General features: G+C 28.7%; 63 protein-coding genes (2 of these 63 cut by a window edge). 52 read left to right on the top strand and 11 right to left on the bottom strand.

Annotation, left to right across the window (positions count from 1 at the left end; genetic code table 11):
• Window positions 1-796, bottom strand: partial view of a sensor histidine kinase gene (locus JFY71_RS01935; protein WP_243661369.1) — the 5' portion only. 602 nt of this gene lie to the left of the window's left edge; 796 of the gene's 1,398 nt are visible here — the first part of the coding sequence; the start codon lies at window positions 794-796; its stop codon lies beyond the left edge, outside the window.
• Between the two features lie 163 nt (window positions 797-959).
• Here JFY71_RS01935 and JFY71_RS01930 point away from each other — a divergent pair, with 163 nt between their 5' ends.
• Genes JFY71_RS01930 through JFY71_RS01915 form a run of 4 tightly spaced genes read left to right on the top strand, consistent with a single transcriptional unit; the run spans window position 960 to window position 4,809 of the window.
• The gene (locus JFY71_RS01930) at window positions 960-1,847 is read left to right on the top strand and encodes an ABC transporter ATP-binding protein (protein WP_243661368.1); all 888 of its coding nucleotides are present in this window, start codon (window positions 960-962) and stop codon (window positions 1,845-1,847) included.
• Window positions 1,831-2,421, top strand: coding sequence for a hypothetical protein (locus JFY71_RS01925; protein ID WP_243661367.1), 591 nt, complete (start codon window positions 1,831-1,833; stop codon window positions 2,419-2,421). The genes JFY71_RS01930 and JFY71_RS01925 overlap by 17 nt, the downstream gene beginning before the upstream one ends.
• Before the next feature lie 8 nt (window positions 2,422-2,429).
• A complete protein-coding gene (locus JFY71_RS01920) occupies window positions 2,430-3,635 on the top strand; it encodes a hypothetical protein (protein WP_243661366.1) in 1,206 nt (401 codons plus the stop codon).
• 10 nt (window positions 3,636-3,645) lie between these two features.
• Entirely contained in the window at window positions 3,646-4,809 is a 1,164-nt protein-coding gene (locus JFY71_RS01915; RefSeq protein WP_243661365.1) for a hypothetical protein, read from the top strand.
• Window position 4,810: 1 nt separating this feature from the next.
• On the opposite strand, the gene JFY71_RS01910 is transcribed toward JFY71_RS01915, so the two are convergent.
• Both JFY71_RS01910 and JFY71_RS01905 read right to left on the bottom strand, forming a co-directional pair.
• A complete protein-coding gene (locus JFY71_RS01910) occupies window positions 4,811-6,283 on the bottom strand; it encodes an N-acyl-D-amino-acid deacylase family protein (protein WP_420846436.1) in 1,473 nt (490 codons plus the stop codon).
• 186 nt (window positions 6,284-6,469) lie between these two features.
• Window positions 6,470-7,147 (bottom strand): YjjG family noncanonical pyrimidine nucleotidase, encoded by a 678-nt coding sequence (locus tag JFY71_RS01905; RefSeq protein ID WP_243661363.1) that lies wholly within the window; start codon window positions 7,145-7,147, stop codon window positions 6,470-6,472.
• Window positions 7,148-7,244: 97 nt separating this feature from the next.
• On the opposite strand from JFY71_RS01905, the gene JFY71_RS01900 reads away from it, so the two are divergent.
• From JFY71_RS01900 to JFY71_RS01890, 3 genes are all read left to right on the top strand, one after another.
• On the top strand, window positions 7,245-8,159 hold the full coding sequence (locus JFY71_RS01900) for a radical SAM protein (RefSeq protein WP_243661362.1): 915 nt from the start codon (window positions 7,245-7,247) through the stop codon (window positions 8,157-8,159).
• Between the two features lie 197 nt (window positions 8,160-8,356).
• Entirely contained in the window at window positions 8,357-9,442 is a 1,086-nt protein-coding gene (rsgA, locus tag JFY71_RS01895) for a ribosome small subunit-dependent GTPase A (RefSeq protein ID WP_243661361.1), read from the top strand.
• A 488-nt stretch (window positions 9,443-9,930) separates the two neighbouring features.
• Window positions 9,931-10,107, top strand: coding sequence for a hypothetical protein (locus JFY71_RS01890; protein WP_243661360.1), 177 nt, complete (start codon window positions 9,931-9,933; stop codon window positions 10,105-10,107).
• Between the two features lie 82 nt (window positions 10,108-10,189).
• Here JFY71_RS01890 and JFY71_RS01885 read toward each other — a convergent pair whose 3' ends face one another.
• The gene (locus tag JFY71_RS01885) at window positions 10,190-11,200 is read right to left on the bottom strand and encodes an aldo/keto reductase (protein WP_243661359.1); all 1,011 of its coding nucleotides are present in this window, start codon (window positions 11,198-11,200) and stop codon (window positions 10,190-10,192) included.
• Between the two features lie 209 nt (window positions 11,201-11,409).
• On the opposite strand from JFY71_RS01885, the gene dnaX reads away from it, so the two are divergent.
• The 21 genes from dnaX to JFY71_RS01780 all read left to right on the top strand — a co-directional run bounded on the left by dnaX (window position 11,410) and on the right by JFY71_RS01780 (window position 27,670).
• Complete coding sequence (gene dnaX, locus JFY71_RS01880; protein ID WP_243661358.1) at window positions 11,410-13,092, top strand: DNA polymerase III subunit gamma/tau; 1,683 nt, start codon at window positions 11,410-11,412, stop codon at window positions 13,090-13,092.
• Between the two features lie 12 nt (window positions 13,093-13,104).
• Window positions 13,105-13,446 carry a YbaB/EbfC family nucleoid-associated protein gene (locus tag JFY71_RS01875; RefSeq protein WP_243661357.1) on the top strand — a complete coding sequence of 114 codons (342 nt, stop codon included), beginning with the start codon at window positions 13,105-13,107 and terminating at the stop codon, window positions 13,444-13,446.
• Between the two features lie 11 nt (window positions 13,447-13,457).
• Window positions 13,458-14,057 (top strand): recombination mediator RecR, encoded by a 600-nt coding sequence (gene recR / locus JFY71_RS01870; RefSeq protein ID WP_243661356.1) that lies wholly within the window; start codon window positions 13,458-13,460, stop codon window positions 14,055-14,057.
• A 59-nt stretch (window positions 14,058-14,116) separates the two neighbouring features.
• Entirely contained in the window at window positions 14,117-14,824 is a 708-nt protein-coding gene (locus JFY71_RS01865; RefSeq protein WP_243661355.1) for an AzlC family ABC transporter permease, read from the top strand.
• Window positions 14,824-15,138, top strand: a complete 315-nt coding sequence (locus tag JFY71_RS01860; protein ID WP_243661354.1) for an AzlD domain-containing protein — start codon at window positions 14,824-14,826, stop codon at window positions 15,136-15,138. The genes JFY71_RS01865 and JFY71_RS01860 overlap by 1 nt, the downstream gene beginning before the upstream one ends.
• A 104-nt stretch (window positions 15,139-15,242) precedes the next feature.
• Window positions 15,243-16,793, top strand: a complete 1,551-nt coding sequence (locus tag JFY71_RS01855) for a catalase (RefSeq protein WP_275955186.1) — start codon at window positions 15,243-15,245, stop codon at window positions 16,791-16,793.
• A gap of 214 nt (window positions 16,794-17,007) precedes the next feature.
• Complete coding sequence (locus JFY71_RS01850) at window positions 17,008-17,253, top strand: TM1266 family iron-only hydrogenase system putative regulator (RefSeq protein WP_243661353.1); 246 nt, start codon at window positions 17,008-17,010, stop codon at window positions 17,251-17,253.
• A 21-nt stretch (window positions 17,254-17,274) separates the two neighbouring features.
• The gene (gene hydG, locus JFY71_RS01845; RefSeq protein WP_243661352.1) at window positions 17,275-18,699 is read left to right on the top strand and encodes a [FeFe] hydrogenase H-cluster radical SAM maturase HydG; all 1,425 of its coding nucleotides are present in this window, start codon (window positions 17,275-17,277) and stop codon (window positions 18,697-18,699) included.
• Entirely contained in the window at window positions 18,677-19,879 is a 1,203-nt protein-coding gene (gene hydF, locus JFY71_RS01840; RefSeq protein WP_243661351.1) for a [FeFe] hydrogenase H-cluster maturation GTPase HydF, read from the top strand. The genes hydG and hydF overlap by 23 nt, the downstream gene beginning before the upstream one ends.
• Before the next feature lie 31 nt (window positions 19,880-19,910).
• A complete protein-coding gene (gene mscL, locus JFY71_RS01835; protein WP_243661350.1) occupies window positions 19,911-20,333 on the top strand; it encodes a large conductance mechanosensitive channel protein MscL in 423 nt (140 codons plus the stop codon).
• 119 nt (window positions 20,334-20,452) lie between these two features.
• On the top strand, window positions 20,453-21,352 hold the full coding sequence (nadA, locus tag JFY71_RS01830) for a quinolinate synthase NadA (protein WP_243661349.1): 900 nt from the start codon (window positions 20,453-20,455) through the stop codon (window positions 21,350-21,352).
• Window positions 21,353-21,355: 3 nt separating this feature from the next.
• The gene (locus JFY71_RS01825; RefSeq protein ID WP_243661348.1) at window positions 21,356-22,636 is read left to right on the top strand and encodes an L-aspartate oxidase; all 1,281 of its coding nucleotides are present in this window, start codon (window positions 21,356-21,358) and stop codon (window positions 22,634-22,636) included.
• The gene (locus JFY71_RS01820) at window positions 22,602-23,054 is read left to right on the top strand and encodes a nicotinate-nucleotide diphosphorylase (protein WP_243661347.1); all 453 of its coding nucleotides are present in this window, start codon (window positions 22,602-22,604) and stop codon (window positions 23,052-23,054) included. The genes JFY71_RS01825 and JFY71_RS01820 overlap by 35 nt, the downstream gene beginning before the upstream one ends.
• A 43-nt stretch (window positions 23,055-23,097) precedes the next feature.
• On the top strand, window positions 23,098-23,460 hold the full coding sequence (locus JFY71_RS01815; RefSeq protein WP_243662117.1) for a beta/alpha barrel domain-containing protein: 363 nt from the start codon (window positions 23,098-23,100) through the stop codon (window positions 23,458-23,460).
• Window positions 23,457-23,990: a transcription repressor NadR gene (locus JFY71_RS01810; RefSeq protein WP_243661346.1), complete on the top strand. Its 534-nt coding sequence runs from the start codon at window positions 23,457-23,459 to the stop codon at window positions 23,988-23,990. The genes JFY71_RS01815 and JFY71_RS01810 overlap by 4 nt, the downstream gene beginning before the upstream one ends.
• 180 nt (window positions 23,991-24,170) lie before the next feature.
• The gene (locus JFY71_RS01805) at window positions 24,171-24,923 is read left to right on the top strand and encodes an acyl-CoA dehydratase activase (RefSeq protein ID WP_243661345.1); all 753 of its coding nucleotides are present in this window, start codon (window positions 24,171-24,173) and stop codon (window positions 24,921-24,923) included.
• On the top strand, window positions 24,920-25,330 hold the full coding sequence (locus JFY71_RS01800; protein WP_243661344.1) for a hypothetical protein: 411 nt from the start codon (window positions 24,920-24,922) through the stop codon (window positions 25,328-25,330). Before JFY71_RS01805 ends, JFY71_RS01800 begins: the two co-directional genes overlap by 4 nt.
• A 106-nt stretch (window positions 25,331-25,436) precedes the next feature.
• The gene (locus JFY71_RS01795; protein WP_243661343.1) at window positions 25,437-25,712 is read left to right on the top strand and encodes a hypothetical protein; all 276 of its coding nucleotides are present in this window, start codon (window positions 25,437-25,439) and stop codon (window positions 25,710-25,712) included.
• Window positions 25,702-26,979, top strand: a complete 1,278-nt coding sequence (locus JFY71_RS01790; RefSeq protein ID WP_243661342.1) for a double-cubane-cluster-containing anaerobic reductase — start codon at window positions 25,702-25,704, stop codon at window positions 26,977-26,979. Before JFY71_RS01795 ends, JFY71_RS01790 begins: the two co-directional genes overlap by 11 nt.
• Window positions 26,980-26,987: 8 nt before the next feature.
• Complete coding sequence (locus JFY71_RS01785; protein ID WP_243661341.1) at window positions 26,988-27,251, top strand: putative Se/S carrier protein; 264 nt, start codon at window positions 26,988-26,990, stop codon at window positions 27,249-27,251.
• Window positions 27,252-27,358: 107 nt separating this feature from the next.
• A complete protein-coding gene (locus JFY71_RS01780; RefSeq protein ID WP_243661340.1) occupies window positions 27,359-27,670 on the top strand; it encodes a hypothetical protein in 312 nt (103 codons plus the stop codon).
• A gap of 77 nt (window positions 27,671-27,747) precedes the next feature.
• Here the strand turns inward: JFY71_RS01780 and JFY71_RS01775 are convergent, their stop codons facing one another.
• Together JFY71_RS01775 and JFY71_RS01770 are read right to left on the bottom strand one after the other, a co-directional pair.
• Window positions 27,748-28,686, bottom strand: a complete 939-nt coding sequence (locus JFY71_RS01775; RefSeq protein WP_243661339.1) for a YihY/virulence factor BrkB family protein — start codon at window positions 28,684-28,686, stop codon at window positions 27,748-27,750.
• 17 nt (window positions 28,687-28,703) lie between these two features.
• A complete protein-coding gene (locus JFY71_RS01770; RefSeq protein ID WP_243661338.1) occupies window positions 28,704-29,636 on the bottom strand; it encodes an FUSC family protein in 933 nt (310 codons plus the stop codon).
• A gap of 534 nt (window positions 29,637-30,170) precedes the next feature.
• On the opposite strand from JFY71_RS01770, the gene hpf reads away from it, so the two are divergent.
• The 10 genes from hpf (at window position 30,171) to JFY71_RS01720 (ending at window position 41,045) form a co-directional block, all read left to right on the top strand.
• Window positions 30,171-30,701 carry a ribosome hibernation-promoting factor, HPF/YfiA family gene (gene hpf, locus JFY71_RS01765; protein ID WP_243661337.1) on the top strand — a complete coding sequence of 177 codons (531 nt, stop codon included), beginning with the start codon at window positions 30,171-30,173 and terminating at the stop codon, window positions 30,699-30,701.
• Window positions 30,702-30,773: 72 nt separating this feature from the next.
• Window positions 30,774-31,418, top strand: a complete 645-nt coding sequence (gene deoC / locus JFY71_RS01760) for a deoxyribose-phosphate aldolase (RefSeq protein WP_243661336.1) — start codon at window positions 30,774-30,776, stop codon at window positions 31,416-31,418.
• Window positions 31,419-31,595: 177 nt separating this feature from the next.
• The gene (locus tag JFY71_RS01755) at window positions 31,596-31,832 is read left to right on the top strand and encodes an RNA polymerase sigma factor (protein WP_243661335.1); all 237 of its coding nucleotides are present in this window, start codon (window positions 31,596-31,598) and stop codon (window positions 31,830-31,832) included.
• A 70-nt stretch (window positions 31,833-31,902) separates the two neighbouring features.
• Complete coding sequence (locus tag JFY71_RS01750; RefSeq protein ID WP_243661334.1) at window positions 31,903-32,073, top strand: hypothetical protein; 171 nt, start codon at window positions 31,903-31,905, stop codon at window positions 32,071-32,073.
• Window positions 32,074-32,095: 22 nt separating this feature from the next.
• Complete coding sequence (locus JFY71_RS01745) at window positions 32,096-33,001, top strand: NAD(P)-dependent oxidoreductase (protein ID WP_243661333.1); 906 nt, start codon at window positions 32,096-32,098, stop codon at window positions 32,999-33,001.
• 287 nt (window positions 33,002-33,288) lie between these two features.
• Window positions 33,289-34,620 (top strand): aspartate kinase, encoded by a 1,332-nt coding sequence (locus JFY71_RS01740; protein ID WP_243661332.1) that lies wholly within the window; start codon window positions 33,289-33,291, stop codon window positions 34,618-34,620.
• A gap of 4 nt (window positions 34,621-34,624) precedes the next feature.
• Entirely contained in the window at window positions 34,625-34,783 is a 159-nt protein-coding gene (locus JFY71_RS01735; protein WP_243661331.1) for a hypothetical protein, read from the top strand.
• 239 nt (window positions 34,784-35,022) lie between these two features.
• Window positions 35,023-37,743: a preprotein translocase subunit SecA gene (secA, locus tag JFY71_RS01730; protein ID WP_243661330.1), complete on the top strand. Its 2,721-nt coding sequence runs from the start codon at window positions 35,023-35,025 to the stop codon at window positions 37,741-37,743.
• 9 nt (window positions 37,744-37,752) lie between these two features.
• A protein-coding gene (gene prfB, locus JFY71_RS01725; RefSeq protein ID WP_243661329.1) for a peptide chain release factor 2 occupies window positions 37,753-38,869 on the top strand; the annotation gives its coding sequence in 2 pieces (ribosomal slippage) (window positions 37,753-37,824 and window positions 37,826-38,869; 1,116 coding nt in all).
• A 76-nt stretch (window positions 38,870-38,945) separates the two neighbouring features.
• Window positions 38,946-41,045, top strand: coding sequence for a Tex family protein (locus JFY71_RS01720; RefSeq protein ID WP_243661328.1), 2,100 nt, complete (start codon window positions 38,946-38,948; stop codon window positions 41,043-41,045).
• A gap of 151 nt (window positions 41,046-41,196) precedes the next feature.
• On the opposite strand, the gene JFY71_RS01715 is transcribed toward JFY71_RS01720, so the two are convergent.
• Window positions 41,197-41,622, bottom strand: coding sequence for a Dps family protein (locus tag JFY71_RS01715; RefSeq protein ID WP_243661327.1), 426 nt, complete (start codon window positions 41,620-41,622; stop codon window positions 41,197-41,199).
• A gap of 211 nt (window positions 41,623-41,833) precedes the next feature.
• Here JFY71_RS01715 and JFY71_RS01710 point away from each other — a divergent pair, with 211 nt between their 5' ends.
• The 5 genes from JFY71_RS01710 (at window position 41,834) to JFY71_RS01690 (ending at window position 45,801) form a co-directional block, all read left to right on the top strand.
• Complete coding sequence (locus JFY71_RS01710; protein ID WP_243661326.1) at window positions 41,834-42,520, top strand: lysoplasmalogenase; 687 nt, start codon at window positions 41,834-41,836, stop codon at window positions 42,518-42,520.
• Window positions 42,521-42,575: 55 nt separating this feature from the next.
• Window positions 42,576-42,935 (top strand): DUF3796 domain-containing protein, encoded by a 360-nt coding sequence (locus JFY71_RS01705; RefSeq protein WP_243661325.1) that lies wholly within the window; start codon window positions 42,576-42,578, stop codon window positions 42,933-42,935.
• A 1-nt stretch (window position 42,936) separates the two neighbouring features.
• Window positions 42,937-43,131: a helix-turn-helix transcriptional regulator gene (locus JFY71_RS01700; protein WP_243661324.1), complete on the top strand. Its 195-nt coding sequence runs from the start codon at window positions 42,937-42,939 to the stop codon at window positions 43,129-43,131.
• 258 nt (window positions 43,132-43,389) lie between these two features.
• The gene (locus tag JFY71_RS01695; RefSeq protein ID WP_243661323.1) at window positions 43,390-44,346 is read left to right on the top strand and encodes an NAD(P)-dependent oxidoreductase; all 957 of its coding nucleotides are present in this window, start codon (window positions 43,390-43,392) and stop codon (window positions 44,344-44,346) included.
• Window positions 44,347-44,580: 234 nt separating this feature from the next.
• Entirely contained in the window at window positions 44,581-45,801 is a 1,221-nt protein-coding gene (locus JFY71_RS01690) for a glycosyltransferase family 2 protein (RefSeq protein ID WP_243661322.1), read from the top strand.
• Between the two features lie 24 nt (window positions 45,802-45,825).
• Here JFY71_RS01690 and JFY71_RS01685 read toward each other — a convergent pair whose 3' ends face one another.
• Complete coding sequence (locus JFY71_RS01685) at window positions 45,826-47,154, bottom strand: MATE family efflux transporter (protein ID WP_243661321.1); 1,329 nt, start codon at window positions 47,152-47,154, stop codon at window positions 45,826-45,828.
• Window positions 47,155-47,227: 73 nt separating this feature from the next.
• Between JFY71_RS01685 and JFY71_RS01680 the strand changes: the two genes are divergently transcribed.
• The 3 genes from JFY71_RS01680 to JFY71_RS01670 all read left to right on the top strand — a co-directional run bounded on the left by JFY71_RS01680 (window position 47,228) and on the right by JFY71_RS01670 (window position 49,518).
• The gene (locus tag JFY71_RS01680) at window positions 47,228-47,974 is read left to right on the top strand and encodes a MerR family DNA-binding transcriptional regulator (protein WP_243661320.1); all 747 of its coding nucleotides are present in this window, start codon (window positions 47,228-47,230) and stop codon (window positions 47,972-47,974) included.
• 92 nt (window positions 47,975-48,066) lie between these two features.
• Window positions 48,067-48,891, top strand: a complete 825-nt coding sequence (locus JFY71_RS01675; RefSeq protein WP_243661319.1) for a methyltransferase domain-containing protein — start codon at window positions 48,067-48,069, stop codon at window positions 48,889-48,891.
• 60 nt (window positions 48,892-48,951) lie between these two features.
• On the top strand, window positions 48,952-49,518 hold the full coding sequence (locus tag JFY71_RS01670; protein ID WP_243661318.1) for a DJ-1/PfpI family protein: 567 nt from the start codon (window positions 48,952-48,954) through the stop codon (window positions 49,516-49,518).
• A 109-nt stretch (window positions 49,519-49,627) separates the two neighbouring features.
• Here JFY71_RS01670 and JFY71_RS01665 read toward each other — a convergent pair whose 3' ends face one another.
• Both JFY71_RS01665 and JFY71_RS01660 read right to left on the bottom strand, forming a co-directional pair.
• Complete coding sequence (locus JFY71_RS01665) at window positions 49,628-50,779, bottom strand: ATP-grasp domain-containing protein (protein ID WP_243661317.1); 1,152 nt, start codon at window positions 50,777-50,779, stop codon at window positions 49,628-49,630.
• A 333-nt stretch (window positions 50,780-51,112) separates the two neighbouring features.
• Window positions 51,113-52,222, bottom strand: a complete 1,110-nt coding sequence (locus tag JFY71_RS01660) for a D-glucuronyl C5-epimerase family protein (RefSeq protein ID WP_243661316.1) — start codon at window positions 52,220-52,222, stop codon at window positions 51,113-51,115.
• 288 nt (window positions 52,223-52,510) lie between these two features.
• Here JFY71_RS01660 and JFY71_RS01655 point away from each other — a divergent pair, with 288 nt between their 5' ends.
• The 6 genes from JFY71_RS01655 to JFY71_RS01630 all read left to right on the top strand — a co-directional run bounded on the left by JFY71_RS01655 (window position 52,511) and on the right by JFY71_RS01630 (window position 57,042).
• Complete coding sequence (locus JFY71_RS01655) at window positions 52,511-52,930, top strand: helix-turn-helix domain-containing protein (RefSeq protein WP_243661315.1); 420 nt, start codon at window positions 52,511-52,513, stop codon at window positions 52,928-52,930.
• A 9-nt stretch (window positions 52,931-52,939) separates the two neighbouring features.
• Window positions 52,940-53,257, top strand: coding sequence for a hypothetical protein (locus JFY71_RS01650; RefSeq protein WP_243661314.1), 318 nt, complete (start codon window positions 52,940-52,942; stop codon window positions 53,255-53,257).
• 73 nt (window positions 53,258-53,330) lie between these two features.
• Complete coding sequence (locus tag JFY71_RS01645) at window positions 53,331-53,990, top strand: Crp/Fnr family transcriptional regulator (protein ID WP_243661313.1); 660 nt, start codon at window positions 53,331-53,333, stop codon at window positions 53,988-53,990.
• An 85-nt stretch (window positions 53,991-54,075) separates the two neighbouring features.
• Window positions 54,076-55,920, top strand: coding sequence for a hydroxylamine reductase (gene hcp, locus JFY71_RS01640; RefSeq protein ID WP_243661312.1), 1,845 nt, complete (start codon window positions 54,076-54,078; stop codon window positions 55,918-55,920).
• The gene (locus JFY71_RS01635) at window positions 55,913-56,497 is read left to right on the top strand and encodes a hypothetical protein (RefSeq protein ID WP_243661311.1); all 585 of its coding nucleotides are present in this window, start codon (window positions 55,913-55,915) and stop codon (window positions 56,495-56,497) included. The genes hcp and JFY71_RS01635 overlap by 8 nt, the downstream gene beginning before the upstream one ends.
• Before the next feature lie 2 nt (window positions 56,498-56,499).
• A complete protein-coding gene (locus tag JFY71_RS01630; RefSeq protein WP_243661310.1) occupies window positions 56,500-57,042 on the top strand; it encodes a hemerythrin domain-containing protein in 543 nt (180 codons plus the stop codon).
• A 71-nt stretch (window positions 57,043-57,113) separates the two neighbouring features.
• On the opposite strand, the gene JFY71_RS01625 is transcribed toward JFY71_RS01630, so the two are convergent.
• A protein-coding gene (locus tag JFY71_RS01625; protein ID WP_243661309.1) for a creatininase family protein crosses the window boundary here: on the bottom strand, window positions 57,114-57,671 show its 3' portion. It continues 300 nt past the right edge of the window; 558 of the gene's 858 nt are visible here — the last part of the coding sequence; the start codon falls outside the window, past its right edge — the gene reads right to left on this strand; the stop codon is at window positions 57,114-57,116.

Genomic DNA, 57,671 nt, shown 5'->3' with positions numbered 1-57,671 from the left:
TTTTTTCTAAGCTATCGTAATAGGAGTCAAGGAATTTTTCTCTTTCCAATTTTACTATTAAGTGAAGGTATATTCCTATAAAGGCAAACATGACAATTACTGACAATACTTTCTTTAAGCTGTCTTTAATTAAGGACATTTTTTGAAAATGTTCATAAGCCTCTTGGTCAAAATACTCTTCAGGAAAATAGGATTTTATATTTTCAATATCACTTTCACTAAGATTTAATTTGTCAAAATCATAATAATCTAAAATTACAGGTGTTTCAGGAAAGTTAGGAGTTGTTAAAGCCCTATATACCAGCTGGTAATAAACAACAGTAGCTATTATTAAAAATATTGCTAAAAATTTATTATTATAGGGGATCTCTATTTTACTAATAAGAAGTAATAGTAAGGTTCCTCCTATTAAAAACATAAGTACATTTAATAAATTATACAGTGGTGGTGGATAATTTAAAATTGTTAAAACTATATCCAATAAATTTTCCAGTATTACCATAACAAGTATTAAAATACCGGTTAAATTAAAGGACTTAATTAAGTTGTTTTTTATAAATACCATGGAAAAAACAAGGGTTAAAAGAGCTATTGTAGGTATTGTTAAAGTATAAAGTCTATGTCTTATTAAAACAATTAAAAACATAGAAATAAATACATAAATATAGGATTTTATTTTTAAGTTTTTAAATTTAATTTTCGATAAAATTAATATTCCTAAAAAGCAAAACAAGATTTCAGGAATTGTCTGTAGGTCTAAATTGTTAATCCATTTTAAAATTTCAATTAATTTCATTATTATTCCTTGCCTTCTATTTATTACAACTATTATAGCAAAGAAGTATCTTATTTTAATTTTTAAGCAGCTATTATTTAATCTTAAGCAGTTATGATTTAAATATTATTATTTTGTTTTATTACAGTAAGATTGTAGTTACAGATTTGTGGAAGGAGTAAGTATGATTTTAAAAATAGATAATATTTCAAAAAACTTTGGAAGAAAAGTTGCATTAAAAGATATAAGTTTTTCTTTGGAAGATGGAGTTTATGGACTATTAGGAGATAATGGGGCAGGAAAATCTACTTTAATGAGAATTTTAACTACAGTTTTAAAACCATCTTCAGGAAGGGTGGAGGTTGATGGAAATTCTATTAAGGTTTTAGGTGATAAATACAGGTCGTTATTAGGTTATATGCCTCAGGAGTTTTTTGTATATCCTACTTTAACAGCCAGAGGATTTTTAGAATATATGGGTTCTTTAAAAGGAATTAATGAAAAAGACTTAAAAAATAAAATTGATGAAGTTTTAGAATTTGTAAATTTAAAAGAGGTAGCTAATAAAAGAGTTGTTACTTTTTCAGGAGGTATGAAAAGAAGAATAGGAATTGCCCAAGCTATTATAAATGATCCTAAAATAATTATTTTAGATGAGCCAACGGCAGGGTTAGACCCTCAAGAAAGAATAAGATTTTTAAATATTTTAGGAGATATGGGGAAAAATAGAATCATTATAATTTCCACCCATATTGTTTCGGAAATTGAGGCTATTTCAAGGGATGTAATTGTAATGAAAAAGGGAAAACTCGTTGAAAAAGGCGACATAGACACATTGGTTGAAACAATGAATAATAGGGTTTGGGAAGCTGAAGTAAAACCAAATTACCTAAAAGAAATCGAGAAAAACAACCCGATTATTAGAATGAAAAGGAAGAATGAAAAAATTAGAATAAGGTATGTTGGTGAAAAAATTGAAGAAATAGAAAATAAAAAAGTTTTACCTACATTAGAAGATTACTATGTTTATAACAATAATAAAATAGGAGGGAAAAATGAAAAAAATAATTAAATTGGCAGTTTTGTCCTGTATCGTTGTAACATTAACAGCCTGTGGAAATAGAGAGGGAACCGATGATGATTATATGAACAATAAAACGGAGCCAACAAAAAATGTTGAAAGCGTATTGGAAAAAATAGAGGCTGATGATGAACTTTTAGAAAAACAAATAGGGGAATATAGGAAGGAAAGGGATAAGGACAAATATACTAAAGAAGTAAATGGAACAATTATAAATACACAGCCAAATGAAGAGGATTATATTAAGGGCTTTGATGAAGTGAGAAAGGTAGAACCGAAACTTCCGGATGATTTAGAAGAGGCTTATGAAGAAGTTGGAAGATATTTGGAAGAGGATAAGAAGCTAGAACAAAAAACAAAAGATTTGTATTATTTACCAGCAGATCCAAGAGTATATAAGGTTTATATTGATGAAGACAAGGGAAAACTTCAAGGTTATGATAATGAAAATATTATAGTAATGGAGTATTTAGATGGGGACACTTGGAAGTTTGTTTATGTTGCAAAGGAAAATAAAGACGGACAATGGAAATTTGTTCATGATGGTATTAATCATAAAGAATAGGAAATATTATGCAGGTAAAATTTGAACTTGAAAAATTATTCAATAAGGTAACTATTTTGGCTATGATTTGCATGATAATACTAACTGTATTTCATGGACTTATATCCTTTGGAAAGTGGGAAGAAACCTATGTTCATAAATATAAGACAGTTAAGGGGAAATTAGCCTATTGGTCTTACTTAAATGTTTCCAAGGAATACGAGGGAGAATTAAATCAGGAATATTTAAATAGATTTACTAAAGATTTTCAAAATAGTAAGGAAAGAAAAGCTATTGAAAGTGGAAAAATCTACCAGTGGACTAAATATTCTTTAGCAAGGGATTTTATTTTACCAATAGTTATAGATGAAAGTATTAGCCAAAACAGCAAGCTGGATTTTAATAAAGAAAACCTTAAAGATGTTAATAGCTTCTATAAAAAATTTAAAAAGGAAGCTATTACAAATATGAAATTGGAAAATAAATTAATTGGATTTTTTAAATATACAAAAAATCAATTGGAAATAGTAGAGAATAAAATAAATAATATTAAAACTCCAATTACAATAAAATATACAGAGGGTTTAAAAAACTTTTTAATATATTATAAAACGGATTATCTTCTTTTTTGCCTAGTTTTAGTTTTTGGATTAAGTAGCTTGTTTTCAAAGGATTCAAACTCCGGTGTAGATGAGTTGTCCTTGTCTACTAAAACGGGAAAGGGGAAAAACCTAAATTCCAGATGGATTGCAGGTAATGTTTTTATTCTTTTAGGATATGGGATTTATGTTTTAACACTTCTTATTACCCATGGACTAATAGGAAGTTTACATGGACTTGGAGCATCAATTCAAATTTTAGAACAAACTTCTGCCTTTAATATAAATATATTTCAGGGGATATTGTTAGTAATTTTTTGTGGTCTATTAGGTGGTCTGGTTATTGGAAATCTTATTATGGTTATTTCAATTTATAGTAAAAATATGAAATTTACAATTTTAACAACAGGAGTTATTTTGTTTTTTATGAATAATTTTATGAAGACACAAAATTCCTTTAAACAATTATTACCATTAAATTTTAATAATAAAATGGCCTTACTTAAGTCCGGTAATTACTTTTTTATTGGTGATACTGCAATTCCATACTTTATAATTGTTTTTATTTTATCTGTTATATATATTTTAGTTTTTTATACTTTAACCAGAGTAAAATTTAAAAGATATTATCTGTAAGAGGTGAAGAATGAAGAGTTTAATAAGAGCTGAAAGAAAAAGGGTTTTAAACAGAAATATCTTTATTTTAATAATTGCAATAATAACACTATTTTCTGTAATTTCCGGACTTATGGGATTAAATGCTTATAAAGTAGACTATGGAAATAAAATTTTGTACACGGCAAAAGAAAACCTTAGAAGAAGTAAGAAAGAAAGTAAATATACCTTTCTAGATAAGGAGTTTATTTCAAGTCTAAAAGATAAAAATATAGACAATATACAATTTTACAAGAACATAGACAAGATACTAGTAAAAAATTATGACTTAATATCCTATTCTGAGCTTACAGAAAGTAGAGCTAAGGATTTTTACAATAAAAGATTAATTAATATAAAGAAAAACTTAGAGGGAGATACAGAAAAGGATTATTCTAAAAAAGATATAAAATATCTGCTTCAAAAAGCCAATAAAACAAAAAAGCCCATTCAAATGGACTATGCTGAAGGCTGGAAAAATATTAACAGGGATTTAGGTACGTTAATTCTTTTATTAATAATAATTTCATCTATAGTTATTCTTCAAATATTTGGCAAAATAGATAAATTTAACATGGATGAACTATCTAGGGCAACAAGAAAAGGTAATATGGAGCTAAGTATAGCTAAGGTAATTGTGGCTATTAAGATTTCCTTAATCATATATTTTACGGGAATTTTAATACTTCTAATAGTAAATGGAATTATTTATGGCTTTGAAGGCTTCTCAATGCCAATTCAAAGTAATCCGACTTACTTATATTCCGTATTTAAAATAAATTATTTACAGCAGTTTTTAATAAATATCTCTTTAGGATTAGTGGCATTATTATTTTTGGTAGGCTTTGTTTTATTTGTTACAGCTGTAACTAAAAATCTTTTAACAGGTGGGGTAATTACAGTATTTTTTTGGGCGTTATTATTTGTGTTCGAAATGCTTAAAGATTATGAAATAAACCATTACTTTGCAAATTTTCTACCAATTAAAATGACGGATTTTACTATGCACTATAATGCTAACGATATTTATAAAGTTTTTGATAATAGGTATAATTCAATTATATGGACTATTATGGTTACAATTTTAATATCGATTATATTATTTATTTTAAGCTATTTAATCTATGTATTTAGACAGAAAAAAGAAAGAACATAGGCTACTTTAGCCTATGTTCTCCTCTTAAAATTCTTCCGACATTAACTTCTATATACTTATCTTTTTTATTTGCCATTTCTCCTGCAACAAAGACATAATCAAAACCACTTGCATACTCCATTGAGTTTATATAATCTGAATTGTTTTTTATGTTTTCTAAATCGAATATGACCAAATCGGCATCATAACCAACCTTGATTTTTCCCTTATTTCTTATATTAAATACCTCTGCAGGAAAACCGGTAATTTTATAGATGCCTTCTTCTAATGAAAGAATTTTTTTCTTATTAATATAAATTTCCAAAAATCTTGCAAAGGAGCCATATTGTCTAGGGTGAATAAGGCCACCTTTAGGAAAAATTGAATCTGAAATTATAAAAGTAAAGGGTAATTTAATAATTCTTTCAACATCATCTTCACAAAGGCTAAAATTAACCATGGAAACCTTTAAATCCTCTTCTATTAGTAAATCAAAAGCAAAATCATAAGGATCTTTATTTTCTTCTTTAGCAATTTCAGAAACTAATTTTCCAACATATTTTTGGTTTTTTTCCAAGTCGACAGTAGTAATCATTACTGATTCCCAACCGATTAAATAAAGAATATTTTCAAAATCCTCTTGGTCTTTACTTAGTATGTTTTTACAAATTTCTCTTTGCTTTGGATCTTTTAATCTTTTAAGGGTTTCTTCCTCCCCACCTTCTAAAAATTGTGGAGGAAGTAATTTAACCAGTTGTGTAGAGCCGGCAGTCCAAGGATAAACATCGGCAGTAATTTTCATACCGTTATTTTGGGCGTTTTCTATTAATTTTATAGCCTCATTTAAAAGATGTCCCCAATTCTTTTTACCTATGCATTTTAAATGGCTTATGTGCAAAGGTACATTTAATTTTTTGGCTATATAAATAACCTCTTTAATGGAAGAAACTAAAAGATTGCCTTCTCCACGAATATGAGTAACAAGGGGAATATTTGTGTTTTTTATAGGCATTAAAACTTCAATAATTTCTTCAGTAGAGTATAGATTTTCCGGCATATATTCTAAACCAAGGGAAACTGCAAAAGCTCCGGAATTAATTGCTTCAATTAGCAATTTATGAATTCTTTGAATTTCCTCTTCTGATAGTTTACCTTTGTCAAAACCCTTTACTGCCATTCTTAAAGTTCCGTTTCCTATATTCATTCCAAAATTAATAGGATGTTTATTTTTTTCTAAGAGTTTCAAGTATTCAGGAAAACTTTCAAATTCCTTGTCTTTAGGAAGTCTTCCAACAACAGGTCTTAGAGTATTTAAAATCATATTCTTTTTGTTTTTAGGTAAGGGAACTATACTTAAACCACAGTTTCCGTTTAAGGAGCTAGTAACTCCTTCTCTAATTTGTGGTACACCATAGTGTTTGTTGAAAACAAAAGAATCACTGTGCATATGAACATCTATAAATCCGGGAGTAACTATTTTTTCCTTTGCATCTATTATAGTTTTTGCTTTTTCATTAATATTCTTCCCGATTTTTACAATTTTTCCATTATCTACACAAATATCTCCAATATAGCCGGGAGAATTTGTACCATCAACAATATATGCGTTTTTAATAATTAATTGTAAAATAATATCACTCCTATTTTGTTTAAATAAGTATAGTAAAATAGTTTTAGGTAATTATAATAAAATACTCTTAAGTACTATTAAATTTGTAATAATATAATTTACCTCTAAATCTTTAGGTTTTTCATATCCATTAATGTTATACCAACATGTGTCTATATTATTGTTTTTAGCTCCAATTATATCGGCTTGTAAACTGTCACCAATAAATAAAATTTCCCTTGCTTCTAAGTTACTTCTTTTTAAACATTCTTTAAAAAAATTATCACTTGGCTTATCGTAACCGATGTCATCTGAAACGAAGAGATCGGTAAAATAATCCAACAAATTTGCATGTTTTAGTCTGTTTATTTGCATTTCTAATATTCCGTTTGAAGCAGCATAAATTTTATATTTTTTATAAAGAGAACTTATTACCTCATAGACATTAGGCTCTGTAATAAATTGTTTTCCTAAATTTTTTTCAAACACCTTTTGAAATTTATAGTATGATGAATTGAGGTTTAATTTTTCAAATAGTATTTTAAATCTTGTATTTAAAACATCTTGGACGGATATTTCTCCACTTTTTTGTTTTTTCCATAAATCCTTGCTAATTTCCCTATAAAGTTCATATATGGATTTTGAATAATGCAAATCACATATTTTAAAACTTTCTTCAAAAGCTGCAAGGCTACATTTTTCAAAATCAAAAATAGTATCATCAATATCAAAAAATAATGCTTTGTACATTTACTCACCTTGAATTATAATATTTACTTATATTATTTCATATTCTTACCTAATATGCTATTTAATGGGTAAATAATTTAGGAGAGTTGGTGGAAATATGGATAATACAGAATTTATTAAAAAGGCTAAAAAATACATAGAAGAAATATACAAGCCTTATAATAATAAGATTTATGTACCAATGCCGGAAACAAGAAATTTGTTTTTACCGGTTACCATTGGTTGCAGCTATAATAAATGTTTATATTGTGGATTAAATAAAAATATTATCTTTAAAAAATTAACTTTAGAAGAAATTGAAGAAAACTTGAAAAAATTACAGTTTATAACTAAAAATAATAGAAGAAAAGTAGAAAAGTTTAATCTATTAGGAGGTAACCCCTTAGTCTTAAAAACAGACTATTTAGTAGAAATAGCAAGGCTAATAAGAAAATATTTTCCGGAGGTAAAATATATAAGCTCTTTTTCAAGAGTTGATGATATTATAAGAAAGAGTTATGACGAATTACTTTTGTTAAGGGATAATAAATATAATCGTTTATCCCTGGGAATTGAATCCGGATCAGATAAAATATTGGACTTTCAAAGAAAAGGTGTTACTTCTGAGGATAATTTAGCGGCTATGAAGAAATTGGAAAAAGTTAAAATTGACTATTCCGCCTATATAATATTAGGCTTTGGGGGAGTTAAATATTCAAGGGAAAACGCTCTTGAAACAGCCAAACTTTTAAATAAAGTACATCCCTTTGAGCTAGTAGTAGTAAATTTAGTTTATTTTCCAAATGCACCTTTATTGGACAAGGTAAAGATAGGTGAATTTAAAAGATTAAGTCCTTTACAATCTTTGGAAGAAGAATATTTACTCCTTTCTAAATTAGAAATGGAAAATGTAATATTTAATGCAACCCATAAAAATAATATTATAGCAATAAAGGGAAAATTACCGGAACACAAAAATAGTATGCTAAAGAAAATAAGGGAAAATATTAAAAAGTATAGTATAAAATTGTAAAAGCCAAGAAAAAGGATAATATAATAGCATTTGGCAATAATTATGGTAGAATAAAATATATTAATAACACTAAGGAGGTGTTGTATTATGTTGAAAATAGGTGTATTGGATATTGTTACAAACTGGGAGGTTTGTAGTATTTAATAATAAGCCTCCCGGGAAAATCAAAAATAATTGATTTTTTAGGAGGAAAATAATTGAATAAGTATAATTTAAGAGATTTAGGTTTTACAGATGAATTAAAAGAAGAACATAGATTAAGTGAAGGTATGTATATTGGTAGAGTTTTTTCTCAAACTAAAAACCTATACAGAGTAGTTTGTGAAGAAGGGGAAGTAATTTCTGAAATTTCCGGTAAGTTTAGGTATGAAACCAAGTCAACCTTGGATTTTCCAACAGTTGGAGATTTTGTTGTCCTAGATAGAAATAATAATAATCAGGGAAATGCGGTAATTAATTATAGATTTTCCAGAAAAAGTGCCTTTGTTAGAAAATCTGCAGGAACATCAAATACCAAACAAATCATAGCAAGTAATATAGATTATTTGTTTATATGCATGTCTTTAAATAATGATTTCAATTTAAGAAGATTGGAAAGATATATTTCTATAGCTTGGGAAAGTGGTGCTATACCGGTTGTAATATTAACCAAGGCGGATTTATGTAATAATATTGACGCTAAATTAACAGAAGTAGCCAGTGTAGCCATAGGTGTTGATGTAGAGGTAACTTCAAACTTACAAGAGGATAGTATAGAAAAAATTAAAAAATATATTAGTCCGGGAAAAACCATAGCCTTTATCGGCTCTTCCGGAGTAGGAAAATCTACCTTAATAAACTCCTTAATAGGTGAGAAAATTTTAAAGACTAAAGATTTAAGAAATGATGACAAGGGAAAACATACAACAACCCATAGAGAGATGTTTGTTCTTGAAAATGGCGGTTTGATTATAGATACACCGGGAATGCGAGAACTGGGCTTGGATACTGTTGATATATCGAAAAGTTTTTCCGATATTGATGAGCTAGCGACCATGTGTAAATTTAATGACTGTAGTCATACAAAAGAACCTAAATGTGCAGTGTTAAAGGCTGTAGAAAATGGAGAACTTTCAGAAGAAAGGCTAAATAATTATAGAAAATTAAAAAAGGAAAGTAAATATTCTGGTCTTGATTTTAAGGAAATTGAAAAGAAAAAATTAGAAGATATGTTTTCCAATGTAGGTGGTATGAAAAATGCCCGAAAATATTTAAAAGCAAAAGATAAGAGAAGAAATAAGTAAGCTTATTTTTTATATAAAAGTTCAAGAAAATGTTGACAATATATTTAATAGTAGTACAATACTAACTATAAGCAATATAAATATGCCATAAAGACGTTAAAAGTTGTTGAGCAAAGGAAGAAGAAAATGAAAAACAATTATTTAAACAAAGATGACATAAAAATAGTTTTGCAGATGTTGCTACCAACCACGATTACACAAATATTAATTGAATCTCTTTCTAAAGGTATAATTACCGTAAATTTATTAAATATTTTCAATGAGCAAGTTGAAATGTTCTTTATATTTTCAATATAGGTGTATTTTAAAAATATTTAGGCTAAGAAAAAACAAAAGCTTGTAAGAGAAAATATCTAGAATGAAAATTTATGGGTTTTATGTGAAAATAAATTTTAAAATAATTATTTAATAATATAGAGTTGTTAGTTATAAAAAGGAAGTTTTTAACTTATAGATTATGAAAAAAGTTAATGGAGTTTGGAGAAAAAATGAATTCAATGGAGAAAAGGAAGTATACAAAAAAAGAAAAAAGATTTATAATTTGTTTTTTATTAATGATTTTAATTGTTCTAATTGGCTCAACTCTCGATTTTGGTATGTATGTAAAAAATATAGGAGAAGAAGCGGGGACGAAAATTACAGGATTTTTTTCTACAGTATTTTAATTAAAAAATATTTACATGTAATTAAAGAATAAAATATTTTAAAAAGAAAAATAGGCCTAGGATTTTCTAAGCCTATTTTTTCTTAACCTAAAACCTTAGCTACATTTTTAAGCATTTCTATTATAGGTAGGTCATAAGGACATCTTGGTTCACAATCTCCACATTCTATACAGTCTTTAGCATTGACCTCCATACCATTGTAACGACTTAATGCCCAGTCCTTTAAGTCGTATCTGGTATAATAGCCTTCCATTAGGAAATTTGTTGGAATATCTATTCCGACTGAACAAGGTGCACAATAACCACATCTTCTACAAAATTGTGTTCCTAATTCTTCTACATAATTTTGTAATTCTTTTATTTCTTCTTCAGCTAAGGGTCTTGGATTATTTCCAACGCCGGCATTTTCTTTTACCTGCTCTATTGTATCCATTCCCGGTATAGCCAAAGTAATATTTTCATTTTCCATAATATACCTTAAACAAAGCTCTCCTTTAGGAATAGCTCCACCGGCAAGTGGCTTCATAATTAGTATTCCAATGTTTTTTTCTTTAGCTTTTTTAAATGCTTCTTCAGCTTGGTTTTCTACAATATTATAGGGAAATTGGATTGTCGAAAATTCGTTTGTGTCAATTAATTTATTCAATAGGTCAACACTGTGACTAGTTACGCCAATTTCTTTTATTATACCTTTTTCCTTCATTTCTTTAACGGCTTTTAAAGCACCATTTTCAGAAAAAATAGTTTCCATTTCTGATTCTTTACTTACATTATGAAATTGGTAAAGATCTAAGGAATCAACTTTTAGGTTTTTTAAAGAAATTTCTAAATCTTTAAGGACACCATCATAGGTTCTTTGCATTGATTTAGTTGCTATGTAAAATTTCTCTCTTCCAACTACTTCCAATGCTTGTCCCAATAATTTTTCACTGTCATTATAACTTCTTGCTGTATCAATAAAATTTATTCCTTGTTTGTGTGCTTCTTCTACAAGCTTTATAGCTGTATCTTTATCAACATTTTGAATTGGAATTCCTCCAAATCCAATTACAGAAACTTCATAACCGGTTCTACCTAAAATTCTTTTCTCCATAATGCTCCTCTTTTATATGTTATATTAATAATAATTATATATTATACTAATAATAATATCATATTAAAGTGTTTTATAATATAAACAACATAAAATTGTTTAAGTATTTGTAAAGTAGTGGCGATTTAAATATTAGGGAAAAATCAGCAATTAAATATTTTTTCTACCTATGATATAATAATAAAGCAAGTAAATAAGGAGGTTGTTTTTTGCGACAAGCTATATATAGAGAATATAGACCAAAAACTTTTGATGAAGTTTTAGGTCAAAGTCAAGTTACTGAGGTTTTAAAGAACCAAGTAAAAAACAATTTAATAGGTCATGCTTATTTGTTTTCAGGAACTAGAGGAACCGGTAAAACAAGTTGTGCAAAAATATTTGCACGGGCTATAAACTGTTTAAATCTACAAGATGGTTCACCTTGTAATGTTTGTGAAAATTGTAGGTCTATTCTCAATGAGGAAACTTTTGATATAGTTGAAATGGACGCTGCATCTAATAGACGAATTGAAGATATTAGAGATCTAAGAGATAAGGTAATTTACCCTCCTGCTAATTTAAAATACAAGGTTTATATTATAGACGAGGCTCATATGATAACAAATGAGGGATTTAATGCCCTTTTAAAAATCATGGAGGAACCTCCAAAGCATTTAGTATTTATTTTAGCTACTACGGAAATAGAAAAAATTCCTCAAACCATCCTTTCAAGATGTCAAAGATATGAATTTAAAAGACTGGATACGGAGTTTATTAAGGAAAATATTCTAAATATTACAAGGGATTTAGGAGTTGAAATTGAACCGGAAGCGGTAAATCTTATAGCTAATGAAGCAGATGGAGCTATGAGAGATGCTTTAAGCACTTTAGATCAGGTAATTTCTTTGGGAAAAGATAAAATAACCGTTAAGGATTTAGAAGAGGATTTAGGTCTAGTTGACCAGGACAAAATATTTAAGCTAGTTGATGCTATAATTTCTAAAGATTTTTCAAATACAATAAAAGCTTTTGCAGAAACCTCTAAGGGAAAAATTATTTCTAATTTATTTAAGGATTTAACTGACCATTATAGAAATTTACTTTTAGTTAAAAATAAATTGGAAAGCAATGTAGATGCTAGTACTATGTATCTTGAAAAATACAAGGAACAAGCCAATAATATAGAAATGAATCAGATTATTGAGTCATTGGATATATTAATGGAATTTGAAATTAAATTAAAGACTACAGAAAACCCTGTTATATTAGGGGAGCTGTTGGTTACAAGGTTAGTGGATTATGTTAATTACAATAGTTTTAAATCTAAAATCAACTACCTAGAAGATAAGGTTAAAGAATTAGAGGAAAAACTTTCTAATTTAAAAGTTGAAGATTTAAATTCTAATGGTAATATAGATATTGTTACTACTAATAATTCTGTAAAAGATGATTTAGTAAAGGCGGAAATAATTACAGAAGAAAATAAGTCAAATATTACAGAAACAGAAGATAGTAAGGTAGAGAAGGAAGAAAATCCTAGTGCTGAAAAAGTAGAAAATAGTGATGATTTAGAAGACGATGTTTTAGACAAGTACAAGGAAACGAAGTATTGGAATGAAATTGTAAACAAGCTTCCTACACCAATGATGAGGAATTTTATAAATTCTTCAACCTATAGGTTTTTAGAAAAAAACCGCTTGGTTATTCTTTTTAAAACAGAGGATACAAAAATGAAGTTAATTTGTTCAAATATAAATGTTTTGAAAAAAATAGTTCAAGAAGTTGTAGGTAGTGATTATGATGTGCATATAACTTTAGAATCAAGTTATCCGGATTTAAATAATTTAAGAAAAGAAAAAAATTTAAAATTAATCCAAGATTTATTTGGGGAAGATAATATTAATATTACTTAGGAGGTATTTTTTATGGCAAAAGGTGGATATCCAAGAGGCGGAATGCCAAATATGAATAATATGATGAAACAAATGCAAAAAATGCAAAAACAAATGGAGGAAGCACAAGAAAAGTTAGAGGAAACTGAATTCACAGCAACTGCTGGTGGAGGAAGTATAGAGGTTACAGTAAACGGTAAAAAAGAATTGGTTGCTGTAAAAATAGAAGAAGATGTTGTAGATCCGGATGATGTTGAAATGTTACAGGATTTAATAATCGTAGCTGTTAATGACGCTTTAAATAAAGTTACAGAAACAAGTGAAAAAGAAATGGGTAAATTTACTGGAGGCATGAATATTCCAGGATTATTTTAGTAGGTGATTAAATGGCTTTATACCCAAGACCAATAGAAAATCTAATAGTTGAATTAGCAAGCTTGCCTACAATTGGAAGAAAATCAGCTAAAAGACTAGCTTTTAAAATTATTGAAATGGATGATGAAAAAGTAAATAGATTGGTAAATGCTCTAATTAATGTTAAAAAAGAAATTCATCATTGTAAAATTTGTGGTAATTTAACAGATAAAGAAATATGTGATATATGTTCAGATGAAAGCAGGGACAAATCCACTATAGTAGTAGTTGAGGATAGTTCAAATATTATTTCTCTTGAGAAAGCAAGGGAATATAAGGGACAATACCATGTCTTAAACGGACTAATCTCTCCAAGGGAAAATATTAGTCCTGAGGATTTAAATATAGAATCCCTTATTGAAAGAGTCAAAGATGGTGGTATTGATGAAGTAATATTGTCCTTATCACCAACTGTAGACGGAGATCTTACAATTAACTTTTTATCTGAAATTATAAAGCCTTTAGGAGTAAAAGTGACAAAAATTGCTAATGGAGTTCCTTTAGGTGTAAGTTTAGAATATTTTGATGAAATGTCGATTTATAAAGCATTGGAAGATAGAAGAGAAATTTAAGTAAAGCATGGGAAACCATGCTTTTTTAAAATTATAATTGATGGGAAAGTGTAAATTTTATGAATAGAGTAAGAGAAAAAAACACAACTAAAGATATAAAAAAGGGAATTGCAATATCCCTACCGGTGGGAATAGGATACATATCCATAGCAATAGCCTTTGGTTTATTAGCTAGAAATTCCGGATTGACTTTACTGGATACTTTTTTATTTTCAGCAATGGTCTTTGCTGGGGCCTCTCAATTTATGGCAATTGAGTTAATTGTAGCCGGTGTACCAACACTTGGAATTGCGATATCGGTTTTTTTAATTAATTTAAGATTACTTGTAATGGCAACATCTCTTGGAGTAAAAATGGAAAGAGTAAATAAAAAATCAATTCCTTTAATAGGATTTTTATTAACAGACGAATCCTTTTCCGTTCTTTCTTTTACCAAAGATAAAATTAGTACAGCCTATGCAATTTTTGTAGGATTAATACCATATTTATTTTGGGTAGGTTTTACTGTTATAGGTTATTTAGTAGGGGATATTCTTCCTGAAAAGTTAAAGATGAGTTTAGAAATAGGGCTTACTGCAATGTTTATTGCCTTATTAATTCCTTCTGTTAAAAGAAATTTAAAAGGCATAGTAGTTTCTTTAATAGCTGCATTTATTTATATAATAATATTTTATTTAAATATACTTCCAACAGGATGGGATATAGTTGTTGGAATACTTTTATCTACCTTAATAGGCTATATTTTAATTAGAAAGGGGACAATATAATGAAAAGTGAATATTTTTTACTAATAGTTCTCTGTGCTATTTTAACTAGTTGTCCTAAAATAATTACAATGACATTTTTAAAGGATAAAAAAATAAAAAAAGAATTTAAGGATTTTTTAGATATTATTCCCTATACAAGTCTTGCTATATTAATTACAAGAGGAGTATTAACTATGGACAAACAGATTATGGTTCCTACAATAATATCTATAATAGTTTGTTTTTTTGTTTCCTATTTTAGAGAGAGTTTAGCTCAAACAATAATTTCCGGAGTTGGAACAATGTACATTTTAATATTATTACTTGGAATTTAATTATAAAATGTATGTTTTTTTAAAACAAATGGGTATATATTAAATGGAATTGTAATAATTACATATTTGTAATTAACTTATGAACAAATAAAATAGGAGGAGAAATGGATAAGAATAAAAAAATCACCAGTAAAAACGATGTAATAGGAAAAGACCCAAAGGTTACTAATGGAGCTGGGATACCAGTAGCAAACAATCAAACAGCTATGACTGTTGGACCAAGAGGACCAATGGCTATGGAAGATGTTTGGTACATGGAAAAAATGGCTCATTTTGACAGAGAAGTTATACCGGAAAGAAGAATGCATGCTAAAGGTTCAGGTGCTTTTGGAACATTTAGAGTTACAAACGATATTACAAAGTACACTAAAGCAAAAATATTTTCAGAAGTAGGAAAAGAAACGGAAATATTTATTAGATTTTCTACAGTAGCAGGGGAAAGAGGAGCTGCTGATGCAGAAAGGGATATTAGAGGCTATGCAATAAAATTTTACACAGAAGATGGTAACTGGGATTTAGTAGGTAACAATACTCCTGTATTCTTTATGAGAGATCCACATCATTTTATCGGATTAAATAGGGCTGTAAAGAGAGATCCTAGAACAAATTTAAGATCAGCTAATAATAACTGGGATTTTTGGACTTCATTACCAGAAGCTTTACACCAAGTAACTATTACAATGAGTGACAGGGGAATACCAAAATCCTACAGACATATGCACGGTTTTAGTTCCCATGCATATTCAATGATAAATGAAAATAATGAAAGAGTATATGTAAAATTCCATATGAAGACCCAACAAGGAATTGAAAACATATCAGATGAAGAAGCAGAAAAATTAATTGGTATGGATAGGGAAAGCCATGGTAGAGATTTATATGAAGCAATAGAAAAGGGTAATTTCCCTAAATGGAAAATGTATATACAGGTTATGACTCAAGAGCAAGCAGATAATATGCCATATAATCCATTTGATTTAACAAAGGTATGGTATCATGGAGAATATCCGCTAATAGAGGTTGGAGAGTATGAATTAAATAGAAATCCTGAAAACTATTTTGCTGATGTAGAACAAGCTGCATTTACGCCTGCAAATGTAGTTCCTGGTATTTCATTTTCACCTGACAAAATGCTTCAAGGAAGATTATTCGTTTATGGAGATGCTCACAGATATCGTTTAGGTGTTAATCATCATCAAATACCTGTAAACTCACCTAAAAATGCAACTAACAACCATCCTTATCATAAAGATGGACAAATGAGAGTTGATGGAAATGGTGGTTCAGAAGTTCATTATGCTCCAAATAGTTATGGTAACTATGTAGAATATACTGAACATGAAGAGCCTATGCAAAAAGCAAATGGTGACATTGGTAGATGGAATTTTAGAGATGACGATGACGATTATTTCACTCAACCGGGTAAGTTGTTTAGATTAATGTCTCCGGAACAACAAAAGGTTCTTGTTGAAAATACAAGAAGAGCCATGGGAGATGCAGAGGAAAAAATTAAATTACGTCATATTGAACATTGTTTTTATGCCGATGAAAAATATGGTCGTATGTTAGCAGAAGAATTGGGAATAGATGTAGATTTTTCTAAATTCGATGTAGAAGAATATAAGAAGAGAAAAAGAACAGATACTTCATATTAAATTATAAGGGGACAGAAATGTCTCCTTTTTTAATTTAAAGGATATTATTTTAATGAATTAAGTCTTATTATAGTAGAAATAATTATATATTAGAGTTATAATATCAACAGAGGTAAGGTTAAAGATAAGTTCTGAAGCTAAACCTGTGAATATTAAATTTTTGGACACAGGTATTCTGTGTCCATTTTTGTTTTAAATATATTAGGAGGTTGATATGGATAATAGAGTTGCAATAATTGGAATAATTATTGAAAACAAAGAAGCCAGCACAGAGGTAAATGAAATTTTACACAAATATTCAAAATATATTATTGGAAGAATGGGGATTCCAAATATTAGAGAAAGTATAAATGTAATATCGGTTATTGTAGATGCACCACAAAGTGAAATAAGTGCCTTAACCGGGAAATTAGGAATGATTAAAGATGTTAGCTGTAAGGCTGTATATTCAAAAATTTAAATAAGAAAACAAGGGGAAAATATGAGTAATTACATACCAAGTTCTTCTAAGGCAGAAGAATTTATTAACAATGAAGAAATTTTAAAAACTATTGAATATGGTAGAAAAAATAGTAAAAATAGACAGTTAATTGAAGAAATATTGGAAAAAGCAAAGGAGGCTAAAGGTCTTAGCCACAAGGAAGCTTTCGTTTTATTATCCTGTGAATTAGAGGATTTAAATGAAGAGATTTTTAAGTTGGCTAAGGAGATTAAGCAAAGATTTTATGGCAATAGAATAGTTCTTTTTGCTCCTTTATACCTTTCAAATTACTGTGTTAATGGATGTACCTATTGTCCATATCACTATAAAAATAAAACCATAAGAAGAAAGAAACTAACTCAAGAGGAAATAAAAGAAGAGGTTATAGCTCTACAGGATATGGGCCATAAAAGACTGGCACTGGAAACTGGTGAAGACCCAGTAAACTGTCCTATAGAATATGTTATAGAGTCAATTAAAACAATCTACAGCGTTCACCATAAAAAGGGAGATACTAGAAGAGTTAATGTAAATATTGCAGCAACAACTGTAGAAAATTATAAAAAATTAAAGGATGCAGGTATTGGAACCTATATACTATTTCAAGAAACCTATCATAAGGACAATTACGAACAGCTTCATCCAACAGGTCCAAAACATAACTATGCCTACCATACAGAAGCAATGGACAGGGCAATGGAAGCCGGAATAGATGATGTTGGTTGTGGAGTTTTATTTGGTTTAAATAACTACGAATATGATTTTATTGGACTTTTAATGCATGGAGAACATTTAGAGGCTAAGTTTGGCGTTGGTCCTCATACTATTTCCGTACCTAGAATAAGACCTGCTGATGATGTAAATCCAGATGAATTTATAAATTCCATTAGTGATGAAATATTTATGAAAATCGTAGCCTTAATTAGAATTGCCGTTCCTTATACGGGAATAATTATTTCCACAAGGGAAAATGAGGAAACTCGTTCAAAGGTTTTAGATTTAGGAGTATCCCAAATAAGTGGAGGTTCAAGAACTTCAGTAGGTGGTTATGCCGAAGAGGAAAAAATAGAGGAAAATTCTGCACAATTTGAAACAAGTGATACAAGAACTTTAGATGAAGTTGTTAATTGGCTACTTGAAATGGGACATATTCCTTCTTTTTGTACCGCTTGCTATAGGGCCGGAAGAACTGGAGACAGGTTTATGAAACTTGTAAAATCCGGAGAAATAGCCAATATTTGCCAACCAAATGCTGTTATTACCCTAAAGGAATATTTAGAAGACTATGCCTCAGAAGATACAAAAAAAGCAGGACTTAAGGTAATTGAAAATGAAATTCCAAATATTAAAAATGAAAAAACTAGAGAAATAGCTAGGAAATATTTAAGAAGTATAGAACAAGGTGAAAGAGATTTTAGGTTCTAATATGGAAACTACAGCACGATCCAATAGAAAGTATATTGGTTTAATAGGAAGAAGAAATGTTGGTAAGTCTACAATTATTAACCTACTAACAGGCCAAGAAACATCAATAGTAAGTGATTTTGCCGGCACTACAACGGACAATGTTCAAAAGAATATGGAATTACATGGCGTTGGTCCTGTAGTTTTTGTTGATACTGCAGGTTATGACGACATTGGAGAAATTGGCCAGTTAAGAGTAGAAAAAACTAAAAGGGTTTTAAACAAATTAGATGTGGCTCTTTTAATTATAGAAAATGAGTTAACTGACTTTGATAAAAAGTGGGTTAACTTATTAAAAGAATATAAAATAGATTTTATACCTATTTTAAATAAGGATGATATTTTTTCATATTCAGAAGATAAAATTAAGGAAATGGAAAATATATTAGAAAAAAATATCCTAGTCTTTTCTATAAATAAGGACAAAAATATAATTATAGAAGAGTTAGGAAAAAAACTAGCAGTAAAAAAGGAAAAAACTATTACAGGCTCCTTAGTAAATAAAAACTCCTTAGTTATGCTTGTAATGCCCCAGGACAAAGAGGCACCTAAAGGAAGACTAATACTACCACAAGTTCAAACTATTAGGGAATTAATAGATAAAAATGCTATAACAATAGCGGTAGATTTAGAACAAGTGGAAGAGGCGTTAAAATATTTAAATAAGGATCCCGATTTAATTATTACCGACTCAAAGGTTTTTGAAGAAGTTTATAAACTAAAACCGAAAAATTCCCTCTTAACTTCTTTTTCTGTGCTTTTTGCAGCACTTAAAGGCGATATAGATTATTTTGTTAAGTCTGCAAATACAATAGAAAAGCTTAATAATAAGAGTAGAATATTAATAGCCGAAGCATGTACCCATCCTCCAATTACAGAGGATATTGGTACTGTTAGAATTCCCAATATGATTAGAAAAAAATATGGGGAAAATATAGAATTTGATTTTGTAAGGGGAGATGATTTCCCAAAAGACCTTAAAAAATATGATCTAGTTATACATTGTGGTGCCTGTATGTTTAATGAAAAACATGTAGAAAGTAGAGTTAGTCAGGCTAAAAAACAAAATATTCCTTTTACTAATTATGGAGTTACAATTGCTAAAATAAAGGGTATACTAAATAAAGTAGTTTTAACATAGTAATTATAATTAATTTTTAGGAGGAATTTGTATGATAAAAGAATTTAAAGAATTTGCCATGCGTGGAAATGTAATTGATATGGCAATTGGGGTTGTAATGGGTGGTGCCTTTGGGAAAATTGTAGATGAAATAGTTCAAATTCTAATGCGTTTTGTTGCAGCAGTAACAGGAGCTGTAAAATTTGAAGATTTGGCAATAAAGGTTGGTGGAGTAGATGTTACATACGGTGCAGTTCTCCAACAAATAATTAGTTTTATAATTATTGCCTTCTGTATGTTTATTGTAGTAAAGTCTATGAATAAAGTTTTAGCATTAGGTAAAAAGGAAGAAAAAGCTGAACCAACTACTAAAGAATGTCCTTATTGCTTTACTGAAATACCAATTCAAGCTACAAGATGTCCTAATTGTACTGCAGAATTTGAAGGTTATAACAATCCTGTAGAAAATAAATAAGATTAAAGCTTTGATAATATGTCAAAGCTTTTTTTATGCCTACATATGTATTGTCTATTGTCTTGTCAATGAAACCCTATCGTGTTATACTCATACCATTATAGAGAAAGGACTGGAAAATGAATAAAGAAAAGCTTGATATTTTAAAAAAAGAAAGGGACACTGTAATTTTAGCCCATTATTATGTTGATGATAGTATTCAAAAAATAGCGGATTATGTAGGTGATTCCTTTTATTTAGCTCAAGTTGCAACTAAATTAAAAGAAAAAAATATTATTGTTGCTGGAGTTTATTTTATGGGGGAAAGTGTTAAAATTTTAAACCCGGATAAAAAAGTATATTTAGTAAATACAAGGGCCGATTGTCCAATGGCTCATATGGTAAATATAAACACAATAGAAGAAATGAGAAATAAATATAAGGACCTAGCAGTTGTCTGTTATATTAATTCAACAGCAGAAATAAAATCCCATAGCGATATTTGTGTTACATCGGCAAATGCAGTGAAAATAGTTAAAGAATTACCAGAGAAAAATATATTTTTTATTCCTGATGGAAATTTAGCTAAATATGTTGAAAAACTTATTCCTGAAAAAAATATAATAGCCAATAAAGGTTATTGTCCAGTACATAATAGAGTTTCTGTTAAGGAAATTAATAATTTAAAGATGAAATACAAAAATGCAAAAGTATTGGCACATCCTGAATGTAAAAAGGAAGTTCTAGACCTAGCAGATTATGTAGGAAGTACAAGTGGAATTATTAAAGAAGCTGCTTCTTCTAATTTAAAGGAATTTATTATTATTACGGAAGTTGGAATTAAGTATGAATTATTAAAAAACTATCCTGATAAGAAATTTTATTTCTTAGATAATATGATTTGTGACGATATGAAATTGTTAAAGTTAGAAGATTTATTAAACATTATGGAAAATGGTGGAAATGAAGTTTTTGTAAATGAAGAAATTCTAGAAAAAGCAAAAATACCTTTAAATAGAATGTTGAAATTAGGAGACTAGGTTTTGAAAAGTTTAAAAGCTGATACTGTAATAGTCGGTTCCGGTCTAGCAGGCTTAATTTGTGCATTGACCTTGCCTTCTTCTATGAAGGTAATATTGTTAACAAAAGAAAAACTTGAAGATAGTAATTCCTATTTAGCACAAGGGGGAATTGCTGTTATGAAAGGATTAGAAGACAAGGAATCCTTTATATCGGATACTTTAAAGGCCGGTCATTATAAAAATGATTTTAAGGCAGTTGAAACTCTAGTAGAAGAATCTCCAAAAGCAATTGAAAGTTTAGAGGGTTTTGGAGTGAGTTTCGAAAGAAAACAAGGATGTTATTCCTATACAAGAGAAGGGGGACATAGTAAAAATCGTATTTTATATTGTGGAGATTTTACCGGAAAAGCTATAATGGACACCTTAATAAGACAAGTCAAAAAAAGGGAAAATATAAGGGTTTTAGAGAACTGTACTATGGAGGACATTCTAGTTAATGACTGTAATTGTTATGGAGTATATGCAATAGCCAGTAATGGTGGTTTATTTATTACTGGAAAATCTACTGTTATAGCAACAGGTGGAATAGGTGGTCTTTATGAAAACACCACTAACTATAAACATATTCAGGGAGATGGGCTAGCACTGGCAATAGAGCATAGTATAAAACTTAAGGACTTGTCCTATATTCAAATACACCCAACTGCCTTATATGAAAATACAAGGGAAAGAAGATTTTTAATTTCTGAGTCCGTTCGAGGGGAAGGGGCAATATTACTTAATAAAAATAAGGACAGATTTATAGATGAACTAAAACCCAGGGACATTGTTTCAAAAGCGATTATTAAGGAAATGGAAAAGGACAAAAGAGAATTTCAATGGCTTAGAATGAATTCAATGAAAATAGATATTAAAAAAAGATTTCCTAAAATATACGAATATTTAAGAAAAATTGGGCTTAATCCATATATTGACGATATACCAATAGTTCCTGCACAACATTATACTATGGGAGGAATTAAAGTAAATCTAAAGGGAGAAACATCTATGCCGGGTTTATTTGCAATTGGAGAAGCCTCCTGTACAGGAGTTCATGGAAAAAATAGATTAGCCAGTAATTCCTTGTTGGAATCCGTTGTTTTTTCTAAAAGAACTGCAGATTTTATAAAAAATATTAGCAAGGAAGAAGCTAATATTAACGATTTTAAAATAAGAAACCTTAGTCTAGGGAAGAAAAAAGAGATAATAAAGGAAGGAATAAAAATTGATGAATTTACCAAAACTAAATTACTTAACAGTTGATAAAATATTACTAGAGGCTTTAAGGGAAGACATACCTATTGAAGATATTTCAACAAATTCTATTATTTCAGATGATGTTATAGGTCAGGTAAGTCTATATGCTAAAGAAGATGGTATAATTGCAGGACTTAATATTTTTGAAAGAATATTTAAACTTTTAGATTTAACTACAAATATTACATATTATTGTAATGATGGAGATAAAATCACTAAGGGAGAAAAAATTGCCTTACTAGAAGGTAAGGTAAGAACTTTATTATCCGGTGAAAGAGTTGCCTTAAATTATTTACAAAGACTTAGCGGTATTGCAACATACACTAAAAAAATGGTAGAATCTTTAAATAATAGCAGTATAAAAATAGTAGATACTAGGAAAACTACACCTAATATGAGAATTTTAGAAAAAATATGCAACTAGAGTTGGTGGTGGATACAACCATAGAAATAATTTATCCGATGGAATTTTATTAAAGGATAACCATATTGCAGCAGCAGGCTCAATAAAAAATGCTGTGGAAAAAGCAAGACAGTATTCATCATTTATTAATAAAATAGAGGTGGAAGTAGAGGACTTAAAAATGGTAAAAGAAGCATTAGAGTCTAAGGCTGATATAATAATGTTAGATAATATGACAATTGATAATATAGAAAGGTCGGTAAAATTAATTAACCATCAAGCAGAAATAGAATGTTCAGGAAACATAACCTTGGAAAATATAAAGGATTATAGTAATTTAGAAATCGATTATATATCTACAGGTGCACCTACTCATTCTTCAAGGGCATTGGATTTATCGATGAAAAATTTAAGGGTATTAAAATGAGTGAAACTACAGACAGAAGAAAAGAAATAATTAATATATTAAAAAATAGCAGCGATTTGGTTTCAGGAACAGAACTAGCTAAAAAACTAGGGGTATCAAGACAGGTTATTGTTCAAGATATTGCCATATTAAAGGCAGAGGGAAACTCTATATTTTCTACAAATAGGGGGTACAGACTGGAAAACAAAGATAAGTACAAGGAAATTATTAAAGTATCCCATAAAGATGAAGATATAGAAAAAGAATTAAATGCAATAGTTGACTTAGGTGCTGAAATAAGAGATGTTTTTGTAAATCATAAGGTTTATGGTGCTATAAAAGTAGATATGAATATAAAATCCAGAAGAGATGTTAAAAAATTTCTTTCAGAAATTAAATCAGGAATTAGTCAGCCATTAAAAAATTTAACGGAAAACTATCATTACCATACAATAGTAGCCGATGAAAAAGAAATTTTAGATGAGGTTGAAAAAGAACTGGATAAGTTAGGTTTTTTAGAAAAATCATCAAAATATAATACAAATAATTAAAGTACATTTCTAATTTAATTTAGAAATGTATTTTTTTATTTTAAATTAACAATATTTTATATAATATCCTTGACAAAAATAGAACAAACATATAAGTTATTTATAGAAATTAATTTAAATATATTTATATTGCTAATATATATTTTAGCTTATTTTATTTAAATAATTGGAGGTGAAAATATGAACTATGTTGGAATAGATATTGGTTCAACAGCTAGTAAAGTAATAGTATTAGATGAAAACAAAGAGTCTATAATTCATAAAAAAGTAATGCCAAGTGGTTGGAACAGCAAGGAAACCAGTGAAGTTTTAAAAAAGTGGATAGAAGAATTAGGATTTAAAAGAGATGAAATAAGTATAGTTGCTACAGGTTATGGTAGGGTAAGTGTTCCCTATGCTGATAAGACAATTACTGAAATTACCTGTCATGGAAAGGGTGCAAATTTCTTAAGAGAAGGGGATATGACCGTAATTGATATAGGAGGACAGGATACAAAAATTATTCAAATAAAAAATGGACAGGTTATGGATTTTATTATGAACGATAAATGTTCAGCAGGAACAGGAAAATTTTTAGAAATAATGGCAAATAGACTTGGATTAACCTTAGAGGAAATGTTCGATTATGCAGAAAAAGGAACAGAAATAAAAATATCTTCAACTTGTACGGTTTTTGCCGAATCAGAAGTAATATCACTAATGGGAAAAGGTACATCTAGACAGGATATTGCTGCAGGTGTTGTTAATTCAATATGTGCAAAAGTTGTCTCCTTAGCTAATAAAAAACCATCAAAAGAACAATATTTTTTAACAGGCGGATTTAGTGACAGTCAGTATATGATAGATGAATTAACTAAAAGATTGGGAATTCAAGTTTATACAGACAAGGATGCCAGATTTGCCGGTGCTATAGGAGCAGGTCTTTTAGCATGAAGGAAAAATTAAAAAAGTTGGAAAATCAGTTACTAGAATTAAGAAAGACGGCCTTTGTTGACTGTATTATGAAGAAGATGGAAACCGATAATATTATTGGGGTATTTGGAGAAAATTTTGACCAGGCCTTGCTATATGGCTATGGTTTAATACCAATACCTATTATTGGTTTGGATTCATATATTTTTGATTACGGATACATTGAAGGCTGTGACCCTATACGGTCGACAATGGTATATTTAGAAACTGAAAAATGTCCCTTACTCTTTTCATCGAAGATGTATATTTTAGATGGTTCCTGTCCTAAAATAGAGGAGGAATTTTTAAAGAGAACGGAAAAGACCGTATACAGATATAGTTCAAAAAAAAGAATTAGATTCTATTATAAAAGAAGAATACGGTTTTGAGTTTTCTGAAAAAAGATTTAAAGAGGCTGAGAAATATTTAAAAGAAATTAAAAAGCTTTTAGAGGGATTTGAAGAAAGTGATTTTCCAAGTAAGGAATTTTTCCTCTTGTCTTTTTATACAAAATATATAATAGATTTAAAAAAACGAAAAGAATTTTTAGAAAGGGTATTGGACGAATTTTCTTTAAAAAAAGCCGACAAAAGAAAAGAAATTATAGCAATGTGCCCAGGTGGAATTATTAACCATATTGATTCTACTTTAAAGGAAGGCCATTATAAAATAGTACAAAATAATAAAAATGCGGATATTACATGTTGTAGATGTATATATGATGCACCAACATGTTTTAATTATACAAAGGGGGAAAATAATGACAGATAATCATTTAATGTGGGAAAATTTAGGGATGGATGTAAAAACTCACGATATTTTATGTGAGGTTTTACCACAGGCTTTTGGAGACGTTTATTTAACACAGGAAAATCGTCCAAATGGTATGGACTACTTTAACATGGTAGTTGGTGACATCCATGGATTAAGGCCGGCAGAGTTAATAAAGCTTCAAGAGGAGGAAGGAAAAAAAGTAGTAGGTACTTTTTGTATTCATGTTCCGGATGAAGTAGTATTTGCAGCAGGGGGAATAGCCACAGGCTTATGTAGTGGCTCACAATTTTGGGTACCGGGAGGAGAAAAGGTCTTACCAACGGCAACTTGTCCATTGATTAAAGCTTCTTTAGGAGCACATTTTGACAAAACCTGTCCTTTCTTTAGAATTTGTGATTTATTTGTTGGAGAAACAACTTGTGATGGTAAGAAAAAAGCTTGGGAGATTTTATCAGAAGATGCAGAAATGTATATAATGGATATACCTCAAATGAAACGTCCGCAAGATTTTAAAAAATGGGAAGAAGAAATTAGAAATTACATAACAAAAATAGAAGAAATTACAGGAAATAAAGTAACAGAGGAAAGTTTAAAGGAAGCAATAGTAATATCAAACAATAAGAGAAAAGCATTACAAAGACTGAATAACTTTAGAAAACTGGATAATATTCCAATAAGTGGTAGAGATGTTCTATTAATTCATCAAATAGCTTTTTATGATGATCCAACTAGATTTACAGAAATGGTTAATAAATTATGCGATGAATTGGATAAGAGAAAAGAAGAAGAGGTATCTGTATTTGAAAAAGGAACAAAAAGAATATTACTTACAGGAACACCTTTATCTATTCCAAATTGGAAACTACACCAAATAATTGAAAACAGTGGTGGAGCTGTAATTTGTGAAGAAATGTGTACCGGAATAAGATATTGTGAAGCCTTAGTAGATGAATCCGGTGAAAATATAGATGAAATGGTAGAAAATTTAGCAGAAAGATATTTGGGACATATTAACTGTGCTTGTTTTACACCGAATAAAGCTAGAATAGATGACATTATTCGATTAGCAAAAGAATATAAGGCAGATGGTGTAATAGATGTTAATTTAAAATTCTGCAATATCTATGATACAGAAGGATATTTCGTTGAAAAAGCCATGGCAGAGGCGGGAATACCTTGTATAGGAATTGAAACGGATTATACAGATGAAGATGCAGAACAATTAAAGACAAGAATAGGTGCCTTTATTGAAATGTTAAGCTAGAGGAAGTTATGAGTAATAGAAAATATTATGTATTTATGCCAAAGGCAGCAGATGCTATGGCCTTACTTCAAAATATTAAGGAAAAGGGAGTAGAGTCTACATTAGTTCCTACACCAAGAGAAGCAGACCACTGCTGTGGAGTAAGTATTTTATACTATAACCCTTTGGACAAAGAAAAAATAGAATTTATTGCTTTAGAAGAGGAAATTCCAATAGATGGTTTTTGGGATATGGAAAACAAAGACGATCCTAATAGAAATAGATTTTTATAAAATATTAAAAGATGGTTTAAATTAGCTATTTGAACTGTCTTTTTTTGTTGATAAAATTCTTCACGGGGTAAGTATATAATAAGTATTGGCAATTAAAGGAGGATAGCATGAAAAAAATATTTTGTAAAAACAAGCTGAAAAAGTTGAGTATATTATTAGCTATCTTATTAATTTGTTTTGTGTCAGTATCCTGTTCAAATGGAAGTCTAAAAAATAAGCCTGTAGATAAAGAGATTATAGAGTTATTGGATAGGGGTTTTAAAGATCCAATTAAATTAGATGTAAAGGATGAAAGAGGAAATGATGTAAAGGAAGAATTTTTAGAAAAAACTGAAGAATATTATGAAAATGGTGAATATAGAAAAATTTTAAATATTATTGATGAAGAAAACCTTAATATGTCTGTACCTGGAAATTAGTTTCTATATTTAATCTATATGATTTTAAAATATTAAAAACCCCTAAATCCTTGTCTGGACTTAGGGGTTCAGTTTAATTACTTAAATGTGTTTTTCTTAAATTTTTTTATTGTATCTACAAGGGAAATGGAGTTATTTTCTAACTTGTCATAGTTAATATCATAATTATATCGTATAATAGCTGCTGAAATTTCTCCTGCCAGTATAATACTCATAACCATATAATACATCCAAATAAATAAAATCATAACTCCTACTAAGGGACCATAAATAGAAGACATTTTTGAAAAGTTATTAATATAGAATGTATAGCCTAAGGTTACTATTATAACGCTAACTGTAGCAATAAATCCCCCAATTAAACATGGTATAAAGGGAGGTAGGTCCGAAAAGGAAAATGTAGGACCAAACATATACATAAATGAAAAAGAAATAACCATTAGTATAAATGGAACTATTATTCTTAAAAAATTAAATATAATTTGGTAGACTATTTCTATTTCAATTTTAAAAAAATCTATTATTGTATTTATTATAATATCTCCAAAAACCAGTCCTAAGAGTAAAACTACAATAATTAGTACAAGAACTATGGTAAAGATAATAGCCTTTACTTGTGTTGCTAAAAAACTAGCAGTACCTTCTTTATCAAAGGCCATGTTTAAAGATTTTATTAAGGCTTTCATTCCTCTTGAAGAGGACCACAAGGCAATTAAAACCCCTACTGATAAAATACCGGTACTTCTTTGTGAAATAATAAATCTTAAGACAGAAATACCAATTTCAGCTATATCCTTGGGAAATGTATTTATATAGTTTTCAATTACATTCATTTGACTAGATGCAAAATATAATATTATATTAATTGCAATAACTAAAAAAGGTACTAAGGCAACTATTAAATTATAGGTAGTTTGAGAAGTTAACATAGTAATGTTATCTTTTTTTACGTGATTTAATAAATCCTTCATGAATAATTTAAAATCAAATTTTTTGTTTTTCTTTTTTATATACATAGTATCAACTCGTTATATTAATTTCCTAAATTTTTTTCGAAATTTGCTATATTGGTTCTTAATTTGAAAAAAGTTTCCAATAACTCTGTTAAATAATAATTAAAAGCCATATAGTATTCCTCATCCTTACACGTTGGTATAACAACTAGACTATCATCGAAATATTTTTGAAATAATTCAAGATTTTCTTGACTTACATTAGGAATATTTTCTGTGTCAGCTATTTGAGTAATTAATCCAAAAGCGGAATAAAAATCGTAGTTTATAGTAGATATATCCGAAATTTTTATTTCCCTATTCATAAAAAGCTTTTTGTCATTTTTAATTGATTTTAATTCTGTATTAATTTCGTTTATATCGTCAATTAAATTTTCTACTTTAATATTAGAAGCTCCTGCTAGCAAAAGCTGAAAGGAGTTTTCAAATTCCTGCAAGGATTTTTTATAAGTGTTTAAAAGAAAGTTCGGTCTACTAGGTGGAGCTATAAAATAGTTAATTAGAAATCCAATTACTAGACCTATGGCTGTATCCGTTACCCTAAAAAATGAATACATTAAATAGTTAGGGTCTGTTGCTGAACGTGGTTTATATAACATTATAACAACAAAAACTATACAGGAAAGGGAAATTGATTTTTTCCAATTAAAAAAATTACAAATATTAATAATAAAAATAATTCCAAAGAACATGGCTATCATGCTTTTTATTCCAAAATATTGAAACAAAACAGCAATAGCAGCTCCTATAATTGTAGATATCATTCTATTTACACTTATTTTATAAGAATCAAAAACAGATGAAGTCATAGAAACTACTGCAGAAATTCCTGCTAATATAGGATTATTCATACCTAAAAGTTCGGCAATATAAATGGATAAGGTTGTAGCTACAGCAGTTTTTAAAGTTCGTAGTCCAAAAATATGCTTCAAAAAATTTTTGAATTTACTCATTATATTCACCTCGTATATAATATTATATTAAATGTGTAAAAAATACTAGAATACATACGATAAATATTCGTAATATTAGAAATAAAATTATAAAAATTCGTATAATAATATTAAAAAATAAAAAATAAAAAAGTTATCAATATACTAATTAACAATAATACACTAGGGGAAATAGGTTTTCCACAAAGTTATCCACATTATCCACAATTTTTAATCCACAATTGTTAATAACTTTCATAATGTATATTTATATCTTATAATATTTTTTAGACAATAAATTTAATTTAATCATATAATTGTGAATTTTAATTTTTAAAATAAGTACTAGGTTATATTTAATTGATAAAATATCGACTATTTATTAAATTACTTTATTTAGAAATTTTTACTTGGTATAATATAAAACAATAAAAGAAATTAGGTAATTGTAGTATAGTAGTTTCTATTTCAAATATTGGGTATAATTTAATATATAGGAAAGAAATAGTTCTTATATAAAAATAAAGAAACTATTTTATTATAGGAGGTATATGTATGAAATTTAATCATATGGGAAAAAATTACAAATTAAGCGATAGTTTAAAAGAGGTATCAGAAAAGAAATTAAGTAGATTGGACAAATATTTTACTGAAGATGTTGAATGTAAAGTAACTTACAGTCAAGAAAAGAATTTAAGAAAAGTTGAAGTTACAATACTTATACCAGGAACAGTTTTAAGGGCTGAAGAATCAACAGATGATATGTATACTTCTATTGACAGAGTAATTGATTCATTGGTTTCTCAAATTAGAAAATATAAGACAAAACTACAAAAAAGACTAAACAATGGTAAGACTATTAGATTTGAAAATATTCCAGAACTTGAAGATCATGAAGAGGATACTTCTAAAATAGTGAAAGTAAAATCTTTTGGAGTAAAACCAATGAATGCTGAAGAAGCAATATTACAAATGGAATTAGTAGGCCATAATTTTTATGTTTTCTTAGATGGTGAAACTGATTTAGTAAAGGTTGTATATAAAAGAAAAGACGGAAATTATGGACTTTTAGAGCCAGCATTTTAATTAATAAATATAGATCTAAGGAATCAACTTAGTTGATTCCTTAATTATTATAGGGGTTATATAGGGGTTGTCATGAAAATTAATAAATATATAGATCACACATTACTTAAACCGGATGCTACACTTGAACAAATAAAGAAACTATGTTTTGAAGCAAAAGAATATGATTTTAAATCTGTTTGTGTTAATGGCTATTATGCTAGGACTGTAACGGAGTTACTTCAAGGTTCAGATGTTAGAACCTGTGTTGTAGTTGGCTTTCCGTTAGGAGCATCAACATCAAAAACAAAGGCATTTGAGGCAAAAAAAGCAATTGAAGATGGTGCTTCAGAAATAGATATGGTAATTAATATTTCTGCTTTAAAAAATAAAGACTATAAATATGTACAAAAAGATATTGAAAAGGTATTAAATGCTACAGATGATGCTGCAAATCTTAAAGTTATAATTGAAACAGGACTTTTAACAGAGGAAGAGAAAGTTAAAGCTTGTGAAATTGCATTAGAAGCTGGAGCGGACTTTGTAAAAACATCAACAGGATTTGGAAATGGTGGAGCAACGGTAGAAGATGTGGCTTTAATGAAAAAAGTTGTTGGTAATAAGGCGGAGGTTAAGGCTAGTGGTGGAATAAGAACCAAGGAAGACGCTTTAAAGATGATTAAAGCAGGTGCAACAAGAATTGGAACCTCCAATGGTGTAAAAATAGTTAGTGATTAGTTTTTGATTTTAATATTAAATAAATATAAATTTCCTATACGCTCGAAATGAGCGTATATTTTGTTTGTAAAGTTTTAGATTTAGAGGAAAATAATTTAATAGGATTTTAGTATTAGAAAATAAATTATTTACTTTGTAATATTTTTATAGTTCGAGGGTTATATAGTAAAGGAGGTGTTGGAGATAGAATTTGATGAAATTTATAAAATATACTTTAAAGATGTATTTCTTTTTATAAAAAGTATTTGTAAAAACGAATCTTTGGCAGAGGAAATAGCACAGGAAACATTTTTTAAAGCGTTAAAGTCAATAGATGGTTTTGATGGAAAGGTAGACATTAAGATATGGTTATTTACTATTGCAAAAAATACATACTACTCTCATTATAAAAAAGAAAAAAAGGATACAATCTGATGAATTATTAGAGTTCATTCCATCTTCAGATATCTCTTTTTCAGAGAATATAGTAAATAAAGAAACGGAAATGAGAATACATAGATTTTTACATGAGATGAAGGAACCTTACAAGGAAGTTTTCTCTTTACGAGTTTTTGGAGAACTACCATTTAATAAAATTGCTGAAATATTAGTAGTAAATTCTATGAAAATGTTTTTTTTGTTGAAATTTGGTTATAATATAATAGAGAGTAAATAATATTATTTTTAGGAGGACAAAAATGGCAAGAGTATTAATTACTAGTGATTTAGATCAAAAATATATTCATCAAATTGAGGCACAAGGTCATGAAATAATAAACAAAAAAGTTGATGAAAACGAATTATTAGAATATGTAAAAGAAGTGGATTGTATGGTAATAGGATATGATACACAAATAACTAAAGAAGTAATAGATGTAGCAGTTGCAGCAAAGAAACTTAAATTTATAGTTAGGGCTGGAGCAATTTTAGATAATATAGACATGGAGTATGCAAAATCTAAAAGATTAAGAGTTTACAGCACTCCTTCAGGAACTACAAATGCAGTTGCTGAAATGGTAATAGGTCAAATGATTACAATTTCAAGAAATATTCATATGACAAATATAAATATGCGTAAAGGCGAATGGGATAGGGAAAAATATTTTGGTACAGAAATTTCTAGAAAAACTTTAGGTTTAGTAGGTTTTGGAAGAATTTCTAGAGCAATTGCGGAAAAAGCTAAATCCCTTAGTATGAGAGTGATTTATTATGACAAATATTCTAAAACCGAGTTATATGGATTTGAACCTGTAACAATGGATAAATTATTAAAGGAATCCGATTATATTTCTGTTCATATTCCAGGTGGAAAAGAAAATTATCATGTAATCAATAAAGAAACTTTTGATTTAATGAAGGATGGAGTTTATTTTATAAACTATTCCAATTGTGGAGTAGTTGATGATGAGGCTTTACTTGATGCTATAGACAGCGGAAAAGTAAGGGCTGCAGCTCTTGATGTATTTGAGGAAGAACCGGTTAAAAATGAAAGAATTTTAAACAACCCTAAGATTTCATTAACACCTCATATTGGTTCTTTAACTGCTGAGGCTAACTTAAGAATTGGACAGGATGTAGTAAAATATGTAACTGAAAATTTGTAAAATGTTTCAAATAAGCTATGTGTCTCATTCCATAGCTTATTTTTTTATGGAGTTTTTATGTTAATATAAGTAAAAAATATATTTTACTTGCCAATATAAAGAAAAGCTATATCTAGCGATATTAAAACAGTATAGTATAAAACATTCAAATTTTTAATCAATATGTTAATATAATATCTAAAGAAAGTACTATTAAGAAATAATTTAAATAAAGACTAGCGTATATCAATGTTTTAGTCATTATGATATAATACGTTAATATAATAAATTATTTTATGGGAGGAAATATGGAAAAGCCAATAGTTGTTAAATTTGGAGGAAGTAGCTTAGCTAATAGTGAACAATTTAAAAAAGTTAAAAATATAGTAGAAGGCGATAGTAGAAGAAGATTTGTTGTGCCTTCAGCTCCAGGAAAATCTTATCCGGATGATACTAAAGTAACGGATCTATTATATATTTTAGAGGATTTATATAAATTGGAACAAGATTATTCAAAGGTTTTGGAAAATATTAAGACGGTTTATAACGGTATTGCAGAAGGTATTGGTTTGACTATAGATTTAGACCCATATTTTGATGAAATACTAAAGGAACTAGGTGAAGGAGCTTCTAAAGAATTTACCGCAAGTCGTGGGGAATATTTAAATGGAATATTATTATCGAAATATTTAGATTATGAATTTATAGACCCGAAAGAAATTATATTTTTTGACACAAAGGGAAATTTTGATGCTGAAATGACCTATACTATAGGAGCAAAAAGGTTAGATGGCGTTGAAAAAGCAGTTATTCCAGGTTTTTACGGAGCGTTACCTAATGGTAAGGTAAAAACCTTCAGTAGAGGTGGTTCAGATTTAACGGGTTCAATAATTTCAAGAATTGTAGGAGCATCGCTGTATGAAAACTGGACAGATGTTTCAGGATTTTTAATAGCTGATCCAAGAATTGTTCATAAACCAAAGGGAATTTCAAAAATTTCATATAAAGAGTTAAGGGAGTTGTCTTATATGGGAGCGTCAATATTACATGATGAAGCTATATTTCCAGTTACTTCAGAAGGAATACCTATTAATATAAAGAATACAAATGCTCCGGAAGATCCTGGTACATTAATTGTTGACGAGGAAAGCTTGGGAGAGGATTCTACTTGGATAACGGGAATAGCAGGAAGAAAGAATTTCACAGTTATTTATATTGAAAAAGTTAAATTAAATCAGGATAAGGGATTTCATAGGAAACTTATGTCAATTTTAGAATCATATGATATTTATTTAGAACATATGCCTTCTTCTATTGATTCTATTTCCTTAATAATAAATGATAATGTTGAAGAGCCAATGGTTAAGGATATTATTCAGGATATAAAAATTATTTGTAAACCCGATTCAATAGGTTATACTAAAAATATTTCTTTAATTACTGTAGTTGGTCATGGCATGAAAAATACTTCAGGTACTTCTGCAACTTTATTTACAGGACTTGCAAAAGCAGATATAAATGTGAAACTTATTATTCAAGGTTCAAGTGAGGTAAATATAATAGTTGGAATAGCAGATGATGATTATGAAAATGCCATAAGAGCTGTTTATGAAACCTTTATGAATGGTCATAAGGAATAGCAATATGTATAGTCTATTAGCGATAATTTTGACATTTGTAGTAGCAATTACATTAATTGTAGTATTTGCTTCTGTAATTGGCCTTTTGTTTAAAATAGCAATAATAATTGTAGCTGCAGCTATAATTTACAGAATATATTTAAACTATAAAATGAATAAATAATTTAAGTCGAATTCAAGTGAGTTCGACTTTTTTTATTAAGGAAGATTTAATAAAAAAATTATACTATATATAGTAAGAAAAATTGTTTATTATTATTTTTTTAGTATTTATATTACTATTATTGAAATAAAATCTAAGAAAATATTAAGATTTATTAAAAGCCATTAAAAAAGGGGTTTTCATTTGTATATGTAGGGAATAAGTGATAAAATAAACAATGAAAAAATATGAGGTGAAATATGGGATTTTTTGACAAATTATTTGGTGGCAACAATAAGGAAATAAAAAAAGTAGATCCTATTGTTGATAAAATTGAAGCATTAGACACGGAAATGTCTAATTTAAGTGATGAAGAATTAAAAAATAAAACACAGGAATTTAAAGATAGATTAGAAAATGGAGAGACTTTAGATGACTTACTACCGGAAGCCTATGCAGTTGTAAGGGAAGCTTCTTGGAGAGTTTTAGGAATGAAACAATATAGAGTTCAGCTAATAGGTGGTGTAATTTTACACCAAGGTAGAATTGCTGAAATGAAAACAGGTGAAGGTAAAACTTTAGTTGCGACTTTACCTGCTTATTTAAATGCCCTTACAGGAGAAGGAGTTCATATTGTAACAGTAAATGATTACCTTGCAAAACGTGATATGGAATGGATGGGAAAAGTCCATCAATTTTTAGGCTTATCAGTTGGATGTATTACTTATGAACTAGATAACGAGCAAAGAAAAGTAAACTATGCTTGTGACATAACCTATGGTACTAATAATCAATTTGGTTTTGACTATCTAAGGGACAACATGGTTATTTATAAAGAAGACCAGGTACAAAGAGGATTGAACTATGCTATTGTCGATGAGGTTGACTCTATATTAGTCGATGAAGCAAGAACTCCCCTTATTATTTCCGGTAAAGGTGATGAATCTACAGATCTTTATGTTAGGGCAGACAGGTTTGTAAGAACATTACAAGGTAGAATTATTGACCCTAATGAAGAAAAACCGGATATTTTTGATAGGGAAATAAAAGAAGAAACCGTAGATTTTATTGTAGACGAAAAGAAAAAGACAGCAAGTCTTACAGAAAAAGGTACAGCAAAGGCTGAAAAATATTTTGGCTTGGAAAATTTATCAGATCTTTCCAATATGGAAATAGCACACCATATAAACCAAGCTTTAAAAGCTCATAATACAATGCATTTAGATATTGACTATGTATTAAAGGATGGAGAGATTTTAATTGTAGATGAATTTACCGGTCGTATTATGCAAGGTAGAAGATATTCAGATGGTTTACATCAAGCAATAGAGGCTAAAGAAGGAGTAACAGTACAGTCAGAATCAAAAACCCTTGCAACAATTACCTTCCAAAATTACTTTAGGATGTATAAAAAAATTGCAGGTATGACAGGTACTGCTAAGACAGAGGAAGATGAATTTAGCGAAATTTACAATATGGACGTTGTGGAAATACCTACAAACAAACCTATTGCAAGGAAGGATTTTGAAGACAGAATCTATATAAATGAAAAGGCTAAATATGATGCGATTGTTAGAGAAATAAAGGAAATTCATGAAACAGGACAGCCTATTCTTGTAGGTACAGTTACCATAGAGGTTTCTGAATTGATTTCCAAAATGCTTAAAAAGGAAAGAATTCCCCATGATGTATTAAATGCTAAACATCATGAAAGAGAGGCTGAAATTGTAGCCCAAGCAGGAACATATGGAAAGGTGACAATAGCAACTAATATGGCTGGTAGGGGTACAGATATTGTTTTAGGTGGTAACCCTGAATTTATGGCAAAACATGACATGAAAAAACAAGGTTATGCCGATTATATAATAGACAGTCTTGACAGTTTTATTGAAACGGATGATGAGGAAATTATGGCAGCAAGGTCTGTTTATAATAAGCTTCATGAAAAATATAAAATTCAAACAGATGAAAATGAAGAAAAGGTACTAGCTGCCGGCGGCTTGTATATACTAGGTACAGAAAGACATGAGTCAAGACGTATAGACAACCAGTTAAGAGGTCGTTCTGGTAGACAGGGAGACCCAGGTTCTTCAAGATTCTTTATTTCATTAGAAGATGATTTAATGAGACTTTTTGGTGGCGAAACAATTCAGAGATTTGCTGAAAAGGGAGATTTCCCGGAAGATGAGCCAATAGAATTTAAGACTATATCAAAGGCTATAGAAAGAGCTCAGAAAAAAGTGGAAATTAACAACTTTGGTATACGTAAACACGTTTTACAATATGATGATGTTATGAATGTCCAAAGAAAAATAATCTACGGAGAAAGAGAAAGAGTTCTTCAAGGTGAGGACATGAAGGACTATATTCTTGAAATGATGAAAGATATTATTTCATCTGCAGTGGATAATTTTACAAATGGTTCAAACAGTCCACAAGAATGGGATATGGAAGGTTTAATGCTATATCTTAAATCTGCATTTTTACCGGATGGCTTACTTCAATTTACGGACTTAAGCAAATTTAACGAAGAAACATTAAAAGAATATATTACTGAACAAGCATTAAAAGCTTATGATGAAAAAGAAAAGGAAATCGGAACTGAAAAGTTCAGAGAGATTGAAAGAGTTATACTTTTAATGGTTGTAGACAGAAAATGGATGGATCATATTGATGCAATGGATCAATTAAGACAAGGTATAGGTCTTCGTTCCTATGGTCAACAAGATCCAGTTAGGGCATATAACGAAGAAGGTTTTGCTATGTTTGAAGAAATGAACGACTCAATAAAAGAGGACACCTTAAAAGGATTGTTTAATGTTAGGCCTGTTGAAGAAGTTCGTAGAAAGCAAGTAGCAAAAGAAACTAAATCCAGTGACCAACAAGTTACAGTTGTTAAAGGAAAGAAAATAGGAAGAAATGACCCTTGTCCATGTGGTAGTGGAAAGAAATATAAAAAATGTTGTGGAAGAAACGCATAAGGGGAAAAAATGGACTTATATGCAGTACATGAAGAAATTTCTTATTTAGAAGAAACATTAAAGGAGTTAGGTGATTCACTTTGACTTGCCTAAACTTAAAGAAGATATAAAAGCCTTAGAAGAAAAAACCATGGAAGAAGGATTTTGGGACGATAGTAATAAGGCCCAAAATCTTTTTGACGACCTAAAGGTTAAAAAAGAAAAGGCGGAAAAATTTTATAAAATTCAAGAGGAATTAGAAGAAGTTGAAGTTCTTCTTGAAATGGTAAAAGAGGAAGACACAACAGCATATGATAAGGAAATTGAAAATACTTTGAAAAAAATAGAAAAAGTATTGGAAGATTTTAAAATAGAAACTATGCTTAGTGGGGAATACGATAAAAATAATGCAATATTTTCAATTAATTCAGGAGCTGGTGGAACTGAAGCCCAAGACTGGACGGAAATGCTTTTAAGGATGTATACCAGGTGGATGGATGACCATGGTTTTTCCCATGAAATAACGGACTATAACCGTGATACAGAAGGTGGAATAAAATCCGTAACAATGCTTGTTAAGGGGTATAATGCCTATGGTTATTTAAAATCTGAAAAGGGAGTTCATAGACTTGTTAGAATATCGCCTTTTGATACAAATAAAAAAAGACATACTTCCTTTGCCAGTGTAGATGTTTATCCGGTAATTGAAGATACGGATAAAATTGAAATAGATCCACATGATTTAAGAATAGATACCTATAGGGCAAGTGGAGCCGGTGGACAACATGTTAATACAACGGATTCAGCCGTTAGAATAACACATATTCCAACAGGTGTAACAGTTCAGTGTCAGTCGGAAAGAAGTCAAATAAGCAATAGGGAAACTGCTATGTCAATGTTAAAGGCAAGACTTATTGCAATAAAAGAAGAAGAAAATCGTGAAAAAATTGAAGATATACAAGGTAAGTATAATAAAATTGCTTGGGGCTCCCAAATTCGTTCCTATGTTTTTAATCCTTATACATTAGTAAAAGATCATAGAACTAATTATGAAGTTGGAAATATAGAACGGGTTATGGATGGGGATATTGATGATTTTATTAACGAATATTTAAAGCTTAATGCTATAAAGCAAAAAGATAAATAGGATGCAGCTTTCTGCATCCTATAAATATATATAAGATTATTTTAGTAGAGAATTAGTAAAAATATGAGGTGGACTTTTGAATATCAACTTAAAAATCGCAGAATTATTAAAAGTAAAAGAAAAACAAGTAGAAGATACAATTAAATTAATTGATGAAGGAAATACTATTCCCTTTATTTCAAGATACAGAAAAGAAGTAACAGGAAATTTATCGGACACAGAACTTCGTCAATTAGAAGAACATCTTACATATTTAAGGTCTTTAGAGCAAAGAAAAGAAGATGTAATCCGTTTAATAGATGAACAGGGAAAATTAACGGAAGAATTAAAAAAAGAAATTGTAAATGCTGAAAAAATACAGGAAGTAGAGGACCTTTACCTACCTTACAAGCAAAAGAAAAGAACAAGGGCTACTGTTGCAAAGGAAAAGGGATTAGAACCATTAGCTGATTTAATTATGTCATTAGAAGCAAAAAATAATGATATTGAAGAAATGGCTGAGTCTTTAGTAGATGAAGAAAAAGAAGTAGCTACATTAGAAGATGCATTAAAAGGTGCAATGGATATAATTGCAGAAAGAATATCCGAAACAAAGGAATTCAGAGATATTGTAAGAGATGAGGCCCATAAAAACGGTGGACTAATATCAACAAAAGCACCGGATAAAGAAGATTCTACATATGATATGTATTATGATTTTGCTGAAAGAATAAAACATTTAAAACCTCATAGAATACTAGCCATGTTTAGGGGAGAAAAAGAAGGTATTTTAAAATTAAAATACGATTTTAACGATGAAGAAAATATAGAAAATATTTTATTTAAACTTTGTATGAATGATGAGTATGTAGGTTATAAATATTTAGAGGAAGCATTAAGGGACGGCTATAAAAGGCTATTACTTCCATCAATAGAAACGGAAATAAAAAACGAATTAAAGGAAATGGCAGATAAGGAATCAATAGAGGTTTTTGCCGGTAATTTAAAACCCTATTTAATGCAGCCACCAATAAAGGATTCCGTAGTAATAGGACTTGACCCAGGCTATAGGACAGGTTGTAAAGTCGCAGTTATATCTGAACATGGTAAAGTCTTGGATTATTCTACAATATATCCTACAAAGCCTAGAGAGGACATTAAAGGATCCAAAAAAGTATTAACTGAATTTATTAATAAGTACAATGTAAATTTAATAGCAATTGGAAACGGAACTGCTTCTAGGGAAACAGAGAGCATGGTAGCTGAATTAATAGAGGAATTAGGGAAGAAAGACCTTTTTTATACAATAGTCAATGAGGCAGGAGCATCAATTTACTCTGCATCAAAACTTGGAGACGAGGAGTTTCCGGACCTAGATGTAACAATAAGGGGAGCTATTTCCATAGCAAGAAGAATACAGGACCCATTGGCAGAGCTTGTAAAAATTGACCCTCAACATATAGGCGTTGGCCAGTACCAACATGATGTTAACCAAAAGGAATTAAAGCAAACCTTAGGTAATGTAGTAGAGGACTGTGTAAACTCTGTAGGTGTAAATGTTAATACAGCATCACCTGCATTATTAAACTATGTGTCAGGTATAAGTAAATCTGTAGCTAAAAATATTGTAGCCTATAAAGAAGAAAATGGCCCGTTTAAAAATAGAGCAGAATTAAATAAAGTAAAAGGATTGGGACCAAAGGCCTTTGTCCAATGTGCAGGATTTTTAAGAATACCGGAATCTGAAAATATATTGGATAATACCGGAGTTCATCCTGAAAGTTATGAAATAGCAGAAAAATTATTGGGACAGGATTTGAAAAAAATTCAAATCAGTAGGGTTTCTAAGGAATTAGAAGTTGGAGTTCCAACCTTAGTTGACATAGTAAATGAATTAAAGAAACCTGGCCGTGACCCAAGGGATGAAATGCCAAAACCAATACTTCGTTCCGATGTACTATCTATAGACGACTTAGAAGAAGGGATGATTTTAAAGGGAACAGTAAGAAATGTTGTTGACTTTGGTGCCTTTGTAGATATAGGAATAAAAAATGATGGACTTGTTCATATATCTGAAATGTCTGAAAAATTTATAAAACACCCTAAGGATTTAGTAAAGGTTTCAGATATAGTAGAAGTGAAAATAATTGGAATAGATAAGGATAAGGGAAAAGTTGCCCTTAGTATGAAAATATAATTAAGTTTTACTTTATAAGAAATCTTCCATAAGGGAATATTTCTATTATTCGAATAAGAAAATATAAGCCTTTTAAAATAAGAAATTAATATTTAAATAAAAGCTGTTGCAAAGCTATTTTTCCTAGTTCTACAACAGCTTTTATTTTTAATTATTTCAACATAGCTGAAATCATCCAAATATTTTTGTCATATCCTGAAATATGATCTTCTAGTACACTTACTAAAACAAAATCGCCTTTTTCATCAGCTTCTTGTCTTATTTCTACAGCTAAATCTCTAAGAATATTAATATCTTTAAGAAGTATATTTAAAACTTCATCTTTTTTATAGTCCCTAGATTCTATTTCTTCAATAGTAGCATTTTCTAAATAATCCTTAACAGAAGCTAAAGGAAATTCCTTTCTCATTTTAATAAGTTCAGCAATTTCATCGAATTTTTCAAATAAATCATCATAAAATTCTTCTGTAAAATTATGGATATTAATAAAGCCATTTCCGGCTATATTCCAGTGTAAATTGTGAACCTTTGTTATTTCGATATTTAAATTTGATAAATAAACATTTAATTTTTTCATTTTGTCCTCCTAAATAAAATCTATTCAATTTCCTACAAAACATATATACCCAGATAAAATGTTCTAAACACAAATATGTAATCATTACAAATCAAGAGAAGTAAATATTAAATTATTGTAATAATTCTAATAGGATAGTTATTAGATATTTTATTATTTTTCCATTATGTTATACTTGGTGTAAATATCCTATTTGCTAAAGGAGTTAGGGATGAAATATTTTGTTTCTGTTTTTTCTATAATTTATATTATTACATTAATATATTTATTATGGGTTTCAAAAAAAAGAAAAGATATTTATTTGAAAGTAAAAACTTTAACAAGTTCTTTATTTATTTTTAATTGTTGTATGTCTTTTTATTTTGGTGGCGGAAATTTTAATATAGTATTTTTACTGCTTATTCTAGGTCTTGTTTTTTGCTTAATCGGTGATGTTTTTTTAGGATTTAATAAAAATAGGGTTTTAGTCAATGTGAAATTTTTCAAGGCGGGAGTTATAAGTTTTTCTCTAGCACATATTCTATTTTGTATTATTTTTTATTCTATTATAGGATTTTTTTGGTTTGATTTAATCCTTCCTGTTATTTTGGTTCTAATAGCTTTATTTTGCGAAAAAAGAAATTTAGTAAGGCTAAAGAAATTAAAAAAAATTGTAAATATATATGCAGTGATTATTGGTGTTATGGCTACAAAGGCCATAGAAGTGGCTATGTTGGGGAATTTAATTAAACCTCATGGAGTATTGCTTACAGTAGGGGCTGGATTGTTTCTATTTTCAGATATAGTCTTGTTTTTTGTCTACTTTGGAACAAAGAAAAAACATTGGTTAAGTTTAGTTAACTTATTTATGTATTATATGGGATGTTATTTTCTAGGACTTACAGCATATTATTTATAAAATATTGTTGACAAAAAATATTCTAGGTGATGTATTTATCATCTAGGAGGTAGTTATGAAAAAAATTGTAGAAAAATATATTAAATATATGTGGGTATTTGGTTTTTTTGGGTTAATTGGATTAATTCCTAAATATAATAGTAGTCCAAATTATTTTTTCTTTAGTTTTTTTGCCTTTTTCTCCATTCCACTTATAAGAAAGATAGATATGCAAAAGCCGGATGAAAGGTTAATAGAGAATATTTTAAAAGCAAAGAATATATTGCTGGGTTATTTGATTTTTGGATTATTTTTAGTATTGTTGCTATTAGATAGAAATATATCTAAAACTATACCATTGGTAGTTGGAATATTTATATGGGTGTCTATGTTTTTCCTATATCCTTTAATATTTTTCAAATTGGATAATGATTAATATGCTTATAACAAGATTAAAAGAGTATAGATTAGCTAAAAATATGTCCCAACAGGAATTAGCAGACTTGGTAAATGTTAGAAGGGAAACTATTTTAAGGCTTGAAGGAGGAAAGTATAATCCGTCATTAAAACTAGCAATGGATATTGCAAAAGTTCTAGATTGTAGGGTAGAAGATTTATTTGAATTTACATAATAAAAATGAATTAAAAAGTATGTCTAAAGGTTAGGGTAAAACTAATTTTTGGACCTACTTTTATTAGTTTGAATTCAAATTAATTATAATATATAATTTTCTATAAAATTCCCTATTATATGTGACTATGGCATTAGATGAAAATCATTTTTTTATTATATAATGAGATAAACAATGTACATATTTGTAAATTAGGGCTGGAGTTTACTATTACTTAGTAGTAAGGAATTAATCTTATTAAGTAAAAAGGAGAAGTGTATGAAAATAACAATTTTAGAACCGCTATCAGTTGAAGATAGTAAATTAAAACAAATGGCAAAATATATTACTAACGAGGGACATGAGTTAGAAATATATAATACTATTGCTAAAGATGATGAGGAAGCTAAGGAAAGAGTTAAGGACACAGACATTTTAATTATTGCGAATTCTCTTCTTTCCGGAGAGGTTATAAGAACTGCTAAAAATTTAAAAATGATATCTGTTGCCTTTACAGGTTATGACCATGTAGATTTGGAAGCTTGCAGGGAAAGAAATATTTTAGTTTCAAATGCTGCCGGATATAGTACTACATCTGTTGCTGAATTAGCCTATGGTTTAATTATAGGTTTATATCGTAATATTTTACCTATGGATAAGGCTACAAGGGATGGAAGGACCAAAGCAGGTTACAGATACAGGGATTTGTATAAAAAAACAATAGGTGTGGTGGGAACAGGAGCTATTGGAAAACATGTTGCAAATATCGCCTTGGCCTTTGGCTGTAAGGTTGTAGCTTATGATAAGGATGAAAATAATAGCTTGAAGTTTTCCGGTGTAAAATACCTAGACTTAGAAGAATTATTAAAAGTTTCCGATATTGTTACAGTGCATTTACCATTATTAGAAAGTACTAGAAAATTATTTGGTAGAAAAGAATTTGAATTGATGAAAGATGACGCTATATTTATTAATACTGCTAGAGGCCCAATTGTCGATAATGATGCATTGGCAGATGCATTAAATGAAAATATTATTGGAGGGGCAGGAATTGATGTTTTTGACATTGAACCTCCTTTAAAGGGAGAAGAGAAGTTATTAAAGGCTAAAAACACAATAGTAACCCCACACATTGCTTTCTTTACAGAAGAAGCAATGGTAAGAAGGGCTGAAATTACCTTTGACAATGTATATTCATGGATTAATAAAAAGCCTAAAAATATTGTAAGCAGTTAAAATTATATTTGATTTTTAATAAAAGACTATTAGATAGCCCTAATAGTTTTTTTATTTAATAGTTTTAGTAAAAGTAATTACTAAAATTGTAGTATATTAATATGTTTTATTTTTTATAGAATATATAGATAAATGAGATTAGTTGTGTTAAAATAATTATTTGGTTTATCTATATATTTATTAATATACTATTGTATATTTTAAATAAATTAAAAAAATAAGGAGTAATGTATATTGGAAACTTTATTAAACATATTAACAAATAGTTTTTTTGCCTATATACTCAATGGCACAATAGTTGTTATTTTATTATGTTTAGCTTTTCGTACAAACTATATAAAGAATTGGAGTAATAATAATTTACTATCTTCAATAGTTGAGAAAAATTCTTATAAGGAAGAACTACCAATAGTTGTCTTAATACCTAATAGAAATGAAAAACGTATTGGAGATACTTTGAAATCCGTTATAAAACAGACAAGAAAGCCTAAACATGTAGTAATCGTCTTTAATAATATGACAGATAATGGATTTTCTGAAAAAATAACTAAAAAAATGCTGGAAATAAGCGATTTAAATTATACTTTATTATTTATGGAGAATAATCCTAATTTAAAATCAGGAGCATTAAATTTTGGATATTCATGGATTAAAGAAAATCTTAGAGGAAAGGATTATAAATATATTTGTCAAATGGATTCAGATACAGAATTAGATGAAAAATTTTTAGAATATACCTATAGTGGATTGGAAAACAACCCTTCAGTAGCCGCTATAAGTTCTAGTTTTGTTGGAAATCCTAAACTTATAAAAAAATCAAATATACTTTATTGGATGCAACATTTTGAGTATATAAAATATCATAATTCTAGTGTAACTAAGGAAATCAATGTAATTTCCGGTACAGGAAATCTTTTAAGAATAAAAGCATTAGAGGAAGTCAGTAAAGAATTTAATGCTGTTTGGGATAATAGTTCACAGGTAGAGGATTATTCCTTGACCTTAAATTTAAAGAAGTTAGGTTGGAAAACTAGAAAATCCACAGAATGTGTAGTTTATACTGATTTAATGCCTACGGTTAAAGATCTTATAAATCAAAGGTTACGTTGGCAAAGAGGTACATTTGACGAACTCTTTAAAAGAGGTTTTACTAAGGCAACCTATGTAGATTATTTAAAGGAAATCAGATTTTTACTTATGACCTTTTTTGAATTAAGTATTTACTTGATTTTACTATATGGTTTTATTAACGGTTTAAGAAAATATAATCTTATTTTTATGATTTTTCCTCTAGTAATTATAAGTATATACAATTTGTATTATGCTAAAAGTTTACCTTTTAAAATTAGATTGTTGATTTTAGGGATTTTTCCACTGATTTGTTATAATGCTTTAAGGTTATTTTGGTGGTTTACATCTTTATTTACCTTTAAAAAAATAAAATGGAATGAATAAATAATAAAAAAGCAATATAAGTCATTAATGACTTAATATTGCTTTTTTTGCTTGTTTACTTTTTTCCTTTAACAGCAGGAAAAATCCGCTAATAACTAAAAGTAAATGAGTGGAAGGTATTGTAAACCATACTCCATTTAATCCGAAAATTCTAGGTAATACAAATATTAATAGAATAAAGGATATAACCGGTTCTCCATAAATTAAAATATATGAAAAGCCATTATTTTTAGTTGCATAGAAATATGAAGTTGTAATTCTTAAAAATGCTAGTAATAAAAAACTTAAGGCAAATATTGGTAATATTTGTACAGTTATTGGTAATGCTTTACTAGATGCACCAAAAATAACCGGTATTTGTTTCCTTAACAATACTATTGCTAAAACACATACTGCTGCAACAGTAGCTGAGAACTTATATGCTAGGTTTCTTACTTTTAATACATTTTTCTCTTCCTTATTTCCGTAGTAGTAACTCATTAATGGTTGAGAACCATCACCAATTCCTTGTAGTAATAATTGTATAAATGACATTACATAACTTACAATTGCATAGGCTGCAACAGCTTCGTCTCCACCGTAATTAAAGGCATATTTATTCATAATTAATATTACTATATATGGTGCCATTGCAGAGCCAAAAGGTGAAAGTCCTGTTTGAACAATATTTACTATATATTTTTTCAACAATCTGAAATGATATGGTAACATTAGTTTTACTTTTGCTATAACAAATAGCAAGCAAGGAATCATAGTAACAAATTGTCCAATAATAGTAGCTAAGGCAGCACCCTTCATTCCATAACCAAGTTTTACAATAAATAACCAGTCTAAAACAATATTTGTTATAAATCCTAGAATCATACTCACCATGGCTAGGAAAGCTTTGCCATAATTTCTAATAATTGGAGTTAGTCCATTTGCTAAAATTTGGAAAGTAGCTCCTAAAATTATTACTCTTATATATTCAACAGCGTATATATAAGTGGTGTCTTTTGCTCCAAATATTCTTAAAAGAGGAGCTGAAAAAATAAAAAGAACAGTTGTTAAAGTAAAACAAGCTATTAATAATAAAACTATGGTGTTACCTAGGAATTTATGTTCTTCTTCACTTTCTCTTCTTCCCCTTGCAATGGAAATCCCAACAGCACCACCAATTCCTAAACCTGTTCCAATTCCTTGAATAAGAACGGTTAAGGGATAAGCAAAATTAACGGCAGCAAGTCCAAAATCACCAATACTTCTGCCTATAAATAAACCATCTACTACTGAATAAAGACCAGAAAAGGCAAATGCTAGCATAGATGGGAGTACGTATTTAAAAAAGTTTTTCTTCAATATGTTTTTCTTCAATATATCTCACCTCCTATGATACAATAAGGATTATACACCTTAAAGTTGCTTTAAGGTCAACAGGAGGGAAAAAATGAAAAAGATGGATAGCATTGGCAAGGTTGCCCAAAATTTAGATATTTCTTCTTCTGCTTTAAGATACTGGGATAAGGAAGGACTTATTCACTTTAGAAGAAATCCGGAAAATAACTATAGAGAAGCAACTTTTCAAACTATAATGAATATTTGTGACATAATTTTTTATAGGGAATTATCTATTCCTGTAAAAAAAATTAAAGAATATGAAAATTATAATGTAGAAGAATTAGAACAAAGCCTAGAAGAAGGAAAAAATAAAATTTTAAAAGAAATTAAGGATTTAGAAGAAATAGTTAATAAAATTGATAATAGAAAGAAAATGCTTAATAGACTTAGAGCTTTAGAAAAAAGTAAATTTGAAATTGAAAAAAATCTATTTAAGCCAATATATTATTTTGATTTTGAAAATAAGGAATATGCACAAATATATTTATCCAATCCTTATCGTATAGTAATATTATTAGATGAAAAAAAAGACTATGAATTAACCTATGGAATTTTAAGTTTGGAAGAAGAAAACAAAGTTCCATTAAGAAAAAGGGATTCAGAAGAAAAATTGTTTTTAAAAGGCTTGTTAAAGGTAAATTCTAATAGGACAAAGGAAAATAATAAAAATGAGTTTTTTGAAAAAGCCGAAGAATTAGGATACAAATATGGTGATATTATTGGTAATTATTTAACATCTGCTACAGAAGAAGTTAGATATGACTATTATGAGGGATGGTTAGAAATTTTTAAGTAAAATCAACTTAAAGTTGAATATTAAAAAAATATATAAATATAGTTGCTAGTATACTTTCTTATTTTACAATAGGATAAAAGAGAGGTGAGAATATGAATTTACATGAGAATATTAAAAAATATAGGGAGATAAAAGGACTTACTCAACAGGAGTTATCAACTATTTTGAATATATCACCACAGGCAATTTCAAAATGGGAATTGGGAAAAGCAGAACCGGACGCTAATATGCTACAAAAACTAGCTTCGGTTTTTGAAGTTGATATTAATCAAATAGTAGGTTATGTATATAATATTGGAGAAAAGACCATATATAATGAAGAATATGATAAGGCTGAATATTATTGGGGAAAAGAACATTCACAAATAAGTCTAGATGTTTTAAAATACAAACCTCCAATTAAAAAATACAAGGTCTTGGATATTGGTTGTGGAGAAGGGCAAAATTCTGTATTTTTGGCTCAATGTGGATATAAGGTAACAGCCTTTGATATATCGGATAAGGCAATTAATAAGGCTAAAAACTTAGCTAAAGAAAATAAGGTTGAAGTAGATTTGTTTATTGCAGATATAAACGCTTTTAAGCTTGCATCTAAATTCGATATTATAATATCATCAGGAGCACTTCAATATATGCTGCTAGATATGCGTAATAAAATAATGGATAACTTACTGGAATATACAAATCCTAATGGAATACATGTTCACAATGCTTTTATAAAAAAACCCTTTATAGATGATCCTCCGGAAAAGGAACCGATATTTAATTATTTTAAATCAGGGGAACTATTTACCTACTACGATGATTGGGAGATTTTAGAGTGTAGTGAATATATATTTTCCTGTAATTCATCAGGTATCCCCCATAAACATTGTATGAATAAAGTAATAGGTAGGAAAAGAGATTTTAGAAAATAGATATATAAAAACATTAATTATTAAAGGAATACAGTTTAAAATAAAAAGAGGCGAGGTTATATGAAAAAGAAGAAAACTGCAGTAGTACTATTTCCTTATTTTTGTAATTTTGAAATTGCAGTACTTCTATCTAAATTACAGATGGAAAACAAACCTGTAGTTTATATAGGAGCTAGTCAGGAAATATATCGTTGTGAAGAGGGTATACAAACTATTGTTGATAAAACCTATGATGAATGTGATTTTAATGAATTTGATTCACTAGTTATTACCGGGTCATATGCAAAAGGGCAATATATACTTTTTAAAGATGAAAAACTTCATAAAATTATAAGGGAATTTAATGAAGACAAAAAATTAATAGCTGCTATATCATCGGGACCTATGACATTATGTAAAGCGGGAATAATGAAAAATAGAAAATTTATAGCAGGAGTTGAAAAGAAATGGTACTTAGAAGATGAGAACATAAAATTAAAAGAGGAAGATATGGAGGGTCTCATTGGTTACAAGGATGTTGAAAAAATGATTAAAGAACCGGATTTTATGCTGGATGAAAATATTTTAACAGCTCTTGGATATAAGTATGTAGAATGGGCTAATGAATTTATAAGAATAATAAAATAGATTAAAACCTTTCTTAAGATTATTTTTTACTAAGAAAGGTTTTTTGTTGTGTAATTTTTGAAAATTTAAAGGATATTAGATTTAAATTTTTTATAAGCTTACATTAAAGCTAAGCTTTTTTCAAATATTCATTAAAATCCCTTCTTATAATTTCTTTCATTGTATTTTTATCATCTTTATTAATCTTTGAGAAAATAAATCCAAAAATGGGATTATTGTAGAAATCTATTTTGCGTAGAGTTAATATTGTTCCTAAATCTTTTGAGGCTTTTTCATAATCAAAAATATCTTTAGGATTGACCTTTCCACTTTTATCCATAACTATAATTGTATAGTAGCTGTTATCTTTATCTTTTAAAACCTCATTCCAATTTGGTGTTTTCTTGTTTAAATAATAGTCAAAAGTATGAAAACCAAAAGCATAGTATGAAATATCGGTACAAGACCATCCTGCAAATCGCAGAGGATTAAATTCTATAGGAGTTATTTTACCTTCATTTATTCTTATTTCAGCATGGAAGGGAAAATTTTTTATATTTAAATAACCGTTAATTTTATTTAACCAATTTGTAAAGTCAGTTAAATATTTTTCCATAATACTTTTACCGGTAAAATAAAGTCTATCGCTTACATCGGAAATTCCATCAAAATCATGTTTTAAAATATTGAGAATAACAGTTTTTCCATTTTCATCAAAATAAGCATCAATAGCAAATTCTTCACCATAAATATACTGTTCTAAAATAAACTCTGTATTTACTACGCTTTTAGGATAAGTTTTTTCCCATTCTTTTGATTTTTCCATAATATCTTTTATTGCATTATTCCAATCTTTTGAGTTTGATATTAAGTAGACCCCTACACTGAAAAAACCGACTTTAGGTTTAAGTATAAATGGATATTTCAAATTATTGGTATTGATTTGTGACAGTTTATTTAAATCGGCTTCTTTATAGAAAAAATTTGGATATTCATCTTCAATGGTTTTTCTAAATAAGAATTTGTTTTTCATAAGCTCTATATATTTGTTAAGATTTTTATCATTAATATTTTTTATAACCCAATCAAGAGAATTTTCTGAACATGTATAAAATCTATTATTCTTGGAAAGAATATCTAAAAATTCATTTTTATTAACTAGATTAATTTTTTGGTTTTTAAAAATATTTACAGATGTATTATTTTCTAAGACAGGTAACTGAGATTGAACTAAGTACTCTTTCAATTCTTCAGATATGTATGGAGGATCTAATATAAACATAACTTTCCTTTCAAAATAAAATTTAAATAATAGTATCATTAAAATCTGAAATAAGCAAATTACAAATGCGGGAGTGCCTTGGAAAAAATGGGTGAATTTCTTTATGCCCTTATTTATAATATGGACATTAGAATCGGCTGTTTTTGTATTTATTGCTCAAATGATTAAATACGGTCCATTTTAGGAAGAACAATAAATATAGAAAAATGAGTATTCTTTTAAAGAACTAGAAAAAACCTATCTTACTAAGATTTAGTAAGATAGGTTTTTTGTCTAGTTTTAATAAGTCAAAAAGTTGCAAATATAAGTATATTAGCTTTTAAAATACAAATTTTAGACTAAGTCCTCCACATAATAAGTCCATAAACGTTGATAATCATGGAATATTTTTTCTCCTGTTACAGAATACAAATTAGATAATTGTATAATGTGTATACTATGATAAGAAGCTATTACATGTCCATCTTTTCCGTATACAATATGTCCTAAATCATATGTTGACATACCATCTATATCATATAAGGGTAAAATTAGTTTTAAAGATTCAACGCCTTCTTCAAAATAATAGGCAGGCAAACCACCTATTTTTAATTCCGGATAATCCTCGTTTAATGTAGCCCAATCATATAGACCAAATATACTAAATATAAAACCATTTAGAGTATAACTGTCCGGTGTAGATACATATTCTTCAAAAAATATATGATCTTTATATTTAGGATCTATATCCTCTAAAGTTGTTAATGTTCCACCTTCATCCTTGTGTTTTATCATAAAATTAAATACTTTATTACCATTTTCTATATATTTTTTATCCTTAGTTAAATGATATGCTCTTGTATATACACTTAAAGCATGTCCTTGAGCCATGGATGATACCCAATCCTTTGGATATGTTTCACCACTATTATAGTTATACCATTCAAAAGGATAACGAAAGGCACCTTCTTTATCTTGTAATGTTATTAGGAATTCTGCACATTTAAGAAAGTAGTCTTTCAAATCTTCATCTTCTGTTTTTAAATAATCTGCATACATAGATAGAGTAAAGTGACAAAAAGATACGGGGTTGTAAAAGTATCCATCTTCATAAAGTATCATTGGAAATCCGTCTTCATCCATTTTTACATTTTTATTATTTTCATATGCCTTAATATCTCTCATATACATGTAGTTACTATAACTATCATATGGTCCCATACCTACTGTAATACCTCTATGTCCTAAATCAACATATTCTTTTAAAGCTTCCGGTACTCTATTTTTCACTTCTTCTTTTAAAAATGGTTTAGGATATATATTAGATAATTTCTTATCTTCTTTAGTATTCTGTTCTACTTGGTTATCTGTATAAGATGAGGTCTTAAATAGAATAAAATACATAAAACCAACTGCTATTAAACTACATATTATTATTAATTGCTTAAGCGTTTTTTTATTCAATATTATCCTCCCTGAATTATGATTTCTTAATTAATCTAAAATAATATTTGTTATTTTAATAATTATTATATTATATCTTGTATAGTATAATCTATATCCTATAACCCGTAAACTTTCTATAGTGTATCTTTTATAAATTATATTATTTTGCAAGAAGCTAAAAAAGTTTTTTCTTGTGTAATTTTCAACATGTCAAAAAAATTTTACATAAAAAAAGCAAAAATTCTAAATTTTTTTGATAGACTTATATTAAATTTATGACCATAATTAAGTTAAAGGAAGTGGAATATGGAAATAGGAATAAAATTAAAAAGAGCAAGGGAAAATGCAAATTTTACTCAAGAGGATATTGCCTATAGATTAAATGTTACTAGACAGACAATTTCAAATTGGGAAAATGAAAAGTCCTATCCGGACATTGTAGCGGTAATTAAATTAAGCGATATTTATAATATTAGTTTAGATGACTTATTAAAGGATGATTATAATATGGTAAAACATTTAGAAGAAAGTACGAATATTGTAAAAAGTAATAAAAAGCTTATTGGAATTATTTTATTAAACATAGTTTTTATTATTTTACTAATAGGTTTTTTAATATTATTTAATAGTTTAGTAAGGGATAATAAGATAATTTTATTTTTTATATTTGTATTGCTTATGGCTAATTCATTATTAATATTTTATCAAATAATAAAAAGATTATAGGAGGTTGTTATGAATATTTTTATTATAATCAGTTTACTCATATGTTTTATATCAGCAATTGGTATAGCATATAATTTAAACAAAATTGTATACATAGACGCAAAAAATAGGGGTATTAAAAGAGCAAAGCTATGGAGTTTTATTGCCATAGGCGGACAAAGCAGCGAGGGACTTATCTTATACTTAATTAACAGGAGAAAATACCCTTCTAATATTGATATTAAAGATAAGGAAAAGATAGATTTTCATAAAAGAAGATTGTATATATTTTTAGCTACAATATTTATTGGTTTTGTTCTTTTAATTGCTACAGTTATATTTTTTTAATAGGTTTTTTAGGGTAATTTTATTGTAAATTACTCTTTTTTTAATATAAAATATAGTAGGAAGAGGTGAAAATATGCCTAATAAAAGTGATTTGTTTAAAAATCTTACAGATTATGAAATTGAGAAATTTCTTTCTGAAAATAATGCGGAAAAAATATTATTAAATAAAAGAGAGGAAGTTTTTCTACAAGGAAATGAAGCGAAATATTTATTTATACTGGAAAAAGGTTCGGTTATTGTGGAAAACACAAGTTTAAGTGGTAAAAGGACCATTGTAAATAAATTTACAGAAGAGGGAACTGTTTTTGGCGAAGTCTATTTATATCTAGAAAATAATATTTATGATTACAGTTGTTATTCTAATGAAAAGTCCACAATAATAAAAATTCCTAAAAGGGCCTTGCTATTTGATGAAAATAGTGATGCCTTGAAAATAAGAATTATAAATAATATGCTTTTAATTCTGTCCCAAAAAGCCTTTTATTTAAATCAAAAATTGTTAATTGCTGGTAGTTTTTCAATTAGAGAAAAATTAGCTAAGTTTTTTATTCAAGAGTCAAATGAAAACGGCAAAGTAGAATTATATTTTACAAGAGAGGAATTAGCTGATTTTTTAGGTGCAACTAGACCATCAATCTCAAGGGAATTAATGAATATGCATAATGATGGTTTAATTGAACTAAATAAAAACAGTATAAAAATAAATAGGGAGCAATTGGAAAAATTTTTGTAATGTAACAATCGTTACTGATAATATTTACTATCTTATATATCCTAATATTGTAAAACAATAACCGATATTAATAAGGAGGATATTTATGGATAATAAAATGTTTTGTTTCCAATGTCAGGAAACAGCTGGAAATAAAGGATGTACTAAAGTTGGAGTCTGTGGAAAAAACTCAGATGTTGCCAATAAACAGGATTTGTTAATTTGGTTAACAAAGGGTATTTCAGAAATAGCTACAAGATTAAGGGAAGAGGACTTTGACATTCCCAAGGAAATAAATCAATTGGTTACTTATAATCTTTTTGTTACTATTACAAATGCAAATTTTGATGAAGAAGCTATAGATAAAAGAATTTTTAAGACTTTAGATGAGAAGAATAAATTATTAAATAATTTAAAAAACAAGGAAAATTTATCAAAGGCAGCTCTTTATAATGATAGGGATTTAAATAGCTTAAATGAAATAAGTGGAAAAGTTGGTGTTTTATCAACGGAAGATGAAGATATACGATCTTTAAGGGAGTTAATTGTATATGGTGTTAAGGGATTAAGTGCCTATACAAAACATGCAGAAGTATTATTAGCCAATAATGAAGAAATAAATGCATTTATCCAAAGAGCTTTATCTTTAACGCTGGATAATTCTTTAACTGTAGAGGATTTAGTAAACTTAACTTTGGAAACAGGTAAATTTGGAGTTGAAGCAATGGCCTTGTTGGATAAAGCCAATACTTCAACTTATGGAAATCCGGAAATTACCAAGGTGAACATAGGAGTAAGAAATAATCCGGGAATTTTAATTTCAGGTCACGATTTAAGGGATATGGAAATGCTACTGGAACAAACTGAAGGTACAGGTGTAGATGTCTATACCCATTCTGAAATGTTACCTGCAAATTATTACCCTGCGTTTAAAAAGTATTCTCATTTTGTTGGAAATTATGGAAATGCATGGTGGAAACAAAAAGAGGAATTTGAATTATTTAACGGACCTATTTTAATGACTACAAATTGTATTGTTCCACCAAAGGACAGCTATAAAGATAGGGTTTATACAACAGGAGCAGCAGGTTTTCCAGGTTGTAAACACATACCCGGCGATATAGGTGAAGAAAAAGATTTTACAGAGTTAATTGAACATGCTAAAAAATGTAAGGCTCCTACAGAAATAGAAAAAGGTGAAATTATTGGTGGATTTGCTCATAATCAAGTATTTGAACTTGCCGATAAAGTTGTAGAAGCTGTTAAGTCCGGAGCAATTAAAAAATTTGTAGTAATGGCAGGATGCGATGGTAGACAAAGAGGAAGAAGTTATTATACTGAATTTGCCAAAGCCCTACCAAAAGATAGTGTAATTTTAACTGCCGGTTGTGCAAAGTATAGATATAATAAATTGAACTTAGGCGATATTGGTGGAATTCCAAGAGTACTAGATGCAGGACAATGTAACGATTCCTATTCATTAGTTGCTATTGCATTAAAATTAAAAGAAATATTTGAACTAGATGATATTAATGAATTACCAATAATATATAATATTGCCTGGTATGAACAAAAAGCCGTAATAGTTCTTTTAGCCTTATTATATTTAGGGGTTAAGAATATACATTTAGGACCTACTCTACCTGGATTTTTATCTAAAAATGTAGCTAAGGTACTAGTTGAAAACTTTGGCATTGCAGGTATTACAACTGTAGAGGAAGATATGGATATTTTCTTTAAAGACAAGGGTTCAAATACAGTTAATAAAAACATGTTAATAGGTGAACTTGTTAGTTTATATCCACAAGCTATTCCTGTTTTAATGGGTATTGGAATGCATTGTTTAGGATGTCCTGCTTCTCAATCAGAAAGTTTAGAGGAAGCTGCTATGGTACATGGTATAGACATAGATATTTTAATGAAAAGAATAAATGAGGCAGTTAATGAGTAGCTTTTTAGGTTTTATTCATTATGAAATGTTTAGAAAAATTCAATTTCAAAACTTCATTGTAGATAAAATTTTAAATATAGCAAAACTTCATGGCTATAATTATATTGTTGACAATACTAATGAATTAGGAGTATTAGAAGAGGGAAATCTTGAAGATATTATTGATATAAAGAATATTCATGGATGGTTGCAAGAAAGAGTAGGATTAGTTGAAAGGAAATTTGCTCTTGTTACAAGTCAATTAATTAGTGAGAATCCGTTATTAACTGAAGAAATAAGGTTTCTTATGTATAAACTAGGGAAAGAAGAAAAAGATTATAGAAACCCAAAAGAAGCTTATGAGCTAATAAACTCTAAATTTTTAGATGGTATGCCCTGCGATAAAGCAATAGGAATCATAGAAGAAAAGGAAAACTTAATTTCATATAAAGTTGTTACAGATATGCATTTAAATTTTTGGAATAAAAATGAAAAATTATATTGGGATTTGAGAAATGAATATATAAACGGGGTATTAAGTAATAGCGACTACAAATTATGTGAGTTGTCAAAAGACTATTATGAAATTAGGGGTTAATTATGTTTACAGTTGATTATTTAAAGAAGGAACATGAAGAATTATCGGTTTTTGTAACCAGATTAGAAGATGAATGTATTTCCATATTAAATGGGGAAGAAGTTAATGATGAATTCTTTAGAGCAGCTATTGAATTTATTAGGAAATATGCTGACGAAACACATCATAAAAAAGAAGAGGATATTCTTTTCAAATATATGATGGACAACCTTGGAGCACCGGCAGAAAAGTTAATTAGGACCGGCATGTTAACAGAACATCAAATGGCAAGGTACTATGTTCTAGAATTGGAAAAGTATTTAAATAACTATAAATTAGAAAAAAATGATAGAGATAAGATTCAAATAATAGGTAATACTATGACCTATGTAAACTTGTTAAGAAGTCATATAGATAAAGAAAATAATGCAGTTTATCCTTTTGGAGAAAATAATTTGTCCGGTGAAATAAAAATGAAAATAGATGAAGAAATGGGACAAAGAATTGAAAGAGAAGAAATGGATTTAGATAGAAAATCTCAATTGTTGGAAATTATATATAGATAAAAATAAAACCTCTTTAGATAAATAGAAAATCTAAAGAGGTTTTGCTTTTATGTAGTTAAATAAATTGATTTTTAATAAAAAGGTCTTTTTTCTAAATATTCTTCATGAATTTTAACTTCCAAACTAGCTATGCTATTTACTAATTCAACAATTGGATTAATAGTAGCCGCTATAACCCTTTCACCTATTTCTTTTGAATGACCAACAGGAATTCCCATAGGACCATTTCCGTCTGCAGGCCAGTAAGCTCTAGCAGTGTCATTATATTCGTATGATTGAACATTAATTCCAATTGGTGCAAGAGGAACATAATCTTTCAATTCCTTTGGGAATTCTCCCATATAGGATTCTTCAACAAACTCCTCTCTTACTTTAGCTCCAAATACTTCAGATACAGAAGTTTCTATCAGACAAGCATGTCCCCAAACAGGAGGTTGTCCTTGTTCTTCTAATATTTTTAAAACTTCCTCTTGAGGTATTTCAAAAAAATTAGCCATTGCTGTAAAAGCTCCAGATTTTTTTGTTACTCTACGCATTGCTTCTTGAATAAAAGGTGGATTTGGATGATGACCATTAATAAATATTATTTTTTTAAAACCCATTCTTACTAAAGAAAAAGCAACTTGCTC

The organism is Miniphocaeibacter halophilus (assembly GCF_016458825.1).
Taxonomy (GTDB): Bacteria; Bacillota; Clostridia; order Tissierellales; family Peptoniphilaceae; genus Miniphocaeibacter; species Miniphocaeibacter halophilus.
Note: the sequence above shows the minus strand (reverse complement) of the source record. Positions and strands in the feature narration are given on the sequence as shown.

Coding starts and splice junctions, on each gene's coding strand:
- JFY71_RS01665 (WP_243661317.1), bottom strand. CDS start 50,779: ATGTTTATATTAGATCCTCCATACATATCTGAAGAATTGAAAGAGTAC.
- JFY71_RS01645 (WP_243661313.1), top strand. CDS start 53,331: ATGCCTAATAAAAGTGATTTGTTTAAAAATCTTACAGATTATGAAATT.
- JFY71_RS01650 (WP_243661314.1), top strand. CDS start 52,940: ATGAATATTTTTATTATAATCAGTTTACTCATATGTTTTATATCAGCA.
- JFY71_RS01740 (WP_243661332.1), top strand. CDS start 33,289: ATGGAAAAGCCAATAGTTGTTAAATTTGGAGGAAGTAGCTTAGCTAAT.
- JFY71_RS01865 (WP_243661355.1), top strand. CDS start 14,117: ATGAATAGAGTAAGAGAAAAAAACACAACTAAAGATATAAAAAAGGGA.
- JFY71_RS01805 (WP_243661345.1), top strand. CDS start 24,171: ATGAACTATGTTGGAATAGATATTGGTTCAACAGCTAGTAAAGTAATA.
- JFY71_RS01680 (WP_243661320.1), top strand. CDS start 47,228: ATGAAAAAGATGGATAGCATTGGCAAGGTTGCCCAAAATTTAGATATT.
- JFY71_RS01790 (WP_243661342.1), top strand. CDS start 25,702: ATGACAGATAATCATTTAATGTGGGAAAATTTAGGGATGGATGTAAAA.
- JFY71_RS01925 (WP_243661367.1), top strand. CDS start 1,831: ATGAAAAAAATAATTAAATTGGCAGTTTTGTCCTGTATCGTTGTAACA.
- JFY71_RS01700 (WP_243661324.1), top strand. CDS start 42,937: ATGCTTATAACAAGATTAAAAGAGTATAGATTAGCTAAAAATATGTCC.
- mscL (WP_243661350.1), top strand. CDS start 19,911: ATGATAAAAGAATTTAAAGAATTTGCCATGCGTGGAAATGTAATTGAT.
- JFY71_RS01900 (WP_243661362.1), top strand. CDS start 7,245: ATGGATAATACAGAATTTATTAAAAAGGCTAAAAAATACATAGAAGAA.
- JFY71_RS01930 (WP_243661368.1), top strand. CDS start 960: ATGATTTTAAAAATAGATAATATTTCAAAAAACTTTGGAAGAAAAGTT.
- JFY71_RS01785 (WP_243661341.1), top strand. CDS start 26,988: ATGAGTAATAGAAAATATTATGTATTTATGCCAAAGGCAGCAGATGCT.
- JFY71_RS01775 (WP_243661339.1), bottom strand. CDS start 28,686: ATGTATATAAAAAAGAAAAACAAAAAATTTGATTTTAAATTATTCATG.
- deoC (WP_243661336.1), top strand. CDS start 30,774: ATGAAAATTAATAAATATATAGATCACACATTACTTAAACCGGATGCT.
- JFY71_RS01735 (WP_243661331.1), top strand. CDS start 34,625: ATGTATAGTCTATTAGCGATAATTTTGACATTTGTAGTAGCAATTACA.
- recR (WP_243661356.1), top strand. CDS start 13,458: ATGGCTTTATACCCAAGACCAATAGAAAATCTAATAGTTGAATTAGCA.
- JFY71_RS01670 (WP_243661318.1), top strand. CDS start 48,952: ATGAAAAAGAAGAAAACTGCAGTAGTACTATTTCCTTATTTTTGTAAT.
- JFY71_RS01770 (WP_243661338.1), bottom strand. CDS start 29,636: ATGAGTAAATTCAAAAATTTTTTGAAGCATATTTTTGGACTACGAACT.
- hydG (WP_243661352.1), top strand. CDS start 17,275: ATGAGTAATTACATACCAAGTTCTTCTAAGGCAGAAGAATTTATTAAC.
- JFY71_RS01860 (WP_243661354.1), top strand. CDS start 14,824: ATGAAAAGTGAATATTTTTTACTAATAGTTCTCTGTGCTATTTTAACT.
- JFY71_RS01705 (WP_243661325.1), top strand. CDS start 42,576: ATGAAAAAAATTGTAGAAAAATATATTAAATATATGTGGGTATTTGGT.
- JFY71_RS01655 (WP_243661315.1), top strand. CDS start 52,511: ATGGAAATAGGAATAAAATTAAAAAGAGCAAGGGAAAATGCAAATTTT.
- nadA (WP_243661349.1), top strand. CDS start 20,453: ATGAATAAAGAAAAGCTTGATATTTTAAAAAAAGAAAGGGACACTGTA.
- JFY71_RS01780 (WP_243661340.1), top strand. CDS start 27,359: ATGAAAAAAATATTTTGTAAAAACAAGCTGAAAAAGTTGAGTATATTA.
- JFY71_RS01875 (WP_243661357.1), top strand. CDS start 13,105: ATGGCAAAAGGTGGATATCCAAGAGGCGGAATGCCAAATATGAATAAT.
- secA (WP_243661330.1), top strand. CDS start 35,023: ATGGGATTTTTTGACAAATTATTTGGTGGCAACAATAAGGAAATAAAA.
- JFY71_RS01905 (WP_243661363.1), bottom strand. CDS start 7,147: ATGTACAAAGCATTATTTTTTGATATTGATGATACTATTTTTGATTTT.
- JFY71_RS01820 (WP_243661347.1), top strand. CDS start 22,602: ATGAATTTACCAAAACTAAATTACTTAACAGTTGATAAAATATTACTA.
- hcp (WP_243661312.1), top strand. CDS start 54,076: ATGGATAATAAAATGTTTTGTTTCCAATGTCAGGAAACAGCTGGAAAT.
- JFY71_RS01890 (WP_243661360.1), top strand. CDS start 9,931: ATGAATTCAATGGAGAAAAGGAAGTATACAAAAAAAGAAAAAAGATTT.
- JFY71_RS01915 (WP_243661365.1), top strand. CDS start 3,646: ATGAAGAGTTTAATAAGAGCTGAAAGAAAAAGGGTTTTAAACAGAAAT.
- JFY71_RS01675 (WP_243661319.1), top strand. CDS start 48,067: ATGAATTTACATGAGAATATTAAAAAATATAGGGAGATAAAAGGACTT.
- JFY71_RS01635 (WP_243661311.1), top strand. CDS start 55,913: ATGAGTAGCTTTTTAGGTTTTATTCATTATGAAATGTTTAGAAAAATT.
- JFY71_RS01695 (WP_243661323.1), top strand. CDS start 43,390: ATGAAAATAACAATTTTAGAACCGCTATCAGTTGAAGATAGTAAATTA.
- JFY71_RS01710 (WP_243661326.1), top strand. CDS start 41,834: ATGAAATATTTTGTTTCTGTTTTTTCTATAATTTATATTATTACATTA.
- JFY71_RS01920 (WP_243661366.1), top strand. CDS start 2,430: ATGCAGGTAAAATTTGAACTTGAAAAATTATTCAATAAGGTAACTATT.
- JFY71_RS01800 (WP_243661344.1), top strand. CDS start 24,920: ATGAAGGAAAAATTAAAAAAGTTGGAAAATCAGTTACTAGAATTAAGA.
- JFY71_RS01750 (WP_243661334.1), top strand. CDS start 31,903: ATGAGAATACATAGATTTTTACATGAGATGAAGGAACCTTACAAGGAA.
- JFY71_RS01630 (WP_243661310.1), top strand. CDS start 56,500: ATGTTTACAGTTGATTATTTAAAGAAGGAACATGAAGAATTATCGGTT.
- JFY71_RS01715 (WP_243661327.1), bottom strand. CDS start 41,622: ATGAAAAAATTAAATGTTTATTTATCAAATTTAAATATCGAAATAACA.
- JFY71_RS01855 (WP_275955186.1), top strand. CDS start 15,243: ATGGATAAGAATAAAAAAATCACCAGTAAAAACGATGTAATAGGAAAA.
- JFY71_RS01885 (WP_243661359.1), bottom strand. CDS start 11,200: ATGGAGAAAAGAATTTTAGGTAGAACCGGTTATGAAGTTTCTGTAATT.
- JFY71_RS01745 (WP_243661333.1), top strand. CDS start 32,096: ATGGCAAGAGTATTAATTACTAGTGATTTAGATCAAAAATATATTCAT.
- JFY71_RS01850 (WP_243661353.1), top strand. CDS start 17,008: ATGGATAATAGAGTTGCAATAATTGGAATAATTATTGAAAACAAAGAA.
- JFY71_RS01810 (WP_243661346.1), top strand. CDS start 23,457: ATGAGTGAAACTACAGACAGAAGAAAAGAAATAATTAATATATTAAAA.
- hpf (WP_243661337.1), top strand. CDS start 30,171: ATGAAATTTAATCATATGGGAAAAAATTACAAATTAAGCGATAGTTTA.